The sequence below is a fragment of the Exiguobacterium sp. s50 genome (assembly GCF_018618175.1).
GTDB lineage: Bacteria > Bacillota > Bacilli > Exiguobacteriales > Exiguobacteriaceae > Exiguobacterium > Exiguobacterium chiriqhucha.
Genome location: NZ_JACSLP010000002.1, coordinates 281,141 through 337,199, shown reverse-complemented (window position 1 = coordinate 337,199; position 56,059 = coordinate 281,141). Strand labels below are relative to the sequence as shown.

The 56,059-nt window shown below is 52.8% G+C and carries 59 protein-coding genes (2 of these 59 cut by a window edge); 23 read left to right on the top strand and 36 right to left on the bottom strand.

What is annotated here, in order from left to right; genetic code table 11:
- The 4 genes from KNP68_RS04110 to KNP68_RS04095 form a co-directional block, all read right to left on the bottom strand.
- Positions 1–336 carry the 5' portion of an ABC transporter ATP-binding protein gene (locus KNP68_RS04110; protein ID WP_029594744.1) on the bottom strand. Its footprint begins 327 nt before the window's first position, so the window shows 336 of its 663 coding nt (coding positions 1–336); its start codon is at positions 334–336; its stop codon lies beyond the left edge, outside the window.
- Positions 333–1,553 (bottom strand): ABC transporter permease family protein, encoded by a 1,221-nt coding sequence (locus KNP68_RS04105; protein WP_214798723.1) that lies wholly within the window; start codon positions 1,551–1,553, stop codon positions 333–335. Before KNP68_RS04105 ends, KNP68_RS04110 begins: the two co-directional genes overlap by 4 nt.
- Positions 1,554–2,213: 660 nt before the next feature.
- Positions 2,214–2,543: a hypothetical protein gene (locus KNP68_RS04100; RefSeq protein WP_029594741.1), complete on the bottom strand. Its 330-nt coding sequence runs from the start codon at positions 2,541–2,543 to the stop codon at positions 2,214–2,216.
- A 298-nt stretch (positions 2,544–2,841) separates the two neighbouring features.
- Entirely contained in the window at positions 2,842–4,551 is a 1,710-nt protein-coding gene (locus tag KNP68_RS04095; protein ID WP_214798720.1) for a methyl-accepting chemotaxis protein, read from the bottom strand.
- Between the two features lie 205 nt (positions 4,552–4,756).
- Here KNP68_RS04095 and KNP68_RS04090 point away from each other — a divergent pair, with 205 nt between their 5' ends.
- The gene (locus KNP68_RS04090) at positions 4,757–5,404 is read left to right on the top strand and encodes a TVP38/TMEM64 family protein (protein ID WP_131471391.1); all 648 of its coding nucleotides are present in this window, start codon (positions 4,757–4,759) and stop codon (positions 5,402–5,404) included.
- A 113-nt stretch (positions 5,405–5,517) separates the two neighbouring features.
- Positions 5,518–7,044: a methyl-accepting chemotaxis protein gene (locus tag KNP68_RS04085; RefSeq protein ID WP_214756146.1), complete on the top strand. Its 1,527-nt coding sequence runs from the start codon at positions 5,518–5,520 to the stop codon at positions 7,042–7,044.
- A gap of 369 nt (positions 7,045–7,413) precedes the next feature.
- Here the strand turns inward: KNP68_RS04085 and KNP68_RS04080 are convergent, their stop codons facing one another.
- A complete protein-coding gene (locus KNP68_RS04080) occupies positions 7,414–8,274 on the bottom strand; it encodes an SDR family oxidoreductase (RefSeq protein ID WP_214714407.1) in 861 nt (286 codons plus the stop codon).
- 147 nt (positions 8,275–8,421) lie between these two features.
- On the opposite strand from KNP68_RS04080, the gene KNP68_RS04075 reads away from it, so the two are divergent.
- A complete protein-coding gene (locus KNP68_RS04075; protein WP_214798717.1) occupies positions 8,422–8,856 on the top strand; it encodes an Rrf2 family transcriptional regulator in 435 nt (144 codons plus the stop codon).
- A 22-nt stretch (positions 8,857–8,878) separates the two neighbouring features.
- On the opposite strand, the gene KNP68_RS04070 is transcribed toward KNP68_RS04075, so the two are convergent.
- Together KNP68_RS04070 and KNP68_RS04065 are read right to left on the bottom strand one after the other, a co-directional pair.
- Entirely contained in the window at positions 8,879–9,715 is an 837-nt protein-coding gene (locus KNP68_RS04070) for a Cof-type HAD-IIB family hydrolase (RefSeq protein ID WP_214798714.1), read from the bottom strand.
- A 146-nt stretch (positions 9,716–9,861) separates the two neighbouring features.
- Positions 9,862–10,743 (bottom strand): AraC family transcriptional regulator, encoded by an 882-nt coding sequence (locus tag KNP68_RS04065; RefSeq protein WP_029594733.1) that lies wholly within the window; start codon positions 10,741–10,743, stop codon positions 9,862–9,864.
- A 156-nt stretch (positions 10,744–10,899) separates the two neighbouring features.
- On the opposite strand from KNP68_RS04065, the gene KNP68_RS04060 reads away from it, so the two are divergent.
- The 5 genes from KNP68_RS04060 (at position 10,900) to KNP68_RS04040 (ending at position 14,429) form a co-directional block, all read left to right on the top strand.
- Positions 10,900–11,145 carry a hypothetical protein gene (locus KNP68_RS04060; RefSeq protein WP_021066188.1) on the top strand — a complete coding sequence of 82 codons (246 nt, stop codon included), beginning with the start codon at positions 10,900–10,902 and terminating at the stop codon, positions 11,143–11,145.
- A 13-nt stretch (positions 11,146–11,158) separates the two neighbouring features.
- On the top strand, positions 11,159–12,139 hold the full coding sequence (locus KNP68_RS04055; RefSeq protein WP_029594732.1) for an aldo/keto reductase: 981 nt from the start codon (positions 11,159–11,161) through the stop codon (positions 12,137–12,139).
- 90 nt (positions 12,140–12,229) lie between these two features.
- The gene (locus KNP68_RS04050) at positions 12,230–12,853 is read left to right on the top strand and encodes a DedA family protein (RefSeq protein ID WP_131471393.1); all 624 of its coding nucleotides are present in this window, start codon (positions 12,230–12,232) and stop codon (positions 12,851–12,853) included.
- A gap of 129 nt (positions 12,854–12,982) precedes the next feature.
- Positions 12,983–13,900 carry a TerC family protein gene (locus tag KNP68_RS04045; protein ID WP_131471394.1) on the top strand — a complete coding sequence of 306 codons (918 nt, stop codon included), beginning with the start codon at positions 12,983–12,985 and terminating at the stop codon, positions 13,898–13,900.
- A 325-nt stretch (positions 13,901–14,225) separates the two neighbouring features.
- Positions 14,226–14,429, top strand: a complete 204-nt coding sequence (locus KNP68_RS04040) for a hypothetical protein (RefSeq protein WP_131471395.1) — start codon at positions 14,226–14,228, stop codon at positions 14,427–14,429.
- A gap of 14 nt (positions 14,430–14,443) precedes the next feature.
- On the opposite strand, the gene KNP68_RS04035 is transcribed toward KNP68_RS04040, so the two are convergent.
- Positions 14,444–14,941: a DUF305 domain-containing protein gene (locus KNP68_RS04035; RefSeq protein WP_128123443.1), complete on the bottom strand. Its 498-nt coding sequence runs from the start codon at positions 14,939–14,941 to the stop codon at positions 14,444–14,446.
- Positions 14,942–15,113: 172 nt separating this feature from the next.
- On the opposite strand from KNP68_RS04035, the gene KNP68_RS04030 reads away from it, so the two are divergent.
- The 3 genes from KNP68_RS04030 (at position 15,114) to KNP68_RS04020 (ending at position 18,713) form a co-directional block, all read left to right on the top strand.
- Positions 15,114–16,568 carry a UDP-N-acetylmuramoyl-L-alanyl-D-glutamate--2,6-diaminopimelate ligase gene (locus tag KNP68_RS04030; protein ID WP_131471396.1) on the top strand — a complete coding sequence of 485 codons (1,455 nt, stop codon included), beginning with the start codon at positions 15,114–15,116 and terminating at the stop codon, positions 16,566–16,568.
- 76 nt (positions 16,569–16,644) lie between these two features.
- Positions 16,645–17,322, top strand: coding sequence for a response regulator transcription factor (locus KNP68_RS04025; RefSeq protein ID WP_029594726.1), 678 nt, complete (start codon positions 16,645–16,647; stop codon positions 17,320–17,322).
- Entirely contained in the window at positions 17,319–18,713 is a 1,395-nt protein-coding gene (locus KNP68_RS04020; protein WP_214756126.1) for a sensor histidine kinase, read from the top strand. Before KNP68_RS04025 ends, KNP68_RS04020 begins: the two co-directional genes overlap by 4 nt.
- Positions 18,714–18,750: 37 nt before the next feature.
- Here the strand turns inward: KNP68_RS04020 and KNP68_RS04015 are convergent, their stop codons facing one another.
- Together KNP68_RS04015 and KNP68_RS04010 are read right to left on the bottom strand one after the other, a co-directional pair.
- Positions 18,751–19,707 carry a F510_1955 family glycosylhydrolase gene (locus KNP68_RS04015; RefSeq protein WP_131471400.1) on the bottom strand — a complete coding sequence of 319 codons (957 nt, stop codon included), beginning with the start codon at positions 19,705–19,707 and terminating at the stop codon, positions 18,751–18,753.
- Between the two features lie 59 nt (positions 19,708–19,766).
- Positions 19,767–21,623, bottom strand: a complete 1,857-nt coding sequence (locus tag KNP68_RS04010; RefSeq protein WP_370448607.1) for a heavy metal translocating P-type ATPase — start codon at positions 21,621–21,623, stop codon at positions 19,767–19,769.
- A gap of 282 nt (positions 21,624–21,905) precedes the next feature.
- On the opposite strand from KNP68_RS04010, the gene KNP68_RS04005 reads away from it, so the two are divergent.
- The 7 genes from KNP68_RS04005 to KNP68_RS03975 all read left to right on the top strand — a co-directional run bounded on the left by KNP68_RS04005 (position 21,906) and on the right by KNP68_RS03975 (position 27,392).
- On the top strand, positions 21,906–23,405 hold the full coding sequence (locus KNP68_RS04005; RefSeq protein ID WP_251130791.1) for a multicopper oxidase family protein: 1,500 nt from the start codon (positions 21,906–21,908) through the stop codon (positions 23,403–23,405).
- 26 nt (positions 23,406–23,431) lie between these two features.
- Positions 23,432–24,013, top strand: a complete 582-nt coding sequence (locus tag KNP68_RS04000; RefSeq protein WP_131471402.1) for a YdhK family protein — start codon at positions 23,432–23,434, stop codon at positions 24,011–24,013.
- Between the two features lie 438 nt (positions 24,014–24,451).
- A complete protein-coding gene (locus tag KNP68_RS03995; protein WP_058764770.1) occupies positions 24,452–25,168 on the top strand; it encodes a peptidoglycan DD-metalloendopeptidase family protein in 717 nt (238 codons plus the stop codon).
- A 203-nt stretch (positions 25,169–25,371) separates the two neighbouring features.
- Complete coding sequence (locus KNP68_RS03990; RefSeq protein ID WP_251130790.1) at positions 25,372–26,538, top strand: sensor histidine kinase; 1,167 nt, start codon at positions 25,372–25,374, stop codon at positions 26,536–26,538.
- Between the two features lie 76 nt (positions 26,539–26,614).
- Entirely contained in the window at positions 26,615–26,761 is a 147-nt protein-coding gene (locus tag KNP68_RS03985) for a hypothetical protein (RefSeq protein ID WP_021066172.1), read from the top strand.
- A 49-nt stretch (positions 26,762–26,810) separates the two neighbouring features.
- Positions 26,811–26,963 (top strand): hypothetical protein, encoded by a 153-nt coding sequence (locus KNP68_RS03980; protein WP_160327095.1) that lies wholly within the window; start codon positions 26,811–26,813, stop codon positions 26,961–26,963.
- Between the two features lie 81 nt (positions 26,964–27,044).
- Entirely contained in the window at positions 27,045–27,392 is a 348-nt protein-coding gene (locus KNP68_RS03975) for a hypothetical protein (protein ID WP_214756124.1), read from the top strand.
- A 98-nt stretch (positions 27,393–27,490) separates the two neighbouring features.
- Here KNP68_RS03975 and KNP68_RS03970 read toward each other — a convergent pair whose 3' ends face one another.
- From KNP68_RS03970 to KNP68_RS03945, 6 genes are read right to left on the bottom strand one after another with little or no spacing between them, the layout of a single operon-like run.
- The gene (locus tag KNP68_RS03970; protein WP_214756122.1) at positions 27,491–28,180 is read right to left on the bottom strand and encodes a glycerophosphodiester phosphodiesterase; all 690 of its coding nucleotides are present in this window, start codon (positions 28,178–28,180) and stop codon (positions 27,491–27,493) included.
- A gap of 1 nt (position 28,181) precedes the next feature.
- Positions 28,182–29,492, bottom strand: a complete 1,311-nt coding sequence (locus KNP68_RS03965; protein WP_214798711.1) for an ABC transporter substrate-binding protein — start codon at positions 29,490–29,492, stop codon at positions 28,182–28,184.
- Between the two features lie 15 nt (positions 29,493–29,507).
- Entirely contained in the window at positions 29,508–30,317 is an 810-nt protein-coding gene (locus KNP68_RS03960) for a carbohydrate ABC transporter permease (RefSeq protein ID WP_029594714.1), read from the bottom strand.
- Positions 30,314–31,219, bottom strand: a complete 906-nt coding sequence (locus tag KNP68_RS03955) for a carbohydrate ABC transporter permease (RefSeq protein WP_214798708.1) — start codon at positions 31,217–31,219, stop codon at positions 30,314–30,316. Before KNP68_RS03955 ends, KNP68_RS03960 begins: the two co-directional genes overlap by 4 nt.
- Positions 31,216–32,307 carry an ABC transporter ATP-binding protein gene (locus KNP68_RS03950; RefSeq protein ID WP_131471407.1) on the bottom strand — a complete coding sequence of 364 codons (1,092 nt, stop codon included), beginning with the start codon at positions 32,305–32,307 and terminating at the stop codon, positions 31,216–31,218. Before KNP68_RS03950 ends, KNP68_RS03955 begins: the two co-directional genes overlap by 4 nt.
- On the bottom strand, positions 32,304–32,891 hold the full coding sequence (locus KNP68_RS03945) for a glycerol-3-phosphate responsive antiterminator (RefSeq protein WP_370448784.1): 588 nt from the start codon (positions 32,889–32,891) through the stop codon (positions 32,304–32,306). Before KNP68_RS03945 ends, KNP68_RS03950 begins: the two co-directional genes overlap by 4 nt.
- Before the next feature lie 306 nt (positions 32,892–33,197).
- Here KNP68_RS03945 and KNP68_RS03940 point away from each other — a divergent pair, with 306 nt between their 5' ends.
- On the top strand, positions 33,198–33,869 hold the full coding sequence (locus KNP68_RS03940; RefSeq protein ID WP_131471409.1) for a hypothetical protein: 672 nt from the start codon (positions 33,198–33,200) through the stop codon (positions 33,867–33,869).
- An 88-nt stretch (positions 33,870–33,957) separates the two neighbouring features.
- Here KNP68_RS03940 and KNP68_RS03935 read toward each other — a convergent pair whose 3' ends face one another.
- The 3 genes from KNP68_RS03935 to KNP68_RS03925 all read right to left on the bottom strand — a co-directional run bounded on the left by KNP68_RS03935 (position 33,958) and on the right by KNP68_RS03925 (position 36,725).
- Positions 33,958–34,998 (bottom strand): cryptochrome/photolyase family protein, encoded by a 1,041-nt coding sequence (locus KNP68_RS03935; protein WP_242678945.1) that lies wholly within the window; start codon positions 34,996–34,998, stop codon positions 33,958–33,960.
- An 81-nt stretch (positions 34,999–35,079) separates the two neighbouring features.
- Positions 35,080–36,252: an IS200/IS605 family element RNA-guided endonuclease TnpB gene (gene tnpB, locus KNP68_RS03930; RefSeq protein ID WP_131471411.1), complete on the bottom strand. Its 1,173-nt coding sequence runs from the start codon at positions 36,250–36,252 to the stop codon at positions 35,080–35,082.
- Between the two features lie 71 nt (positions 36,253–36,323).
- Positions 36,324–36,725, bottom strand: a complete 402-nt coding sequence (locus tag KNP68_RS03925) for a cryptochrome/photolyase family protein (RefSeq protein ID WP_242678947.1) — start codon at positions 36,723–36,725, stop codon at positions 36,324–36,326.
- A 74-nt stretch (positions 36,726–36,799) separates the two neighbouring features.
- Between KNP68_RS03925 and KNP68_RS03920 the strand changes: the two genes are divergently transcribed.
- Positions 36,800–37,426, top strand: coding sequence for a class I SAM-dependent methyltransferase (locus KNP68_RS03920; protein ID WP_131471413.1), 627 nt, complete (start codon positions 36,800–36,802; stop codon positions 37,424–37,426).
- Between the two features lie 2 nt (positions 37,427–37,428).
- Here KNP68_RS03920 and KNP68_RS03915 read toward each other — a convergent pair whose 3' ends face one another.
- The 6 genes from KNP68_RS03915 to KNP68_RS03890 all read right to left on the bottom strand — a co-directional run bounded on the left by KNP68_RS03915 (position 37,429) and on the right by KNP68_RS03890 (position 41,922).
- Positions 37,429–37,707: a membrane protein gene (locus KNP68_RS03915; RefSeq protein ID WP_029594708.1), complete on the bottom strand. Its 279-nt coding sequence runs from the start codon at positions 37,705–37,707 to the stop codon at positions 37,429–37,431.
- Positions 37,708–37,822: 115 nt separating this feature from the next.
- Entirely contained in the window at positions 37,823–38,872 is a 1,050-nt protein-coding gene (locus KNP68_RS03910) for a C45 family autoproteolytic acyltransferase/hydrolase (RefSeq protein WP_058764784.1), read from the bottom strand.
- A 63-nt stretch (positions 38,873–38,935) separates the two neighbouring features.
- Positions 38,936–40,675 (bottom strand): methyl-accepting chemotaxis protein, encoded by a 1,740-nt coding sequence (locus KNP68_RS03905; RefSeq protein ID WP_214798705.1) that lies wholly within the window; start codon positions 40,673–40,675, stop codon positions 38,936–38,938.
- A gap of 97 nt (positions 40,676–40,772) precedes the next feature.
- Positions 40,773–41,222, bottom strand: coding sequence for a hypothetical protein (locus tag KNP68_RS03900; protein ID WP_021066157.1), 450 nt, complete (start codon positions 41,220–41,222; stop codon positions 40,773–40,775).
- A 12-nt stretch (positions 41,223–41,234) separates the two neighbouring features.
- A complete protein-coding gene (gene fabZ, locus KNP68_RS03895) occupies positions 41,235–41,657 on the bottom strand; it encodes a 3-hydroxyacyl-ACP dehydratase FabZ (protein ID WP_029594702.1) in 423 nt (140 codons plus the stop codon).
- Positions 41,658–41,670: 13 nt separating this feature from the next.
- Entirely contained in the window at positions 41,671–41,922 is a 252-nt protein-coding gene (locus KNP68_RS03890) for a DNA-directed RNA polymerase subunit beta (protein WP_029594701.1), read from the bottom strand.
- Positions 41,923–42,128: 206 nt separating this feature from the next.
- Here KNP68_RS03890 and mscL point away from each other — a divergent pair, with 206 nt between their 5' ends.
- A complete protein-coding gene (gene mscL, locus KNP68_RS03885; protein WP_214798702.1) occupies positions 42,129–42,506 on the top strand; it encodes a large-conductance mechanosensitive channel protein MscL in 378 nt (125 codons plus the stop codon).
- 27 nt (positions 42,507–42,533) lie between these two features.
- Here mscL and KNP68_RS03880 read toward each other — a convergent pair whose 3' ends face one another.
- The 4 genes from KNP68_RS03880 to KNP68_RS03865 all read right to left on the bottom strand — a co-directional run bounded on the left by KNP68_RS03880 (position 42,534) and on the right by KNP68_RS03865 (position 47,314).
- Positions 42,534–43,631 carry a glycerate kinase family protein gene (locus tag KNP68_RS03880; protein WP_251131447.1) on the bottom strand — a complete coding sequence of 366 codons (1,098 nt, stop codon included), beginning with the start codon at positions 43,629–43,631 and terminating at the stop codon, positions 42,534–42,536.
- Between the two features lie 64 nt (positions 43,632–43,695).
- Positions 43,696–44,475, bottom strand: coding sequence for a flagellar hook-basal body protein (locus tag KNP68_RS03875; protein ID WP_214798699.1), 780 nt, complete (start codon positions 44,473–44,475; stop codon positions 43,696–43,698).
- Positions 44,476–44,486: 11 nt separating this feature from the next.
- The gene (locus KNP68_RS03870; protein ID WP_029594697.1) at positions 44,487–45,260 is read right to left on the bottom strand and encodes a flagellar hook-basal body protein; all 774 of its coding nucleotides are present in this window, start codon (positions 45,258–45,260) and stop codon (positions 44,487–44,489) included.
- A 122-nt stretch (positions 45,261–45,382) separates the two neighbouring features.
- Positions 45,383–47,314, bottom strand: a complete 1,932-nt coding sequence (locus tag KNP68_RS03865; RefSeq protein ID WP_131471425.1) for a sensor histidine kinase — start codon at positions 47,312–47,314, stop codon at positions 45,383–45,385.
- A gap of 181 nt (positions 47,315–47,495) precedes the next feature.
- On the opposite strand from KNP68_RS03865, the gene KNP68_RS03860 reads away from it, so the two are divergent.
- Together KNP68_RS03860 and KNP68_RS03855 are read left to right on the top strand one after the other, a co-directional pair.
- Positions 47,496–49,307, top strand: a complete 1,812-nt coding sequence (locus KNP68_RS03860) for a sensor histidine kinase (RefSeq protein ID WP_029594695.1) — start codon at positions 47,496–47,498, stop codon at positions 49,305–49,307.
- Positions 49,288–50,067, top strand: coding sequence for a response regulator (locus KNP68_RS03855; RefSeq protein ID WP_029594694.1), 780 nt, complete (start codon positions 49,288–49,290; stop codon positions 50,065–50,067). The genes KNP68_RS03860 and KNP68_RS03855 overlap by 20 nt, the downstream gene beginning before the upstream one ends.
- A 35-nt stretch (positions 50,068–50,102) precedes the next feature.
- Here KNP68_RS03855 and KNP68_RS03850 read toward each other — a convergent pair whose 3' ends face one another.
- The 7 genes from KNP68_RS03850 to KNP68_RS03820 all read right to left on the bottom strand — a co-directional run.
- Complete coding sequence (locus KNP68_RS03850; protein WP_029594693.1) at positions 50,103–50,864, bottom strand: SDR family oxidoreductase; 762 nt, start codon at positions 50,862–50,864, stop codon at positions 50,103–50,105.
- A complete protein-coding gene (locus KNP68_RS03845; protein ID WP_051627671.1) occupies positions 50,865–51,299 on the bottom strand; it encodes a DUF4275 family protein in 435 nt (144 codons plus the stop codon). It abuts the gene before it with no gap.
- Between the two features lie 102 nt (positions 51,300–51,401).
- Positions 51,402–52,388 (bottom strand): rod shape-determining protein, encoded by a 987-nt coding sequence (gene mreB / locus KNP68_RS03840; RefSeq protein WP_021066145.1) that lies wholly within the window; start codon positions 52,386–52,388, stop codon positions 51,402–51,404.
- A 77-nt stretch (positions 52,389–52,465) separates the two neighbouring features.
- A complete protein-coding gene (murA, locus tag KNP68_RS03835) occupies positions 52,466–53,767 on the bottom strand; it encodes a UDP-N-acetylglucosamine 1-carboxyvinyltransferase (RefSeq protein WP_029594691.1) in 1,302 nt (433 codons plus the stop codon).
- A gap of 244 nt (positions 53,768–54,011) precedes the next feature.
- Positions 54,012–54,230, bottom strand: a complete 219-nt coding sequence (locus KNP68_RS03830; RefSeq protein WP_021066143.1) for a DUF1146 family protein — start codon at positions 54,228–54,230, stop codon at positions 54,012–54,014.
- Positions 54,231–54,428: 198 nt separating this feature from the next.
- Positions 54,429–55,625 carry an EAL and HDOD domain-containing protein gene (locus KNP68_RS03825; RefSeq protein WP_029594690.1) on the bottom strand — a complete coding sequence of 399 codons (1,197 nt, stop codon included), beginning with the start codon at positions 55,623–55,625 and terminating at the stop codon, positions 54,429–54,431.
- A 173-nt stretch (positions 55,626–55,798) separates the two neighbouring features.
- On the bottom strand, positions 55,799–56,059 hold the 3' portion of the coding sequence (locus KNP68_RS03820; RefSeq protein ID WP_021066141.1) for a F0F1 ATP synthase subunit epsilon. Its footprint extends 150 nt past the window's final position; only the last 261 of its 411 coding nucleotides appear in the window; the start codon falls outside the window, past its right edge; it ends in the stop codon at positions 55,799–55,801.

Below are 56,059 nucleotides of genomic sequence, written 5' to 3'. Positions count from 1 at the left end.
GGCATACATGAGCGGTAACTTAATATTGTCCTCGATGGTCAGCGAATCAATGAGTGCCGATTCCTGAAGCACGAATCCAATCTTTTGATTGCGCCATTTCGCTAATGTATCCCGTGACAGCCCCTGAACAGATGAATCAAATAGCTCATAGCTCCCTTGGTAACGTGTATCCAGCAACCCGATTATATTGAGCAACGAGGTCTTCCCTACGCCAGACTCCCCTATAATCGAGAGCTTTTCCCCCGGTTGAACCTCTAATTCAAAATCATGCAGGATGGAAAATCCTTTCTTATCGAACGCTTTTTTCTGAATTTCTAACTTGATGATGCTACTCATTGCAAAACCCCCACCGAGATTGGAATACCCTTGATTTTTTTGAGCGCCAGTTCCACAATCATCACCCCTATGATCACGTCAATCAATAGAACACCTAAGAAAGCGATCCAATCCATACTGATTAAGCCAAATACCCCATACGTGGCAAAAATCGAATCTTTCCTCATCCAAAAACCGTATCGATTGAAGGCGGTGATTGCGAATAAGATGACGAGGTTGATCGAGAACAAAATCGCAAAGTAGCTATAAAAAATGGTTCTCAGTTTGGAGTAACTTAATCCCACTAATAAATTGACCGTAAAATCTTTAATCATGAGCCGAACACTGATTAATGTATTCCAAGTCGCCAGACACACAATGACGATGAGTAACACGAGCGTAATCGCACTAATCATCTTCAAAGAGCTTACATAATAATCTTCAAAGTAATTAAAGTTTTCTTGTTGGCTAAAAAAGTTAAAGTCCAACCCTAGATTGTTCTGAATCTGTTCATTCAACTTCGTTGCTTCTTCTTTCGTCGAATCGAGCAACACGATGTCCATCAAACCGTTCAAGTGGAGGTCAAGACCCGCACTTTGAATAAACGGCTCCTTGACGGGGACGATGACTGAAAAGTTATAGTAGTTCTTTGAATTCGGTGCATAAAAGTTCGAGCGGTGCGTATTTTTCTCCAAGACCCCTTGCACTCTCAAATCAACCGCTTGTTGGGTGACCGGATCCGTGATTTCGATTTTAGATCCTACCGGATACGTTGAAGCCAGACCTCCACCTATCAGAACCGGAATGTCATCTTGTTTAAATTGATAATCAAAGTTCAACTGATCGCCTTGCGCCAACTTGAATTGATTGAGTTGGTACGCCTCTTCATTGATGTAATTAAACGACACTTCCATATCATGTTCATTCTCTAAAGAGGTCGTAAAGCCGTCAGCTTGTAAGGCATATGTATGATTGTTATTTAAATACTCATAAAGCTTTCGCGTTTCCTTGATGTCGATTCGATCAAAATCGGCTTCACTCTCTGGATTTAAATTGGCGATATAATTCCCTTCTCGATTGAACGTTTCAATTTCTTGATAGCCTTGAGCAGTCGAAATAATGGAACGCGTGGCACTAAAAGAGAGGTAATTCGCTAGGAAAAGTAATAAGATCATTCCCAGAACAAGGATCCATCGCTTCAAAAATATTCTTGTTATAAAAAAGTGTAAAATTCTCATTCTCTTTTCACCTGACCTGCACTAATTAATATATATACGATAAACAGCAAGACGAGATAAAGGTTGCTGGTTACATTCAAATCTAAGTAAAAGTTCAATGAAAGGGATAATAAAAAACTGAACCCCAAGATCGCTAGACTATTTAACATGTAGCGACGAACCACTTTTTGTTTCGTGTCTCCGACAAGGATGCGGCAAGAAATCTCTGTTTTTCTCCGATTTAAAAATTGATAATGGAAGATCATCATAATAAACGTGAGAAGAATGCTGATGATCAATTGATAGTCAACAATGCTCTCAATGAATGACATTAAGATAAACGAACCTTCTAAATCTACAGTCTGCACATACATCAATATCAAATTTGAGACAAAACAAAAGAGATAGATGGCAGAAGCTTCAAACACATCATTAAATCTAAATAAAGAATATTTCATGACCTACTCCTTACAGATGGCATTTATAAATTTATGGTAACACGTATGAATAAATGCCAACTACCTAACTAAAAAAAACAGTAAGTTATAATTTATGAGTTAAAAAAGTAAGCTGCCACTCCATTAAACATAGAAATCCATCACATCATGTAGACATGAATTCAGACCCTGTAGGAACATACCTATCGGGTCTGATTCACACCCTCTACCTTCACCAGAAGACTTATTTCAGTGCGCCTCGAGCCCAGCTGAACTTCGTTGTGTACTTGTCTCCCCATCTCAAATCGTCCCAAACAGAGCCTGTCACTTTTGTGCTGTAGGCTACTTTGCTTAACAACGTTCTACCGTCGCGCGTATATTTGAACGAAGTAGATTTGTATTTTGAATTACTGTAGTTCCAAGCAGCACCATTGTACTTGATTTGGAATGATTCTTCTGTAGACGCCCCACTAGATGCCGTACCGAACGTCGCTGCCGAGGCAGACCCTGCGCCTACTAAAAGCGCGCCGACCACTAAAGCTGAACTCGCAAATCGTTTTGTCTTCTTGTTCATCACACATTCCTTCTTTCTTGTTAAATTTTTGAAATTCAAAGAGTTGATACACATAAAAATCTAGCATAGTTCACATTAAATTCAACAATTCGATAACAGATTATTACAATTTGATTCATTTTACATAAAAAGTATTCAGTCGATTATGACGAACTACCTATGGTAAATTCATCCACTCAATGACCCTCGCCTGATAGATTAATGTGACTAACGCCTAGGGTCCCTAAGTTGCTACGATTCTATAAAACGGAGTTCAATCTAAAAAAGCAGGCAGGTCGATGGGCGACCTGCCTGTCCGTCATACGTGGAATCGTTTTGTCATTTGGCGCATCTCGTCTGCCATGTTCGACAACTCTTGGGCCGATGCCGTAATCTCTTCCATCGACGCCATCTGTTCTTCCGTCGCCGCCGACGTATTCTCGGTATCGGTCGCCGTCGTCTCCGTGATGCCTTGAATCTCGTTCACTGATCTCAAAATCTCGGTCGCACCGGCCGCCATCTCTTGGACAGAACCTGACACTTCCTCGACTTTTTGACCGACTTCTTCGATGGCCCGCTTGATGTCCTCGAATGCGACGCCCGCCTGTTGGACGTTCGTGACGCTATGGCCCATCTCGCTCTCGACGACATGCATCGTCTGGACGGCTTGTTTCGTCTCTGTCTGCGTATCTCCAATCAAACCAGAGATTCGTTTCGTCGCGATCGCCGACTCTTCGGCGAGCTTCCGGACTTCTGAGGCGACGACGGCGAATCCGCGTCCTTGGTCGCCGGCCCGGGCCGCTTCGATGGCCGCGTTTAAGGCGAGCAAGTTCGTCTGTTCGGCGATGCCGGAGATGGTACCGGTGATGCTGCCGATTTCTTGGGAGCGGACGTCGAGTTGGCCGATGACTGTCTGCAACGCCTTCACTTTTTCGTTCATCGCCTCAAGCTGGGACTCGAGCGTCTCAATCAACTCGTTGCCGGTCCCGACTTTTTGAAGTGCCCCGTCTGACAGTTCGGTCATATGCTGGGCACTGTCCGAGACGTGATGAATCCCGTTCGTCAGTTCGGTGAGCGTACTGCTCGATTCCTTCACACGCGTCAATTGACGGACCGAACCGGATGCAATCTCTTCCATCGTGACGGCGACCATCTCGGTCGCTTTTGTCGTCTCTTCGACGTTCGATTTCAAATCGTCCGATGACGTCGCGACGCGACCGGCTGTCGCCGTGACGTTGCCGATCAAGTCGCGAAGACTATCTTTCATCTCGTTAAATGAGTTGGCGAGCGAACCAATCTCGTCACGCGACGTGTACGTGCTGTCGACCGTCAAATCACCGGCTCCGGCACGGCTCATGAGTCCATTCAACTCACGGACCGGACGGACGATGAGGCGCGTGATGTAGACGCCGAGCCCGATTGAGATGAGTGCCCCGATGGCGACAAGCGCCCAGAACAACGTGACCGATTCCGTCCGCTCGTTCTGCATCGTCGTGCTTGCCGTCTCGGCTTCTTGATTGATGCCGTCCATGACGACCGTTGCCGTCTCGACCAAGTCTTGACGGACCGGTCGCAAGTCACTCAAATAGATGCGATACGCTGCGGCGTTCTCGCCACGTAACGCCGGCTGGAGCACGAGTTCCGTCCCTTCCAAGTAATCCGCAATCTCGGCATTCAAGTCTTCGACTCGACCTTGCATCTCGGCATCTGTTGAGGCGAACGTCTCGTTGAACAGTTCGAGGTTCGTCCCGATGCTGTCACGCCGTTCCTCGATACTTGCCTCTAGTTCTTCATTTCGAGACGCATCCGTCGTCAGCATCAATTCGAGTAAATACCCGTCCAAGGCACGGTTATCCGTCCGGATTTGACCGAGGGCGCGAATCGGCAATAACCGATCTTCATAAATCGATTCTCCCGCATCGGCCATGCGTCCCATGAAGACGTGGCTGAGTGCTGCGACGAGAACGAGTGTCGCGATGAATACGCTGATCAGTACTGTTAGTTTTTTAGACATCTTCAAATTTTTCACGATGATCCCTCCCTACCTGATTTATCGTAGGAAAGAGCCTCAAAATGAAGCCCCTCGGCACATGCGTTGACCTATGTTTCCATTTTTAGCCACCCTATTGAGCACAATCGCACATTGCCGACGCATTTGTAAGCTGGCTCACCTTCATTTGGAGACGGAATGCGATACGATAAACAAAAGAACTGATGGAAAGGAGGCGTACTCTGTGCCCCGCTGGCTCAAACTTAGTCTCATGCTCATTGTGTTCGGGAGTATCTTCTATATTACTCATTTCCACTATGAACTCCGTCCGTCTGACGTCCGTGACATCGTCCTGTCGTTCGGTTGGTGGGGTCCTGTCGTCTTTTTCCTCATATATGCGATTGGCCCAATCATCTTCTTGCCGACGTCGGTACTGTCACTCGGGGCCGGTCTCGCCTTCGGGGTGTGGCCGGGTGTCCTCTACATCCTGTTCGGGGCGACGGCGGCGGCCGTGACCGGTTACGTCATGGCCCGACTGTTCGGCAGGTCCGTGCTCAAGGTCGAGAGCTATCCATGGTCGGAGAAGCTGTTCACGCAGATGGAGCAACGTGGCTTCCTATACGTGTTCGTCTTGCGGCTCATCCCGCTCGTCAGCTTCGATTTGCTCAGTTACGCGGGCGGGATTGCTAAGGTCCGGTTCCGGTCGTTTATCCTCGCGACCGTCCTCGGAATGATTCCAGGGACGCTCGCCTACAGTTTTCTCGGGGCGAGTCTCGCCTCGGGAAGCATCACTTTGGTCGTCATCGCCGCCCTCGTCTTCGTCACGTTGATTGGTGTCACTTACTATTTCCGGGAACCCGTCAAACGGTGGCTCGGACTCACGTCAGACTAGAGAAGCGCATCCGCTTCTCTTTTTTTTGCTTCGGCGTGTAAAAACGATAAACATTCGTGCCAATCGGACGATACTCTAGTAGCTATATTGACCCATCACCAGGAGGAATCTATATGAGTTCTACGAAACGCAATCAATTGATGCTCGTCACCACGTTCGTCATCGTCTTGACGTCTGTTATCGTCCATCTGCTCCACCGCTTCACGGATTTTGCCTATACGTACACCGTGCTCCGAAACGGTGCCGTCGGCTACGCATATCCCATCGCGACATGGGTCCTGTTTGCAGTCCCAATCGTACTATTGATCGCCATGGTCGTCAGCCAGCGCGTAAAACCACATCTTTTCCCGTACTTGATGATGCTGACGCTCACGTTCGCGAGCATCTCGACCGTCGCCGGTGGGCAAGGGCTCGTCGAATATCATTTCTCGATTTTCGTCGTCTTGGCGATTTTGTCGTTCATGCGCCGCATCGATTTGATCGTCTACAGTACGGTCATCTTCGCCGTGCAACATCTCGCTGGATATTTCTTGGTTCCTGAAATCATTTGCGGGACGGCCGATTATCCGTTCAGCCTGTTGCTCGTCCATGCGATCTATCTCATCCTACTGAGCGCCGTGCTTATCGCGCAGATTCACTTCCGTAACCTCGAGTCGTCGCGTGTCAAAGTACAGGAAGATGAGACGCACCGTCTGTTACAGCAAGCCGTCACCGACGCCAGTCAACTCGTCATGACATTGAAGACACATGCGACCGAACTCGAGACGGCAGCCAACCAGTCGCTCCAGTCCGGGGAACAAATCGCCGTCACCGTCGATCCGATCGTCGCCCACGCGACCGAGCAAGAGACGTCGATGAACCACGGGGCCGAGGAAATTCAATCGATTCGCTCCCTCACGGCGCTCATCCAAGAACGGATGGCCCAAACAGCTGCCGCTTCGTCACGGATTGCGGCCGACGCCATCGCCGGGGACGGCGACATGCGACGGATGGAGGCGAAAGTCGAAGAAATCATTAGCGAATCGGAACGACTCGAACGCGTTGTCACGACGATGTCGAACCGATCGACCGAAATTCAAGCCATCCTGCAGCACGTCGAGACAATCAGCGACCAGACGAACATGCTGGCTTTGAACGCCTCGATTGAAGCCGCACGGGCGGGTGACGCCGGTCGTGGTTTCGCCGTCGTCGCTTCTGAGGTCGGCAAGCTCGCCGTCCAGTCCCGAGATTATGCAGCCGAGATGACCCGCGTTCTCGGTGGACTGATGGACGATACGATCGTCGTCCGCGATTCGGCACAGTTATTCAAACGCGCGACCGAGAACTGTCAAACCGTCTCGGCCGATGTGACGGCCGTGTTCCATCGTTTGACCGAAGACGTCTCTGAAATCGACGGTCAAATCAGTTCGATTCAAGAGACACGTCAACGCGTGACGTCTCAGATGGAGACGCTCGAGGCGCGCCTTGCGACGACAAAACGAGCGGCGAGCGAACTGCAGCAACAGATTCAGCACGTCGCCGCCGCGACCGAAGAACAAGTCGCCATCCAAAAAGAGTTGAGCCACATGTCGGATCGCCTCGCCTCGACCGCGAGCACGTTAGAAGATGTGACCGGTCAGCTCGAAGCCCGAGCGAACTAAAAAACAGACCGCGAATGTGGATTCGCGGTCTGTTTTTATGAATGGCTGAAGAATGAAATTTTTGCAGTCGACCGAATGACGAGTACCGATACGAGCATAAGGATGGCCGCGATTCTAAAGCCCATATCCCCGATGACATTGAATTCATATCTCAACCCGAAAAGTATTGCTAATCCGAGGACAACGGCCATTAGAAACATCATGTTTTTCATGTGATTGATCCTTCCTATGTACATCTATGATTATCCATTTCTTGTTAGTATACCGGATGGGGATGACGTGTGCACAAATATGTGAAGACAAATCACTAATATTCATCAAAAAACGTCACGTTCTCGATTATCGAAAACGTGACGTCACTATTATCGTTTATAACGTTGATACGAGCTTTTGAAGCGCCTCTTTGAGCGGCGTCACCGGACGACCGAGCACCAACTCGAAATCGTTCGACTCGACCTCGAGCGAGCCGTTGCGGATGCTGTCTTGAATGCCGACGACGATCGGAATCGCTCCTTCCGGCACCCCGGCGCCGCGCATGACGCCAGCGTAAGCGTCGTTACTCACTTCTTGAAGGGTCACTTCACGCCCGAGCACTTCACTGAGCGCCTCGACGAGTTCGGCTTGCGTATGGAGCGGACCTGACAATTCGAAGATGTCTTGTTCGAAATCGTCTGCCATCAAAACGTTCGCGATCGCTTCAGCGTAATCTTCTTGTAGCGCCCAACCGACTTTGCCGTCACGGGCTGCCGTCACCCAAGGTGCGCCAGCAAGCACACCTTGAATGCTACCAAGTTCGTTTTCTAAGTACCAGTTGTTGCGCAAGAACGCGTGAGGGATCCCCGTCCGCTCGATTGCTCCTTCCGTCTCGACATGTGGCGGTGCCATCAAGTTTTGGCTCTCTGTCGCGTCGGCGAGACTCGTATAGGCGATGAACGATACGCCTGCGCGCTCGGCTGCTTCGACAGCGTTCGCATGTTGACGGATGCGCGTGTCGTTGTCCCCGTCCGCCGAGATGATGAGCAGTCGTTCGACACCTTTGAACGCTTCATCGAGCGTCTCGGGCTTGTCGAAGTCCCCATGTCGCACATCGACACCTTTCGCTTTCAGTGCTTCCGCTTTCTCCGGATTGCGGACGCTGACCGCGAGTTCACTTGCGGGTACCGACTTGAGTAACACATCGACAATTTTCGAACCGAGTTTCCCGGTTGCACCTGTGACTAAGTATTTCATAAATCATTTCCTCCTTTTAACCTGTAATTAAATCAGTTACATGTAATCATCATAGTTACAGCATCTTCGTTTGTCAATTGTTTGTTCCCTGTTATACTAAAGATGTAACCAATTCGCTTACACGACTGTGCAGAAAGGTGGTAGCCTATGTCCATCAGTAGCCGTTTCGCGGTCGGCATTCACATCTTGACGTTGATCGAGGTCAACAAGGACGGCGTCACCTCGTCTGACTTTTTGGCCGGCAGTGTCAACACGAACCCGGCCCTAATCCGAAAAATCATGGCCATGTTGAAGAAGGCCGACTTGATTGAAGTGAAGCCTGGCGTCGCCGGAGCCAAACTGACGAAAGACTTGAACGAGATCTCGCTCTATGACGTTTATCGCGCCGTCAGTGTCGTCGAGGAGAACGAGTTGTTCAGTATCCATGACAACCCGAACCCGGCGTGCCCCGTCGGCCAACATATCCAATCCACAATCGAACCGATTTTCATCCACGCCCAATCAGCGATGGAGTCCGTATTGAAGCACGTGACCCTCGCCGATGTCGTGAACGACGTCGCCACGAAAAGCCAAGCAACCTGAAGAGAGGTTGCTTGGCTTTTTTTCAGATGAGTCGATACTTTTTGAAGCTGTTAGAAAGCCCGTCCTGATCACAGGCGTCCGTCACGTCGTCTGCGACGCGTTTGACCTCGGGTTTGGCGTTGCCCATGGCGACACCGACCTTGACGTATTCAAGCATCTCGATGTCATTCAACCCGTCCCCGTAGGCGAACGTCTGCGCTCGCTCGAGACCTAGATGTTCGAGCAGCGTCGCAATCGCCGTCGCTTTGTTGACGCCCGGGATGGACAGCTCCCCACTGTTGGCCCCGAATACGGCGACCGTGCTCGGGATGACGGTGAAACGAGATGCGAACTCTTGTTGGATGACGTCGAGCGGGACGGATGAGCCGAGGAACGAGATTTTGTTCACGTCGGGACGGATGAGGTCGACCCCTTCCATCATTGCGTCATGGAACGGTTTCAAGCCGCGCTCGATTGTGGCACTCGCCTCCGGATTGTTCGCCATCAACTCGTCAATCATCGTCGCCACCCGTGCCTTGGCGTTGCCGCCGGCGAACAGGCCGTCGTTCGACTCAAGATAGAAATCGATGCCGTGTTCCGTGAAGAAGGAGATGAGGTGGCTCAAATCATCGACGGAGACTTGTTGATGGTACAACACTTCTTCCTCGAGTTCGATGTAGCCGCCGGCTGCCCCGATGATGCCGTCAAAGCCGACGTCGAGAATGTCCGAAAACAGCTCCGCCTTCGAGCGCCCGGTCGACAAGAAGACGAGATGGCCGTTCTGTCGCGCCTGCCGGACGGCCTCTTTGGCCGATTCCGGGATGTTGCCGTGGTCATCGACGAGCGTGCCGTCGACGTCTAGAAAGATGATGTGTCGCATAATATCCTCCCTTTTTGTCCTGAACACAAGAAAAACCTAAACCAGACGCAACACGTGCGCCCAGTTTAGGTTTTGCCTGGCAATCCAGTAACAATCCTGATGTATGTCGTTTTCCCCTCAAGCATACCGCTCGCGCATTTCCTTTGTCAAAGCTGTCGTTGTTGCCGCACGTCGGCCCGTGGCGACAGCCCGAACAACCGGGCATACTCGCGGCTGAACTGTGATTGACTCTCGTAGCCGACCTGGAACGCCGCCTCGCCAACGTCCGTCGCCTGCATGAGCAACAGCCGTCTCGCCTCTTGGAGCCGTAACTGTTTTTGGAATTGGAGCGGGCTCATCGCCGTCACTTCCTTGAAATGACGGTGGAGCGTCGAGACGCTCATATTGGCGATGCGGGCCAACTCTTCACTCCGAATCGTCTCGTTGAAGTTCGCGATGATGTGGTCGATGACCCGTTTGATCCGGAACGCCTGACTCCCCTCGAACGCCAACTGACGCAGCATCTCCCCGTTCGACCCTTGCGCCACCCAATACAGGAGCTCGCGCTTATAAAGCGGCGCGAGTGCCACATGATCCGGTGTGTCGACGAGACGAGCGAGACGGAGCGCGACATCGAACAACGCCTCGTCGGCATCGGCGATATACATGCCTCGTTTCGGTTCACGCGGCTCGGTCAGCTCGACGTGCCCGACGGCATCGATCAAGTCGTCAATCGTCAACTCGAGTTTCAACGCCACGTATGGGACGTCTGCGCTCGCTTTCGTCACTTGTCCCGTCACAGGCAAGTCGACCGAAGCGACGAGGTAATGCCCGCCCTCGTAGACGAGCCGTTCGTCACCGAACAACATCTCTTTCCCCCCCTGCAGGATTAGGCAAAATGACGGTTCATTGACGCGTGTGATCGGTTCGGTCACCATCGATTCATGAATGAACGTCATCGCCGGGACGATCGTCGGATGCACCCCGTCCCCCGGTATGTGTCGTGTGATGACGTCAATCAGTTGCAGTCGTGTCTCGATGTCGTTCACCCTCCCTCTGGATTCTCCCCTTCAGTATACGGCAGATCGTTTTCTTGGACGAGCCCTGTCCAACCTGTTGAGAGGATTAGGCAAAAACACGACATGAACGCGCTAACGCCCGCCCCACATCTCGCGTCATACTGGTGGCAAAGGAGGGGAATCGACATGGAAAAGACGTATCACGTGACGGTCGAACGTGGCTTCGCGACATTGCTCACCCGTTGTGCGCATTTCGCACTTGCCCATAACGTGGTGATTCGGCTCGATTCATTCCGACTTGAACCGACGCCAGAGGCACTTGTCGAGGCGCTAGCGCTTCCGATCGGCACCCATACCGAATTACGATTGACCGTCAACGACGACAGCACCGTGGATGAGTTCGAACGGTTCCTCTCCACGTATCAACTTTGAAGGAGGCATTTTCATGGAATACGTAAAACTTGGCAATACGGGACTCGATGTCTCAAGGCTCTGTCTCGGCTGTATGGGCTTTGGCGACGCGAACCGATGGATTCATGACTGGGTACTCGATGAGGCGGCGACCCGTCCGATCATCAAACAAGCACTCGACCTCGGTATCAACTTCTTTGACACGGCAAACATCTACTCGAAAGGCACGAGCGAGGAATACGTCGGACGTGCGCTTCGGGATTATGCGAACCGGGACGAGATCGTTCTCGCGACAAAAGTTCACGGTCGAATGCACGACGGTCCGAACGGTGGCGGCTTGTCGCGGAAGGCGATTCTGTCGGAAATCGATCATAGTTTGAAACGGCTCGGCACCGATTACGTCGACCTGTATATCATCCACCGCTGGGACTATGACACACCGATCGAAGAGACGATGGAGGCGCTCCATGACGTCGTCAAATCCGGGAAGGCCCGCTATATCGGTGCATCGGCAATGTACGCCTGGCAGTTCCAAAAAGCGCTCCACGTGGCGGAACGGAACAACTGGACCCGGTTCGTGTCGATGCAAAACCATTTGAACTTGATTTATCGGGAAGAAGAGCGTGAAATGCTGCCGCTCTGCCGGGAAGAGAAAATTGGGGTCACACCGTACAGTCCGCTCGCCTCGGGCCGATTGACCCGCGACGTGTCGACCGTGACCCACCGCTCCGAGACGGATGTGATTCAACGTTCGAAGTATGACGCGACGATGGACGCCGACCGGCTCATCATCGAACGGGTCGCCGCAATTGCCGAGACACGGGGCATCACGCGGACACAGGTCGCTCTCGCCTGGCTCTTGCAACAAAATACTGTCACGTCGCCGATTGTCGGGGCCACGAAAGCGCGTCATTTGGACGAGGCGGTCGGTGCGTTGGCCGTCACGTTGACGCCAGACGAGATGGCCTCGCTCGAAGAACCGTACGTGCCGCACGCGGTCGTCGGCGCAATTTGAATCGAAATTCAACCTCAAGTCGTATAGGCGAACTCCTTGCCGTCGGGTAAAGTAGACAGAGATGTCATGATACGCAAGGAGAAATGATTTATGGAACAATGGATTCAACAAATGATTGAACAGTTCGGTTATTGGGGCGTGCTCTTCCTCATCTTTATCGAGAACGTCTTCCCACCTATCCCGTCCGAGCTCATTTTAATATTCGGCGGCTTCTTCACGACGACGACCACGCTTACACCCGTCTGGATGATTCTCGCCGCGACGGTCGGTGCGGTCATCGGAGCTATCGTTTTGTATAGCGTCGGATTATTTTTCGACAAGGAGCGTCTCGAGTCATGGGTCGCACGTTACGGCAAACATCTCTATTTGAAAGTGGATGACGTCCGCATGGCCGATCGCTGGTTCGACCGCTTTGGACCGAAACTCGTCTTTTTCGGTCGATTCGTCCCCGTCGTCCGCAGCCTCATCTCGATTCCGGCCGGCATGTCGAACATGCCGTTCGTCAAATTTTTGATGCTGACGACACTCGGGACGCTCATTTGGAACACGGTGCTCATCTTTGTCGGCGTGTACGTCGGGGAGAATTGGCAAGTGTGGCTCGGCCATATCGAGACGTATTCGCATGTCCTGTATGGCGTCCTCGCCGTCATCCTTCTCGGACTAGGCGCTTTCATCGTCCGGGTCATCTGGTCACGTCGCTCTGAACAGCGTTAAGTTTGCACACTCCGAAATCGATTCGGAGTGTTTTTTTGTGGAATCGCAGTTTACCCTCTTGACTTTAAGTTCTTATGACCTTAAATTGAATATATAGAGTTCATGTGAACTTAAAAGGAGGAATTGTTGTTGACCCTACTCATCGCCTTTTTGGCACTCGTCATCTTCATGCTCGCGCTTGACCTCGGGGTGTTCCACCGCAAGGCACACGAAGTCTCGCTCCGCGAGGCATGGACATGGACGTTCGTCTGGATCGGGATCGCCATCGCGTTCGGCGGTTGGTTGTTCTACTCGCAAGGCAGCACGGTCGCGACCGAATATGCGAGCGTCTACTTCATCGAGAAGGCACTCGCCATCGATAACGTGTTCGTCTTCTCGCTCGTGTTCGCCTACTTCGCGATTCCGCTCAAGTATCAGCACAAGGTGTTGTTCTGGGGCATTCTCGGGGCAATCTTCTTCCGGGCCGTCTTTATCGTGGCTGGCGTCTCGCTCTTAGAGAACTTCGGTTGGGTCTATTACGTGTTCGGTGCCTTCCTCATCTACACAGGATGGATGATGTTCAAGAACATCGGCAAGGACGAATCGCTCGAAGAGAACAAGACGATCCGTTGGCTCGAGCGCCGCTTGCCGATCACGCAAGACATCTCGTCTGGTAAGTTCACGAAACGCATCAACGGCAAACTGTTCTTCACACCACTCTTCATCGCGCTCATCTTCATCGAGCTGTCGGATATCGTCTTCGCCGTCGACTCGGTCGCGGCCAGCTTCGCCTACTCGCGTGACCCGTATATCATCTTCTATGCGAACATCATGGCGATTCTTGGACTCCGTAGCCTCTACTTCGTCCTCGCCAACTTGATTGACCGCTTCTACTACTTGAAGCACGGGCTCAGCTTCATGCTCGTCTTCATCGGGGCGAAGATGGTATTGGGCGACGTCTACAAGATGCCGATTTGGATGTCGCTCGGCGCCATCGTCCTCGTCATCTTGATCAGTGTCGTCTATAGTTTCTATAAAACGAAACCTGGTCAGAACAATCACGTATAACAAAAGGGAGATGTGCTAGCCTCCCAGGTGGTTCACTTCTCAATCGTGGGTAAACCTTTAGTCTAGCAAACACAGAAAAGTTGGTTACAAATGTTTGACCGTATGGGTGATGTGAGTATTGGACTCGTCTTCGGGATCGTGTTGATGCTTTTGTTCAACAGTCTTTGGGGACTTGGGGTCGGTGTGATGTTAGGAATCTTCTTCCTCGTCGCACCGCGCTCGACAAACCGCCGTACTAGAAAATATATACCGCAAATACGCTAAACCGGGGCAATCGCCTCGGTTTTTATTATGTATACTGAAGAAAACCCATCTAGGAGGACCTATGGATTATTCAACGACAGAACTGACGGAAGCGAAACGTCAAATCGATTCGATTCTCCATAAACTGCACGAGACCGTGAAAACGCTCGAGGCGAAAGATCACCCCGAGCGTTACAAATCACAACTGACACTCGCCAAACGGCGCATCCGGGCGCTTACGATTGCCGTCGCATTGATCGAGGCCCAACTTCATCCGGACACATGACAACAGCGACCGCATCACTCGGTCGCTGTTGTTGTCGATTTAGCTTCTTTTGCTGCTTCCTCTTCTTCTTTTTCTAACTCTTCAATCAACCGCTTCATCTCTTCGATTTCACGTCGTTGTGCTTCGATGATATCTTCTGACAGCTGCTTCACGCGTGGGTCTTCAATCTCGGCCCGCTCGCTCGTCAAGATAGCGATCGAATGGTGCGGGATCATCGCCTTCATCCAACTGACGTCATCGACCGTCGTCTGGCTCCGGACGAGCCATAGCGAGAGCCCGAACACGAGCGCGCTCACACCTAAGATGACGGCGTTCAACTTCTTGTTTTTGTACATGCCCCACATGAACAACAACATGACGAACGCCATGACCGAGCCCATGATGAGCGCCATATACAAACGTGTCTGACTGAAGAAGACGTGGTCGAGTTGGAACACGTTCAAATACATGAGCCAATACATGAGGAATGTCGACACGAGAATCATCACTCCGAATTTTGCGTAAGGTTTCATCGTCTACTCCTCCTTTGCTGATGGTCTGTCTACACAATTGATTGCCTAATCCATTTTTGTTAAAACATCGAGACCTCATGCACGACACGAGACCTCCTCTCATTTCACTTCTTTTTCACAAACAAGGGCTATACTGTCAAAATGGACTTTGCCGACAAAGGAGAAATTCGAAGTGTTGAAAACCTTGCAAGACCTGTTGACAGAGCTGAAACAGCTCGTGACATGGACGTATTTAGACAACCCTGCCGAAACGATGATTGAGGGCATTTCCTTCTCCTCAAAAGAAATTAAACAAAATTTTTTATTTGTTTGTATCTCAGGCTATCGCCATGATGGCCATGACTACGTGAACGAGGCGATTCATAACGGGGCGGTCGCCATCGTCGCCGAACGTCCGATTGAGGCCCGGGTACCTGTCATCTATTGTAAAGATACGAAACATGCCCTCGCCGAACTCGCCAGTGCGTTTTATGACCATCCCTCGACGCGACTTCGTCTGCATGGCGTCACCGGGACGAACGGAAAAACGACGACGACGGCGCTCGCCCATCAATTGTTTGATCACGTCGGCATGTCAGCCGGACTCATCGGCACACTCGGCATCACGTACGCCGGGAAGACGTTTCAGACACCGAACACGACGCCTGACCCGTTGACCATCAATCGCCACCTTCATGCCATGGTCGAGGCCGGTGTCACCGATTGTATGATGGAAGTCTCATCCCAAGCCATCGCGGAGGCACGGATTGCCGGCTTGGAATTCGAGACGACTTCATTCCTCAACCTGTCCCACGATCACTTGGACTATCATGGGACGATGGAGACGTACGCCTACACGAAAGCCCAGTTGTTTGCACAGTTGACGGAGTCTGGATGTGGGATCGTCAATGAAGATGATCCGCATCACACGCTCATGCTGTCGATGGCACCGTCCGCCGCCAACTCGTTTTTGTTCAGCCGTCAGTCGACTGCCGCGGACTTGGTCGGGCATCGAAAAGACGAGCAGTTCATGCTCGAATTGGGTGACGAAGCGGTCCAATCTCCCCTCCCATTCTATGAGGACTATAACCTCGATAACACGTTGTGCGCCATCAGCATCGTCCTGCAAACCGGGGTTCCGTTGGCAGAGGTCCTTCCTCATGTTAAGAAGTTGACGTTGCCGAGCGGACGCCTCGAACGAGTGACCGGAATCGAACAATCGGTCTATATCGACTATGGACATACGCCGGACGCCATCAAACAAGTCGTGACGGCATTGACGGCCCGCTATCCTCGTGTACTCGTGCTGCTCAGTGCTGCCGGCGAACGTGACCGAATGAAGCGAAACATCATGACAGAGGTCGTCGTTGCTTCAGGCGCGGATATGATTTTGACGGTCCATGACCCACGTCACGAAGATCCGCAACAAATCCTTGACGATTTGGCGACGGGACAATCTGCCGAGCTTGCACGTTTCGACGAACGCGAAGCAGCCATCCGGTTCTTCTGCGAACGGATGGACGGCTACGACTGTGGTGTCTTATTCGGGAAAGGGCATGACCGCGTCGAGCGCATCGGAGACGAGGCCGTACCGTTCGACGAACCCGCACTCGTCCGACTGTTTCTGCAATCGCCCGAACTGCCCTGAGGGACAAGGAGAACGTTCCCCTTCTCTCGAAACCGTTACGTAGACGAGACGGCTCAGAATCATAGGAGGACCATATATGAAAATTTTGATTGTCGATGACGAAATGAAAATGAGACGATTGCTCCGCCTATTCTTAGAAGGCGACGGCTACACCTGTATCGAGGCCGCTGACGGACGAGAAGCGATGGAACGGATTTCCGAACGTCCGGACTTAGTGATGCTCGACATCATGATGCCCGGCGTCGATGGGATCACGTTGTGCCGCCAAATCAAGGCGCTCGATGCCGAACTGCCCGTCGTCTTGTTGACGGCCCGCTCGGACAGTGAGACAACGATCCGCGGGTTGGACGCAGGTGCCGACGATTATGTCACGAAGCCGTTCGAAGGAAATGTGCTCCTGGCCCGGATTCGTGCGGTGTTGCGACGGAGCCGTGTCACCAATGTGAACTACGGACAGCTGCGCTATGAAGAAGCGAGCGGACGGATTCTCTATCAAGAACAAGAAGTCGTCATGACGCCGAAAGCAACGGCCATTTTGAAACTGTTCTTGCAACATCCGAACCGGCTATATAACCGGATGGATTTATACGACTTGGTGTGGCCCTACTCGTCCGAGTCGGACCCGCGCACGGTCGATGCCCATATCCGCATGATTCGCGACAAACTCGGCGAGGCCGGCTTCCCGATTGACGATTATTTGAAGACGGTGTGGGGCCGCGGCTATCGCTGGACCGAGGAGCGGTCGGACTCATGACATTCCGACGCAACAGCCTCCCGTTCCGAATCAGTCTGATTTTTTTATTGACGACGTTATTGATTGAAGGTGTCTTGTTCTTATTGCTCTACCATACGCTCCTGGGTGAACGTGTCGTCGAAGAGATCGACCGGCTCGAATCGAGAGCGGAAAGCCATGCGAGCGTGCTGGCGATGAGTTTTGACGAGGAGACGATCGACCACGTCGCGACGATGGAGAGCGAGACCGACACGAAAGTCGCCATCACCGCACCCGACCACTCAATTCTACAGACATCCAACCGCTTCCCTGACCCACTCTCGATGCTCGTCCAAGCTGAAGCAGAGCGAGGGGATGCCAATATGACGACCGTCCTCGAAGACGATTGGGAGAACGAGCCGTATCTCGCAGTACGGACCCCGATTGATGCAATGGAAAATGACACCCGTTACGGGTATGTGTATATGTTTCTACCGACCGAGATTATTCATGGCATCAGCCATCGGCTCCAACTCCGGTTTCTTTATATCACCGGCATCGCCCTCGTCATCACCATCATGACGTTCGTCTTGCTGAGCCGGTTGATTTCAAACCCGATTCAGCTGTTGCGCCGAGCGACCGAGGATGTCTTGACGAATCCCGAAACGTTGACCCTGCCGACGTCCCGAGAAGATGAGATCGGAGAGTTGGCCCGTTCAATTGAAGCGATGTCGCTTGAACTGGATCGTCTCCGGAAAGAACGAAATCAGTTCTTGTCGGACCTCGCCCACGAGATTAAAACGCCGCTCACGTATCTGCAAGGATATGCCGAAATCGCATCCAAACCGCAGACGCCAGAGTCGTTAAAAGAACAGTCGATTCAGACGATTCTCGAAGAGAGCCAAGCGTTGACCGAGCTCGTCGAGAACGCGTTCCAGCTCGCCCAGTTGGACGAGAACACGTTCACGTTGCATCGCGAACCCGTGGCCGTCGATGCGCTCTGCGACGATTTGCAACGCGTGCTCACCACGATGTTCCGAGTGACACCGATCGCGTTTGCTAGTAGCACCGATTGCTCCTCCAAGGACGTCGTCTTACAGTTAGATCGACATCGCATCTTACAAGTGTTCCGCTCCATCGCCCACAACGCGATTCAACATAGCGAGGCACGCCACGTCCAATTCGATATGCAACTTACGGATGAAGCTCTCCACTTCACGATTCAAGACGACGGGAAAGGTATCCCTCAAGAAGATCTGCCTTACATCTTCGATCGTCTGTACCGGGTCGAAAAATCACGCTCCCGTCGTACGGGTGGCAGTGGACTCGGGCTTGCCATCGCCCATCAAATCATCCGGTTGCATGATGGTACGTTGACCGTCGCCTCTGATTCATCTGGGACGATGTTCACCATCACGCTTCCGCTCCACTAAAAAAATCCGGCACCTGAGCTCAGGCGCCGGATTTTTTTCATTTCACTTTTCCTGCTTGCAACAGTTGCGTCCATTCCTCGTCTTCAAAGACGTACACACTGTTATCCGATGTCGCTAGCAAAAATCGCCCGTTTTGGCTGACCAGTTCGATCGGGACGCTGTCCGCGTTCAGCGAGGGCAGCTCCACGGTCGTCTCCGTCTCGTCGGTCAAATCCGAGACCACAAGATCGAACGAGGCACCGTCTTTCGTGATTGACGCCAATTTCCCTTTCGTCGATGCCATCGTGACGATATTCTTCTGTTCCAGGAACGGCTCGAACGTGTCTCCCCCGTCGTCTGAGACGAGGATGCCGTCCGGACCATAGACGAAGACGCGTTTCGGTTCACTTGCATCGGCCGTGATACCGGCGATGCCTCGACCTTCGATGCCATCCATCTCCATCGGCTCAAACGACGTACCGCCGTCGAGCGACCGATAAAAACCTGGTTCGAGTTCACTGGTCGCCGTTTCCAAATACACGTAGAGGCTCTCGGATTCGAAACCCGCACTCATATAGTGAAAATCGGCCTCACCTTCTAACGAGCGAATCTCGAGCGTCTCCCCTTTATCGGTCCCACGGACGACACCGAGGGGATTTTTATACGGCGAATCCTGTGCCGGGTGACCACTCGCATAGAATCCGTCTTTGACGAGCTCGAAGCCCATATAGTCGTGACGGTTCGACGACAATTCGTACCAGCCGTCTTCTCTGAATTCCATCAGTCCCGTATGCGTCGCGATGACCGGACGCCCGTCTGGCCAAAAGCCGGCACCGTGAATATGGGAGACCGCGGTGCCTGTTTTTGTCGCTGTCCAGCGGTCCGGCACCTGTTCCGTCGACGTCTCTTTTTCTTCCGTGACCGGTTCCTTCGACTCGCTCGCTGGTGTCGCACCCCCACACGAGGCAAGAAATACAGTCGTCAAAAACATCGGTACGAGTAGCTTTCGTTTCATAATAGTTCCCTCCATCTTTAGCATCCTCCTCATTATAGAGACCAAAGATGAAAGAATTGTTAAAGCTTGAGCGTCCGGGCATTGAGCGCGACGATGACGGTACTGAGACTCATGAGCACGGCACCGACGGCCGGTGACAAGATGATGCCGATTGGGGCCAACACACCGGCCGCGAGCGGGATGGCGACGATGTTATAGCCGGCGGCCCACCACAGATTCTGAATCATCTTGTTGTATGTGTTGCGAGACAAGTCGAGAATCGACAGCACGTCTTTCGGGTTGCTCCGGACGAGAACGATATCGGCCGTTTCGACGGCGACGTCGGTGCCGCTCCCGATGGCAATGCCGACGTCCGCTTGGGCCAAAGCCGGTGCATCATTAATGCCGTCCCCGACCATCGCCACTTTGCTGCCGTCGGCTTGGACGGTTTGCACTTGCCGTGATTTATCATCCGGCAACACTTCGGCGTACACTTCCTCGATATGAAGTTGCGACGCCACCCAGTCGGCCACTTTTCGGTTGTCACCAGTGAGCATGATCGAACGGACGCCCCGGTCTTTCAACGCTCGGACCGTCTCTTTCGCTTCATCGCGAACCATGTCCGCCAAGGCGATCATACCGACCAAGTCTCCGTCTCGAATCGTGAAGACGACGGTCTTCCCGGCGGCTGATAACTGGTCGAACGCCGTTTCGTCAATTGAGAGCTCATGCTCCCGAATATAGCGGGGGCTGACGACTTGAACGTGACCTCCCTCTACCTGTCCTTCTAATCCAACCCCCGTGATCGAAGCGAAATCGACGACTTCAGGCAACGTCAATTTGCGTGCTTCCGCTTCCCGAAGAATGCCTCGTGCGAGCGGATGCTGCGAGGCCGTCTCGACCGCGGCGGCCAGACGTAACACGTCCTCTTCTGTATGAGCAGATGCGGCTTCAATGTCCGTCACCCCGAAATCGCCTTGCGTCAACGTTCCCGTCTTATCGAAAATGACCGCATCGAGATGACGCGCCTCTTCGAATTGAGTCCGATTCCGAATCAACAGTCCGCGTTTCGCCGACAGGGCTGTCGAGACCGCCACGACGAGCGGAGACGCGAGACCGAGCGCGTGCGGACATGAGATGACCATGACGGTGACCATTCGTTCGACAGCCATACTGACCGGATATCCGAGAGCGACCCAAATGGCGAACGTCAGAACTCCCGATCCGACGGCGACATAAAACAAGAGCTTGGCGGCCCGATTGGCTAGGTTTTGCGTTTTCGATTTGGATTCCTGCGCTTCTTTGACCAAGTCGATGACTTTCGCCAAGTATGTGCTCTCTCCCGTGCTTGTCGTCGAAATCGTCATGCTACCTTCTTGGTTGATTGATCCTGCGATGACGACATCCCCGGTCTCTTTTTCGACAGGCATCGATTCACCGGTCAACATCGACTCATCGACCGTCGTCCGCCCTTTCAGCAGTTCCCCGTCGACAGGAATCTGCTCGCCCGGTTTGACGAGAATCAAATCCCCAGCAGCGAGCGCCGAGACGGGAACGTCCTCGATGTCACTCCCGTTGATGCGGTGTGCCACGCTCGGTAATAGACGAACGAGCTGTTGCAACGCGTTCGACGCACCCATGATTGAGCGCATCTCAATCCAGTGCCCGAGCAACATGATGACGATTAACGTCGCCAACTCCCAAAAGAAGTCATGCCCATGCCCGTATCCGAACACGATGGCAACACTATAGAAGTACGCGACGCTGATGGCAAGTCCAATCAGCATCATCATCCCCGGATTTCGTTGACGCAATTCATCGATGCTCCCTTTCAAAAACGGCCACCCTCCGTAGACGTACACAATCGTCGCCAACACGAATAGCGTCTCCTTTTCATAAGGAAACGTGAGTTCGAAACCGGCCCACTCTTGAATCATATCTGACAAGATGAGAATCGGGATCGTCAGCCCTAACGAGACGAAAAATCGACGCTTATACTCTTCAATCATCCCTTCATGTCCGCCGGTATGCGAGTCATGCGCTTCCCCGTGTTCATGATGAGATGACGCGTGGTGTGAATGTTCCACGTTGACCACCTCCTATGCATACCATATACCCCTATATAGTATATAAAAACTTATTTTCCGTTTAACAAATATTTCATAACTTGTTGGTATAACTAAATAGGCTCTCGCTTTTAACCGAAAGGATGATGCCTTATGAACCGCGTAACGAAATGGGTCATTGGGATGGTTATAGTCAGTATCGTGATTGGATTGTTCTTGCTTTTGTTCACGTTTGCTCCTGGAAACTGGATGATGGGAAACGGTTCATTCATGGGAGATCGAAACGATGGTGGCATGATGCATGGCAACGGCGGGATGGGACGTGGGGGTACCGTCGAGCTCGTCGCGTCGAACGAACCGAATCAACGACTCCCCATCCCGGAACGGCTACGACCTGACCGTGTCACGGACGAGGCGCTCTATTATACGGTTCGTACCGAACGTGGCGAGCACCGATTTTTCAATCAAGGTGTCAGTACCGAGACGCTCGGCTATAACGGGAATTTGCTCGGACCGATGATTGAATTACCAGCTGGAAAGACCGTCTATATCAATACAATCAATCAGCTCGATGAACCGACCTCGTTCCATTGGCACGGTCTCGTCATCCCGGGAGCCGAAGACGGCGGACCCCATCAATCGATTGCCCCGGGTGAACAAAGACAAGTTCGTCTCGATATCGACCAAGAACCGGGCACACTCTGGTTTCACCCGCATCCGATGGGCGCGACGGCCGAACAAGTATACCTTGGTTTGGCCGGACTCTTGTACGTGACGAACCAAGCGGAGACCGGGTTGCCGAATGAATACGGTGTTGATGACATCCCGCTCATCGTTCAAGACCGTCTCTTCACAGCCGACGGACAACTCGATTACGACCGCCAGATGAACATCGATGGGACGGTCGGTGATACGTTGATTGCGAACGGAGCGATCAATACAACGTTCGACGTGACGACGAACACGTTACGCGTCCGTCTCGTCAACGGCTCTAACGCCCGGAATCTCGACTTCTCCCTATCGAACGGGGAGGCGTTCACTCAAATCGCGACTGACGGCGGGTTGCTCGACCAACCGGTTTCGCTTGAGACGTTGACGCTCACACCTAGTGAACGGGCCGAGATTTTAATCGACTTTTCCGACTTGTCTCTCGAGGACGACATCGCTCTTCAAGCAGATGGGATCCCGTTCACGACGTTCACGGTGCGCGACCACATCGAGCAAGACGGTGATTGGACGGCAGCTTTCACGGAAGCCCCTGTCACTAACGAGTCGAGCGAGGCCGACCGACGCCTCACGTTGTTCGGGATGGGCAATATGGTGACGATTGACGGCAAACAGTTCGACCCTGACCGGATTGACATTAACGTCCGGCAAGGCTCGACCGAGGTGTGGGAAATTTATAACCGAGAGGACATGATGGGCGGGATGACCCACCCGTTCCACGTCCATGGCGTCCAATTCCGGATACTTGAACGGGACGGCAAGCCTCCGCCTGACAACGAACGTGGCTGGAAAGATACGGTCGCCGTCGCACCGGGCGAGAAAGTGAACATTGAAATGACGTTTCGAGAGACAGGGACGTTTATGTATCACTGCCACATCCTGGAGCATGAAGAAAACGGGATGATGGGACAATTGAAAGTAGACTAATCACACTTTACTTGGAGGGAATATGAATGAAATGGAATAAGAAACTCGGAATGATGACGATGGCACTCTCACTGAGCGGTTTACTCGTTGCTTGTGGTGAAAACGACACGACGAATAATGATACGAACATGAATGATCAAATGGAAGAGACGATGGACGGGAACGACCATTCAGGAATGGACATGTCCGGGTCTGGTGACGTCCCCGAAGGCTTGAAGTCAGCAGAGAACCCGACGTTCGCGGTCGGCGACACGGCCGTCATCACAGAGGCCCATATGCCTGGCATGGAAGGCGCGGAAGCGACCATCGTCGGCGCCTACGATACGGTCGCCTACAGTATCTCGTACGACCCGATGCACGGAGGCGAGCGCGTCAAAGACCATAAATGGATCATTCATGAAGAGATTGAAGGTGCACAGGACGACCCGTACGAGGTCGGCGACGAGGTTGAAGTCAATGCCGAGCATATGAGCGGTATGGGCGGAACGACTGCTACCATCGATTCTGTCGAAGAGACGACGGTCTATATGGTCGACTTCACGTTAGAATCCGGCGAAGAAGTGACCAACCATAAATGGGTCACCGAGGAAGAACTGTCGGCACCTTAATCGAGACGTTTGTCGGAACGTGGTCACGCCTTCTCAGTAAGAGCAGGCAAGTGAAACCGGGGCACATGCCTCGGTTTTTCTTATGTATGGGACGAAGCATTTCAAGGAAACAACTGACAAAAGAGATTGATTCTCATTAGCCTTTTTTTATCTAGGCTAAACTAATTAAAATTACCCTGTTTTTCAAAAGCTAAACAGCGAGAAATCGGAGTTTTTTTGAATTTTAGGCACATATCCTTTTACCAACAAAACGTTGTATGTCTCATTTTCGTTGATATGACTGGACTTTCTCTAATACATAATCGTTTTCATAACGATTATACTTTTTTGAAATATAAATGACATATTAGAATCTATTTTTTGATGGTAAAATTTTTTTATAAGGTAATTATCATTGTTCTGTCGCATTGTTCCATAATTGAAAGGATTTACCATACTATGAAAAAACAACTGATGACGATCACATTAGGCGCCCTTCTTGTTTCCGGCTTGACACTTCCCGCTTCGACACCGGTAGAGGCAGCTACATCGTATAAAGTCAAAGTCACGACGAATGTTTTGAACGTGCGGAGCGGCCCATCGACGTCTTATCAAAAAGTCGGCAGTGCCAAACTCGGCCAAACGTTCACCTATCTCGGCGCGACCGGTTCATGGACAAAAATCAATTATAACGGCAGTACAAAATACGTCTCGAGTACATATGTTAAAAAATATAGCAGCACGTCACTCCAAACAGCGACAGCGGGCAAGTTCTTGATTCCTGCGAAAGGCACGTTGACGCAAGGGTATGGCCCGGCGAGCGGCAAATACGGCTACACGTTCCATAACGGCATCGACTTGGCGGCCGCGAAAGGCACGACAGTCCAAGCTGGAGCATACGGTGAAGTCATCGTCGCCCGCAACTATGGAGCGTACGGTAACCACGTCATGATTTCGCACACGATCAACGGTCAAGCGTACACGAGCGTCTACGCCCATATGGATCGTTTGAACGTCGTCAAAGGACAAAAAGTCGCCAAAGGCGCGAAAATTGGAACGGTCGGCAACACCGGCAACTCGTTCGGAAGCCACCTTCATTTCGAAATCCATAAAAATAAATACGTCTACAGCAGCTCGACGGCTGCCAATAGCGTCAACCCGTATACGTTGTTCTAATCCTACCACCTTCCTCTAACATACGAGGAAGGTGTTTTTTCCTAGAATCGTGCGCATTCCGTCCGACTATCCCGGTTGTGACCCATTTCTAGCTAGGTCTATGGGGGGTATAGGGAATCATCGGCGAATATCGTATAATAAAGGAGTATGTCGATATTACTTTACGTATATATATAGCTTTATATCGAAGGGAGGTTCGCGCGATGACTCGAAAGTCATTCTATCCGGCTCGCCGGTACCATGGGCGCTCGACGGCTAAACGAATGAACCAGATTCACGCACCCCAGTCGTTACCGATTCATTCACTTGTCGAAGAAGTTCAAGATGCGGTCTGTTATATCGACTTCACACGGAACCATCTGTATTCGAACAAACAGCTTCGCGCCATCTGTCCCTCGATGGTCAACCAGCGTTTCTCGCGCCCAGAAGACATGGCCCGGTTCTTCCACGAAGCGTTCGAGCGGAACGGCGCAGATATGAACGATGTAACGCTGTTTTGGGAAGAACTCATGACGAACCGGTTCGGCTGTTGCCCGAGCATGGATGCGAAGTCGCTCCGCATCGGCGAGCGCACGATGCAAGTCATCGTGAACTTCACACATACGCCGCGCGGCGCATTCCTCATGTGGCGAGACATCACCGACTCGATCCGCTTCGAGGAGCAGAAAGACGCCTTCCTGGCCGAACTGTCCCACGAGTTCCGTTCCCCGCTCACGGCCATCAATGGTTACGCGGAACTGCTCATGTACCAACATGGCGACGACGAGAAAACACATGGGATGTTGACGCTCGTCAAACGGGAGGCCGAGCGACTCGAGCGGCTCGTCGATAATTTCCTCGACTACCAGCGTGTGAACTATTCCGTGGAGTTATTGTCGTTGTCGACGTTCGACTTGCGACCATTGCTCGAGGACATCGTCGTGCACTATCAAGCGACGGCCCCCCAGCATGACGTCATCTTGTCCGCGGATGACATGACCCTCGAGGCCGATCAGGAGAAGCTGTTGCAACTACTCCATAACTTGATCGGCAACGCGATCAAGTATTCGCCGAACGGCGGCACGGTCTACGTCGAGCTGACGACCGAAGACGACACGTATGTCCTGTCGGTCCGTGACACCGGAATCGGCATCCCGAGTGACGCCATCCCGTATGTGTTCGATGAGTATTACCGGGTCGACTCGGATGCACACCGTCCGATCAAAGGAACCGGTCTCGGCCTTCGCATCTGTAAACGGATCGCCGAAGCGCACGGCTGGGGCATCCATGCCGACTCCGTGTACGGGGAAGGCACGACGTTCTCCATCTACTTATATCCCAATAGTTCGACGCATGCGACGTCCCTCGCCGAACGGGAGACGTCCGACTGACAAGACCGTCTTTTTTGAATGAATCACCTTTAAAGCGGGAACAGACGAGAAGAGAAACGTAGAAAGGATGATTCGCATGAAACGTCAACGTGGCTTTTTGGCACTCCCGGTCGCCGTCGCCTTTATTCTCATTTTCGGACTGTTGTTCGACAACTGGTGGCTCGGACTCGGGATTGGCATCGCGATGTTCTTCGCGTTCCAAGGGACGAAGAAGAAGGCTTGAAACTTTTTGAGGCGGCGCCCGTAGTAATTGGACAAAGGAGGCATGCTCCATGTCCAATAAACAAACGACCGGCAGCTACGCCTTTCCGCTCGCCCTCGGCGTCGGTGTCTCGACTGCCATCGCGCTCGATCACTACTTGATTGGACTCGCAATTGGCATCGGGTTGTATTTTGCTTTTAGTGATTCGCCGAAGAAGACATGATAAAGACCGCTTCATTGAGCGGTCTTTGTCATATTTACTCGGTAGCAGTTGATTGATCTCATTTAAGGAAGGCTGATGTAGATGGCATCTACCAAACCTATACCCAAGTTTCAACTCGCTTTTGCGTTACTCCTGTTAGGAGGTGTCTTTTTCCTTCTTCATGAGGTAGATCAGCGAGAAACTTTTTTGAACGAAACGTTAACTGAGCATTTTTCAATCGATCAGAGCGCCTATGATGTCGAGTTCAGCATGAATCAATTTGGGTACTTATATCGCTTGAATTTCGAGGACGAAAACAGAGTCGAGTATGAATTTTTCGTCAAAACCAATCAAGAGAAAGAGTACGTCGTCACCTATTATGGACATAATTCAAAAGGCGATTCACCTTTGAAAGAAGATGAATTTACTACTTTGAACAAAGAATACTAAATCTAGAGAATTGCCATGAGAAGAGGCCAGCTGATGCGAACACGTCGCGCCAGCTGGCCTCTTTTTACAAATCGACTGAGGCATATCCCAGCCTCACTTCAATGACGCGACTTCGATTGGAACCGCTCGACTTCGTCCGTCATGATGGCGTCGACACCGGTCATGTCCGGCAACTCGCTCGGGTCATTGATGGTGTACAGGCGAAGCAACCGATTTTGTTCGCGCATCGCCGCCGCGTCCCTCGTCCCGATAAACTCCGGTTGGGCATGGACCGCCTCGGCACCGACTCGTTCGACGAACTCGACGAGCCGTGGATGCCCGTCCCCGGTCAAGACGGCGATTCGCGCCTCGCGGGCGACGTCCCGCAACCGGACGAGCGTGTCCGGGTTGAACGAGGAGAAGACGACACGCTCTTCTAACTTGAACTCGGTGACGGCGAGCCACGTCAAATACTCGATTCCTTCATAATCAAATTGATCCGTCTTCAACTCGATATTGAGCGTGACGTCGGAAGGTTCAATCAAGACGAGTACTTCCTCGAGCGTCGGGATCCGTTCCCCGCTCTCCGTCCGGAGCAAGCGGAGCTGTCGAAGCGTCATATCCTTGACGAAGCCGCTTCCGTTCGTCGTCCGGTCGACCGTCTCGTCATGGATCACAACGAGGCGTCCGTCGCGCGTCAATTGGACATCGAGCTCAATGCCGTCGACGTGAGGCAACGCCGCCTTGAACGCACTGATCGTGTTCTCCGGATATTTGGCGCTATAGCCGCGATGTGCGTAAATCAACATATCATTGTCCCAAGGTGGAAGTCGTCTCATCGGCCGCGCGCTTCAACGCCTCTTCGACCGATACGCCTTGGTATAGGCTCTCCATGGCGTTGACGACGCTTTGACGTGACTGCGGGAACGTCGAGATGAGGGCGCCTTGTGTCGCTGGCGAGGCTTTCGTCTCACTCAATTGATCGACCGTCACTTTCAGTTGCGGGTACTCGGCCCACATCTCTTTGACGATCGGCTCGTCATACGCCTCTGGGTTGATGGCGAAGTAGCCCGTCTCGACGTGCCATTTGGCCTGGGCTTCTTTCGATGCCGCATACTTCATGAACTCCCATGCGCCCTGCTTCGTCTCGTCGGCGATGCCGTCACCCATCCAGAGCGAGGCCCCACCGATGATGACACCTTCACGATCGGCTTCGTTCGGCACCGGCAAGTACGACGCCCCGACCTCGAAGTCAGCGTTGTCCGCCACGGTACGAATCCCAGCCGACGAGTCGAGATACATGGCAACTTTTCCGGATTGGAAAGCGGCACGCATGTCGTCCCAGTTTTGACCGACGTTCATGAATGTCTTCTCGTCATACATCTCTTTAATCAAGTTGAAGGCGTTCTGCCCTTCTTCCCCATCAAAGACAGCTTTCGTCGGTGCCCCGCTACGGCCGTTGTCGTTGTCGACATAGAGCCCGCCTTGCGCGGCGACAAGTTGCTCGAAGAACCAACCGTAGTTGAGCATCGTGAAGCCGGTCTGCCCGTCGGTCGTCAGTGCTTTCGCCGCTTGCTTCAGTTCGTCATACGTGCGCGGCGCTTTCTCTGGGTCGAGGCCTGCTTTTTCGAACGCGTCTTTGTTGTAGATGAGTACCGGTGTCGACGAGTTGAACGGCATCGAGTACTGCTTGCCGTCGACTTGGTAATAGCTCAAGATGTTCTCTTCCCAGACGCTCGTATCGAAGTCCTCTTTGTCGATGAACTCCTGGACCGGCGTGATTTTGTTTGAGTCGATCATATACTTCGTGCCGACCTCGAACGTCTGCATGATGGCCGGTGCGTCCGCTGACCCTGCGACGGCGTTGAACTTTGTGAGCGCCTCTTCATACGTGCCTTGGAACACCGGTTTCACTTCATACTCCTCTTGCGACTCGTTGAAAGCGTCGACTTGGTTGTTGAGAGCGGTCTCTAAGTCACCGCTCATCGCGTGCCAAAACACGACTTCTGTCTTCCCATCCGTCGTCGTGGTCGCCGCGGCTTCTTCCGCCTCTTGACTGCCACATGCCCCGAGCAATAATACCGAACTGGCCAACCCTGCGAATAATGCTTTCTTTTTCATGAACGTTTCCCCCTATTATTTGATCGCACCTTGCGTCAAGCCTTCCTGTAACTGCTTTTGTCCTGCGAATAACAGCATCAGCGTCGGGATGATGATCAAGATGACCGCCGCCATGACGACACCCCAATCCGAGGCGACCTCGTTCGACTGCATCTGCTTAATCCCGATTTGAACCGTGCGGGCCTGCTCCGTGTTTGTCACGAGGAGCGGCCATAAGTACATGTTCCATGTCGTCAAGAAGCTATATACCGACAACGTGACGAGCGGTGTCTTCGACACCGGCAAGACGACGTTCCAAAAGAAACGGAAGCGGCTGATGCCGGCGATTTGTGACGCCTCGTACATCTCGTACGGAATCGTCTTGAACTGTTGTCTTAGCAAAAACGTCCCGAACGCGAGCGCGAAGAACGGCACCGACAGCCCCCACACCGAGTTGAGCCAGCCGAGCGACTGAATCGTCAAGAAGTTCGGTACCATCGTCGCTTCCCACGGCACCATCATCGTCGCGAGGAAGAGCATAAAGATGAGCCCTTTCCCTTTGAAGTCGATGAAGACGAACGCGAAGGCGGCAAGACTCGACAAGACGACTTGACCGACCATGACGAGAAGCGCGACGACGAGACTGTTCCATAAGTACGTCATGAGCGGAATCCGCTCGAACGCGGCGACATAGTTGTCGAATGTGACGTCGCGTGGGATGAGGTTGCCTTTTAACACCTCACTCCCATCCATCAGGCTGATCGAGAACGCGTAGGCAATCGGGAACAGCATGACGACGGCGCTCAAGACGAGGAGCGTATACGTGACTACTTTCCGGAGGGTCATTGGTAATGCACCTTCCTTTCGACGAGTTTGAACTGGAGCCACGTCAATGCCAGCACCGCGAGAAACAAGAGCACGGCCTGCGCACTCGCCCCGCCGACGTTATAGTTGATGAACGCGTCCTTATAGATGGCGTAGACGATGACGTTCGTCGAATTCGTCGGCCCGCCTTTCGTGAGCAAATCGATTTGCCCGAACGTCTGGAACGCATTGATGAGCGAGATGATGCCGACGAAGAACAGCGTCGGGGACAGCATCGGGATGGTGATGGCCCGGAGTTGCGTCCAGTAGTTCGTCCCGGCGATGTCCGCACTCTCGTACAGCGTCCGGTCGATGTTTTGCAGCCCGCCGAGAAGAATCAAGAATGTGAAGCCGATGTTCATCCAGACGGTCGCGAGCGAAACGGATAGGAGCGCATACTGCGGGTCGAGGAGCCACTGCACCCCGCTCGTTCCGATCGCTTCCAAGAAACGGTTGAAGATGCCGATGGACGGGTTGTACATGAACATCCAAATGACAGATGAGGCTGCGACGCTCATCCCCATCGTCGCCGAGAACGCCGTCCGGAAGATGCCAATCCCGCGCAGCTTCTCGTTGGCGAGGAGCGCCAGACCGAGCGCGATGATGATTGTGAGCGGGACGGTCAACAGAACGAAGCCGACCGTCGCCTGAATGCTCTGCCAAAACGAGGCGCTCGTGAACAGCTTGGCGTAATGCTCGCCGCCGACGTAACTGAGCGGCGTCCCTTGTGTGTCCGTTTGAAAGAAACTCAAGTAAATCGTCCGGAACAGCGGATACACGAGGAAAATCCCAAATAACGCGATCGACGGGGACAAGTAGAGGAGCCCGCTCGTCGCGTCCGATAATCGGGTCCGGACGCGTTGTCTCGGAAGGGCGACCGTCATTGGAACACCTCCAACGCCTCGAACAGTTTCGGTTGCCGCGGTTCGATACGATTGCCGTTCGTATCAAACAAAGATATCTGTTTCGGGTCGACGTGACAGGCAATCTTCTCCCCGATCGACAGCGGCCATTGTCCCGGCCATTTGGCGAGCCATTCGACGCCACCCATATCGAAGGCGAGAATCGTCTCCGTGCCGAGCACCTCGATGTTCTTCAGTTCGGCATAGAACGTGACATCCTCTTTCGCCGGCGTGATTTGTTCCGGACGGATACCGAGCGTCGCCGTATCTTCTCGCGTCAGCGTGTTCGGATGGAACAGGCGTCCGTCCGAGGCGACCCAGCCCTTGTCACTCCGCTGCACCGGCGTCAAATTCATCGGCGGTGAACCGATGAACGAGGCGACGAACGTGTTCGCCGGCTTATTGTACAAATCGAGCGGTTGACCGACTTGTTGGACCTCGCCATCGTTCAACAGCATCATCCGGTCGGCCATCGTCATCGCCTCGACTTGGTCGTGCGTAACGTAAATCATCGTCAGCTTGAGCTTGCGTTGCAGCTGCCGGATCTCCGAGCGCATTTTGGCCCGAAGTTTCGCATCCAAGTTCGAGAGCGGCTCGTCCATGAGGCAGATCGGTGACTCGGTGACGATGGCCCGGGCCAGTGCGACCCGTTGCCGTTGCCCGCCCGACAGCTCGCGTGGCTTTCGCTTCAAATAGTCGGTCAGTCCGAGCGTCTCGGCCGCTTCCAAGCAACGTTCGCGCTGCTCGAGCTTCGTCAGCCCTTTCGTATGTAACCCGAACGTGATGTTTTTCTCGACGGTCATATGCGGATAGAGCGCATAGTTTTGGAACACCATCGACAGTTGGCGTTCGCTCGGTTTCAAGTCGTTCGCGGCGACGCCGTCGATGCGGAGCGTCCCGCTCGTGATTGACTCGAGCCCAGCAATCATCCGGAGCATCGTGCTCTTCCCGCAACCCGACGGTCCGACGAGGGCGAAGAATTCACCGGCCTCGATCGTCACGTCGATGCCACGGATGACTTCCGTCTCGTCGTATGACTTTTTGATATTCTGCAGTTGAATCGATTTCATATGATATCCTCCTTCATTCCTTGCGACGCCCATAATCGCTCATCCCCGGTCGAGACGGCGAACGCCCCGTGAGAAAGTGCTTCATGCACGTGAATCGGTTTTCGAATCATCCCACCCGTCACAATCGGCAACGAGACGTGTTCCGCGACGTGCTCGATGACACTCGGAATGAGACCCGGCATCAGTTCGAGCGCGTCCGGCTGTTGGTCTTTCGCCATCTTGATGCCTGACGAGATGGCGTCCGAGTCGACGAGGAACAGGCGCTGCACCGTCATCAGGCCGGCCCGTTTGGCGTGTTGGATGACAGACGCCTTCGTCGTCACAATCCCGTCGGCGCCGACGCGTTTCGCCAAATAGTCGATGCCGTCACGGTCGAGACTGATGCCGTTGATGCGTTCGGCGTGCAGGAACACGGTCCGATTCTCGCGCTTCAAATGGGCGACGTAGCGATCGAGCGTGCTGAGCGTCCCCATCATGAGGAACGTCGTCGTCACGTCCGACTGCAGGAACTTCTCGAGTTGTTTCGGTGATTTGATGGAGGCAATCATCTTCTCTTGTCCGATCGTGCGGAGCGTTTCATTCACTTGAATCATCCTTCCCTAAAAAAAGGACCAACAGAAACAGGACGTCATCGACGTACGGGCTTCTGTTGGTCTCTCGAATGTTCTACCGGTTGCTATTCACTTGGCATGAGGGGTCTCACAAGTCATATCGTACCGGATGAATGTAAAGTGTCTGTGAAGCGTGTGAAAAAAAGCGTAAACCTTTCATGAATGAGATTTACAAACCAGCCGAACTAACATCAATGTCTACTTGTTAACCGAGTTATACTGTTAGTGAGCGGAAATCGAGTAAAGCCTTCATTTGAGAATAACTAGGGGGGAATAGACGTGAAAAAAATTCAACTCACCGAACATGAGTGGACCCGCCAAAACATATGGGAAGGATGCATACTCGCCTCGATTGCCCATGCTGTTTTTATAGCGGATGCTCCTGATCTTGCGTACGAACATTCATGGGATGGTGACAACTACAGTACGAATGATGGCCAAGGAAGCAGAGGGACGGTGGCATTCGGTCAAGAGGTATATGCCGCAGGTTTCCGAAATGACCATCTCGCTTTGAACCCAGTAGATGCAAAGCAATACTTTATCGAAGCTCCGGACCAGGTACAACAAACAGCTGAACAAGAAACGCTTCAATACTTGTTAGATGAAGTGGATGGAGAGGTTCGTCCAGTCGTCACGACCGTCTTATGGGAAAGTGAACAGCACGTTTTTTCGAGTCATCCTTATGACATCATGCTTGAACGAGGAGCGGATCTTTTAGAAGTACAGGCATCAGAGTATGAAGCGGCTATTGAATTTTGGGAAGAAAATTACGAACTCACGGAACAACAACTAGCATTAGTGGAAAAACTATATCATTTAAAGTTGGAAGACCCTACTAGGCGTATTCTTTTAACGGAAGAGGACATTCAATCAATTAACGCAAATGATGTTGAAGGAATTGAAGAAAGTAGATGTTCTTTTTCTGAAATTGGAATTGAATGGCCAAGTTAATGATGATTCGATGAACAAAAGTTCTTATAAAAACGTGAGCCTGGAAGTTTACCAGGCTCACGTCATTTGTTTCTCATCATTTTTATCGTTAGGACATATCCGTTAGCGTCTGCCTCGCCTTCGCCAAGATGTCCGCTTTGACGGCATCATCCCGCCCTTGCCAGTTGCGGACCATCATCTTCATGCGTTGGTTCTTCGCGAATCGCTCCTCGTGCTTGTCGATAAAGTGCCAATACAACGCGTTGAACGGACAGGCGTCGTCCTCGGTCGTATGTTTCGGGTTGTATGTGCATCCTTTACAGTAGTCACTCATCTTATCGATATATTTTCCCGAGGCGATGTACGGCTTCGTCGCCAGCTTTCCGCCGTCCGCATGGAGCGCCATCCCGAGCACGTTCGGCAAGACGACCCAGTCGTAAGCGTCGATGTACATCTTATTGAACCAGTCGCTCGTCTGTTGTGGCGACACCTCGAACAGCGTCGCGAAGTTACCGAGCACCATGAGCCGTTGGATGTGATGGTTGTGCGCCTTCTCGATGACGGGCTTCACGCTCTGATGGATGCAGTTCATCTCCGTCTCGGCGTCCCAAAAGTAATCGGGTAAATCGCGTTCATACTTGAACGTATTGACCGACTCGTAGCCCGGCATCGACGCCACGTAGACGGCGCGCATAAATTCTCGCCATCCGAGAATTTGACGGACGAATCCTTCCACCGAGGCGAGCGGTGCGTCCGATTCCACCGCCGCTTGGACGACCTCATCCGGAGTCAGCAGTCCGATGTTGATTGCTGCGGACAACAGACTGTGTGACATGTCTTGATTGTCCGACAGCATCGCGTCTTGATACGGACCGAACGTCTCGAGTCGCTCCTCAACGAACCGTTTCAATGCCCGCCGTGCCTCACTGCGCGTCACCGGCCAGACGAACGGAGTGATGTCTCCCGGATGGTCGGCGAAATCGCGATTCACTTTTTCGATGACGTCTTTCGTGATGACGTCCGGCCGGAAATGAATCGGTGCCGGGAACGTCAGCCCGGCTTTCGGCGGCTGGCGGTTGTCCGCATCGAACGACCATTTGCCACCCCTCGGTTTCCCATCCTCGAGCAAGACGTCAAACCGTTTCCGCATCTGGCGTTGAACTACCCCCACCTACGCTTCGCTTAGAGGTGGAGGATTCCTGAGTTATTCGACCTAACGGTCGAAACCTTATCAGGCTAACCCCGTCGTCCCGACGGTTGAAGAAGCTAAGATGCGTTCTGCTTCTTGTTTGAGGTTTATTCCTGCATTCACATCGCGGTCGTGATGAATCCCGCAACTCGGGCATCTCCATTCACGCAAGCCAAGATGCTTCACGTCTTTGTGTTGATGGCCGCAACTAGAACAGAGCTGGCTCGAGGCAAAGGTTTTCCCGACCTTCACGACGGTCTTCCCGTACCAGTCGGCTTTATACTCGAGCATGCTGAAGAATTCTGACCAACTGACCTCGGAAATCGACTTGCTCAACTTGCGGTTCTTTTGCATGTTCTTCACTTGCAAAGTCTCGATTCCGATGACGTCGTGGTTTTTGACGATCTCGGTCGATACCTTATGCAGGAAGTCAGTACGCTTGTTGGCAATCTTCTCATGGATGCGCGCGACTTTTCGCTTTTGCTTCTGATAGTTCTTCGCCTCGGAAAGTCTCACTTTCCTGTTTAGGGCGATGAGCTGACGACGTGACAACTTGCGCTGTTCGCGCGCAAGTTTCTTCTCGAGCGTGCGGAAGTAGCGGTCGTTCTTGTACACCGTGCCGTCCGACAGGATGGCGAAGTTCTTCAGCCCGACGTCGACGCCGACAGATGATTCTGTCTTCGGCAGTTCGTTGATCTCATGCTCTGCGAGCAGGGACACAAAGTACTTACCCGAAGCTGTGCGTCGGATCGTGGCGTTCAAGATTCGCCCCTCGACCTGTCTGGAGTTGGAAAAACGAACCCACTTCAACTTCGGAAGTTTGAGCTTGTTACCTACGATCGAGACTTCAGGAAGTTGATTCTTCTTCTCGATATTCGTCTTGTAAGATTGTACAGGGTTGCGCTTCGACTTGAATCGAGGCCGTTCGTTCTGCTTCTTAAAGAAACGATCATACGCATCGGCTAGGTGCTTGACGCTGGATTGAAGCGAATGACTATCTACTTCCTTGAGCCAGCCGAACTCTTGTTTTAGTAAAGGAATTTCTTTCGAACAAGAACCGTAGGACAGTCCTTTGCCTGTCTCTTTGTAGGTTTCATCCCACTTCGCTAAGAAGTGGTTGAACACGAAACGCGAACAACCGATCGTCTTGGCGATCAGGATTTCCTGTTCTTTTGTCGGGTAAATTCTGAATTTGTAAGCCTTATGTTTCAACATGAATTTCACCTCCTTGGAAGGAATTATACCCAAAAGAGAGGTTGGCGATTCACCTCCCACTTTCACTTCGTTTAGAAGTGGGAGTACTCTCGCCTAATTTGATAGAAGAGCGGCACGTCCGAATGTTCGACGAGCTTATATTTCTTCCCGAACTGACGCAACTTCTTCTCCATCGCGACGTCGGTGACGGCCGTATAATGGGTTGCCTCCGGTTCGTATCGCTTGAAGTGGTCGTCCCACGCGTCCTGGAACGAATCGGCCTCATGATAGTCGACAGTGTAGCCCTTTTCTCGCAGTTCCTCAGCGAAGTGACGCATCGCCGAGAAGATGAGGACGAGTTTTTGTTTATGGTACGGCCGCCACGTCGACCGTGACGTCGCCTCAATCATGACGATGACGTCATCCTCCTCGATGTGATTGAATAGCTCGAGTTCGTGCGACAACTGATTGCCGAAAATCCAAAAGGAACGCATCGATTCAACTCCCCTCCTAAAATGGTTATGCTACACTCAATCTACCTCGATGTTATTTAGAAAGGAATGGTTCGATGCGCTTCACACGTCTCCAAACATGGATTGACAGTCAATACGAAAACCCGCGCGGCATCGTCGGGACGTATATCGGCGAGAAGATGGTCCGCCAACATCGGGTCGAAGTCGATTGGACGATTGAACAACTTCACATTCAGCCCGACCATCGTGTTCTCGACCTCGGTTGCGGGGCCGGCGACGCACTAGCACAGATCCTGCGTGGCTATGAGCACGTGCATGTGACCGGGCTCGACCGTTCCCCGACCATCGTCCGCTCGGCGCTCCGACGAAATCAAACGGACGTGCATGTTGGAAGAGCCGAAATCGTCGAAGGTGACCTCGGGACGCTCCCGTTTCCAGACGCACAGTTTGACCGTGTCTTCAGCATCCATACGCTCTATTTTTGGGAAGACGTGGCCGCCGTCCTCGCTGAAGTCGAACGCATCCTCGCACCAGGAGGGTCGTTCGTCATCACTTACTGCGACGGGAAAGGCGATGTGACGTGGGACGGCATCGCATCCATCGTGCGGGAACAGTTCATCCCTGCCGCTTCCACGCTCGGGTTCATTGACGTTCAAGAACGCCGTGGACCTGACTCGCGCGATTATCATACGGTCGCCGTAATGGGACGAAAACCAGTCTAACGTCAGCCCCGGCTCTTCCGTGTGACTGCTACACCGCCGAACCCGCTGATGATGGCAATATAGAAACCTAAATCATAGAACCAGCCGGTGTTGTTCACCTCATAGACGCGATACGTGTCATTGAACAATCCTAAAATGAGTGACACCGGTGCGATCCACCCGTGCCAGACGCCCCAAAAGAAGCCGGCCGGGTCGGTCGTGTACGTCCCGTCGCCCGGCACACAGCCGCCGAGGACGACAATCAAACTGAGCATGATGGCTAATAATCCGATTCGTTTCATAATAAATCCCTCCTGTTTGTTGTATTCCCGGTTTTAAAGAATTCAGTACGGCCTAACGTGCGCCAGACGAACAAAAACAAGCAGCGACTCATCATGAGCCGCTGCTTGTGTTTTGTTACCGCCAAAGTTGGACCGTGTTCGCGAACTCGATGTCGGTCGCGATTTCCCCATCGAGGGCATGTAAATCGAAATCTTTGCCGTCGAGCCACTCCTGAAAATCGAAGATGACCGGGTCGCGGTCGCCACCGAGGGCGAACCACGTCTCGAGCGTCTCCGGGAAGTAAGCCGCCGTGTGAATCGTGCCGGCCCAGCTCTTGTACAGCTCCGAGAAGACGCCTTTGTCCGAGTCGTTCATGAGCCGGAACGCACTCTCGGCGTCCTGGACGATATGTTGATACATCTTGATTTCCATCATCCGGCGCGTCGAATCGTCGAGATGGTAACGATTCTCGTGTTGTAGCAACTCGAAATGGTTCGTACAGATATTCGACTCGCGGACACGAACGTCACGCGGTGTCGCTTCGATGACGCGTGTCTTCGACGACTTGTCATGGACGACATACGTGAACGAGCCGCGGTGCGGAATCTCTTGAAGCAAATCGACCGCTTCCTCGACCGTGGCGCACGTCTCGAGAATCATTCGGCCAATCATCTGACAGACGAACCCATCTCCAGGCCGCCGACGGTTGATGAAGTTATAACCCATGGCGAGCCCTTTCTCGTTCATCCCGTCCATCCGGCCGGTGACACGTGAGACTGGACCGATGACGGCGTAACCCTCATCTGGCTGGAACACGTTATAGCGTCCGTCGTACGTCATCGGGTGATAGTCATAGTTACGGACGAGGAAGTTGTCGCCCGTCAAAATCGAACAGCCACTGATCGGATTATTGACCCGGAAATGACCGAAGTGAAGGAGCGTGTCGGCGAGCGTCAACTCGAGCTCGTCTTGGAGTCCGAGCAGTTCTTCCCAAATCTTCGGGGCGAACCGGTCGAACGCCTGCTTCGCCTCGCGCTCGTCAATCTCAAAGCGCGGGACGCGGAGCTTCCACTGGTCGGTCCGGTTCTCGAGCAGTTTGCTGCGCTTGATGTATTGTCCTTGAAAGCGGCCAAAGTCATAGTGACTGCCGCGGAATTGTGTGAGTTCACTTGAGACGCGTTGCATGAAAAAACCTCCCTTGCGCCTAGTATAACGGACGCAATGGAGGTATGTCTGACTTGAGACTGTTTACAACTTGAACTGTCGGCTCATGCGTTGCATGTCCTCGGCCGTGTGCGACAAATCTTTGACGAGCCGGTTCATCGTCTCGCTCGTCGCCGACATCTGTTCGGTCGAGGCGGCCACTTCCTCGTTACCAGCCGTACTCTCTTCAGAAATCGACGCGATATCAGAGAGACCACGTTTGATGTCGTCTTGGTTCGTCTTGACGCGTCCGAGCTGCCCTTGCATCGAGTTCGTCAGGCGCTGCATCTCTCGCACGCTCTGTTCAATCTCATTGAAGGCGCGCTTCGTCTCCTCGAGCGTCCGCTTGCCGTCCTCGGCAGCGTGCATGCTGTCCGTGAACGTCTCACCGAGCGCAATCGAGTTTCGTTTGACGCTACCAACGATTTCCGAAATCTCACTGACCGACCGCGCAACGCTATCGGATAACTTGCGAATCTCAGAAGCGACGACGGCGAAGCCTTTTCCATGCTCCCCGGCACGAGCCGCCTCGATGGCCGCGTTCAAGGCGAGCAAGTTCGTCTGCTCAGAGATTTGACGGATCATCGTGACGAGCGCCGTCACTTCGTCCGCCTGTTGCTCGAAGTCCTTCACCTGGCCTTGCGACTCGCGCACTTGCAGATGGATGTTCGTCATCTTGCCGACGGCATCCTCCATCAGTTCGAGCCCTTCTGCCGTCACACGACTGACGACTTCCGCTTGTTCGCTCACGCCGTTCCCGTCCTGCGCCGTCTGGTCGACGAGTCCCGAGAACTCATTCATATGTCCGTACAGTTTCATCGTGAGCACGCTCTGATTCTCGACACCGCCCGCGATTTCTTCCATCGTGAACGCGATTTGACGCGAGGCATCGTTCACTTCTTCCGAGATGCTTGCCACGTTGCCGCTCTCGTCACGCACCGTCTGGGCGGACGTTTGTAATCCGGAGATCAAGTCGCGGAGCATTTTCGTCATCTGATCCATCGAGGCGGTGAGCCGCTTGATTTCGTCATTCGCCTTCAACTGGATGTTGTCCATCTCACGAGCCGCCGTCGCCAAGTCCCCGCTCGCGATATGGGTCGCGACACGCTCGAGCTCCCGGAGCGGACGAAGTTTCCAGCCAAGGTAGCGCCAGATGATGACCGAGGCGATCCCAAGCAAGACGACGAGTCCGATGAGAATCGGCGGCAAGCTCTCTTGCAACACGTCTTCCGTCACCGCTGCGACATCACTCGCCCCTTTGTCGATTCCAAGTACACCGATGACGTCCCCGCCTTGTTTGATCGGAACGAGCACCGTCATATAGTCCCCGTACTCTGGGTCCTCGACAATCGGTGTCGTGACGGTCCCACCTTCAAACGCCGCTCTCGCGTCCGCAAACGATGTCGCCGTCGTCGGCGTTCCGATATCGACCGCGTCGGCCGCGCTCATCCCATCGACGATGATTTGAAGCTCTTCGCCGTCGGCTGCGAGTGTGTACACATACATGGCCCCGATTTGCGTCCGATACGTGTCGAGCTGTTCCCGAAACTGCTCGAACCGTTCATCTTTCGCAGGGTTCTGTAAAAATGAAGCATACGCTTCCGCGTCGATCGCCTCGCTAATCCGGGCCCCGTCCGCCAACAGGACGGCTTGCATCGAGCTCTGTACCGTATGCTTCGTACTGACGTACTGCAACACGCCGAATGTGACGATGAGTAGCGTGATGAATGCCAACATCATCGCCAAAATCCGCGTCTGTAGCGATTGTGGTTTATTTCGTTTCATGTGATTCCCTCCATTCGTCCTTACTGTATGTATCGGACGATCTCCGAAAAAACTGCACAAAAAAACGGATGATTTTCGACAAAAATCATCCGTTCGTTCATTCATTTGTCGAATCTACTACCTCGAGCGGCATCGACACCTCAGCCTCGCCCTCTTCTCCAATATGGAAGAGAGGCAGCGTCTCGGTGACGAATAGATCGGGGTTCAAATCCGCTTGATAGACGTAAGTTCGCACGTCCCCTTCGCGTTCCGCGACGAGTTCACCGAACGGAATCGGGACACGCGTGCCGTCGACTTCATAACTAATGATCGTCGTCGGATCGAGGCGACGGTCTTCGAGCATCCGAATCGTGAACAACATCGTTGAGCTGTTCGTCCGCTCGAGCGAGACCGCAATCGATTCCGATTGGCCGGCTCGCTTGTCGATCATCGCATCATCGACGTCCTGTTCGAACACGACGTTCTCCTCGACCGGATCATCTTGCACTTGTTGGCAACCGACGATGGTCGCCAATCCGAGAATCAAGGCAATCACCAATACGCGCATCTCGTTCTCTCCTCACTTCAAGGCGAAAGTGAGTTCCGCTTCACAAGCAACTTCTCCATCGACTGTCGCCACGGCGCGTCCTTTACCGATCGGTCCGCGCACTTTCAAGATTTCGACCTCGAGGCGCAATTGATCGCCCGGGACGACTTGACGTTTGAAGCGACATCCGTCGATGCCTGCGAAGAACGCGAGCTTGCCGCGGTTCGACTCTTGCTTGAGCATCGCGAACGCGCCTACTTGCGCGAGCGCTTCGACGATCAAGACGCCAGGCATGACGTTATAGTCCGGGAAATGTCCATTGAAGAACTCTTCATTCGCCGTCACATTCTTTAATCCAACGGCCCGTGTGCCTTCTTCGACTTCAAGAATTCGGTCGATGAGCAAAAACGGGTACCGATGCGGGATCACTTCTTTAATCTGTTCAATCGTGTACATGGTTCCACCACCCTTATGATGTTAGCCAAAAATCGGTGATATGGCGCCACGTGTCGATGTTGAACACGTCCTTCCACTCGCCTCCGCCAATCACGCTGTACCCAATGATGGCCCCAATCGCAAGCATCACGAAAGCCAACAGCAGGACAACGATGACGCGTAACAAGATCGGGAAACGTCGATGGTTCGATAATCGCTTCCGCTCCGTCCGCTCTTTGGACTCGGTCTGTTCCGAGCCGTTCTGTTCTTCGTTCGCCACGTCCATACATCCTTTCAGCTGAATTAATCATAACATATTAGTACCTGGTATTAAAACTATTGCATGAGTTCTATATAAGTGTAACGTATCTACCATACGTCGAACAAGCGCCCGGCCTAGGGCAAGGGCGACGCTTCTGTGAAAAATACTGCCCGCTTCCATTTATGCTGTGCTACCATAAGAGTATTCATCATTTAGGAGGGTTTATTTTTATGTGGAAAGAATTCAAAGAGTTTGCAATCAAAGGCAATGTGATCGACCTGGCCGTCGCCTTCATCCTCGGGGCCGCCTTCACGGCCATCGTCACGTCGCTCGTCAATGACATCTTCATGCCGTTCCTCGGCATCCTCATCGGCGGCATCGACTTCTCGACGCTCGCGGTGTCGGTGCTCGGCGTGAACGTGACGTACGGCAACTTCCTGCAAGAAATCGTCAAGTTCTTCCTCGTCGCCTTCGCCTTGTTCATGATGGTCAAAGTGCTGAACCGTCTAAAGCGAGAAAAAGCGGTCGAAGAGACACCGGAGCCGGAACTGTCGCGTGAAGAACAGCTCCTCTCGGAGATTCGTGACCTATTAAAAGAACGCCCGTGACCAAAAGGCGCCTGAACCGAAGTTGGTTCAGGCGTCTTTGTCGATTAACCGGAACGCTCGGCTGACGGCGTCCGTCAAGAGCGGTGCCGCTTGCTGCATCGCTTCCTCGAGCATCATCACCCGGGAAACAATCGGGAAGACGGCCTGAATCCCGACGTCCGGGACGGCAATCAGTTCTGATTGTCCGGCGAAGACGAGCGTCGGTACGTCGTACGTATGGGCAAAACGTGCCAACCCGTACGGCGCTTTCCCGTGAAGCGACTGCGCATCGAAGTGGCCTTCTCCGGTAATCAACCAGTCGACCGTCCGTAACGTCTCCTCTAGATTCGACCACCGCACGACGTCCTCGATTCCGCTCACATACACGGCCCTGAGCTGATAGAGCGCGAAACCAATCCCGCCGGCCGCACCCGCTCCCGGTTCTCCCGTCACATCACGCTCGAAACAACGGGCGTATGAGGAAAGTCGTTCCTCGTAGCTAACGACGTCTTGTGGGGCCAGTCCCTTCTGTGGTCCAAACACGGCCGCCGCCCCCTTTGGTCCGAGCAACGGGTTCGTCACGTCCGAGGCCATCCGCCACTCGACTTGACGTGCTTCCGGGAGGAGCCCTGACCAGTCGATACGACTGACGCGCTCGATGTGATGCGGGAACGGTCCAATGACATGTCCAAACTCATCGAAGAAGCGGACACCGATCGCCTCGAGCAAACCTTTTCCCCCGTCGACGGTCGCGCTCCCGCCGAGGCCGACAGTGATGCGCTTCGCCCCGCTCTTGAGCGCATGCTTGATTTGTAGCCCCGTCCCATAGGAGCTGTAGCGCCACGGGTCCAGTGTATCGACAAGTGTGAGCCCGGACGCCTCGGCGACTTCGATGACTGCTTCTCGCGTCAGTTCTAACCAACCGTACCGTGCTTGTCGCATCGTCCCATCAAGCGACATGACTTCTTGCGTGATGGTCTCGGCATCCGGATGTGTCAGGAGCCACGCATCTAAAAATCCTTCGCCTCCGTCTGAAATCGGCACCTCGATGACATCGTGTCCAGCGAGTGCCCGACAAACCGCCCGATTCGCTTCCACGCTCGTCAACGACCCTTTGAACGAATCCATCGCCACGACAATTCGCATGTCCATCCCTCCTCCTATTCAGTGTAATGCAAAAACCGCCCTTCCGAAGAAGAACGGTCTGTGATTAACGGAGTGACGTGACGAGTCCCATCATCTGGTCACTCATCGACAACGCCCGTGAATTCATCTGGTAGGCACGTTGCGTAATCGTCATGTCGGTCATCTCTTTCGTCAAATCGACGTTCGACGATTCGAGCGTCCCTTCGATCAACAGATTGCCGAGCGGACGGTCAACGTCCGCCGCCAAATCAGCCGCATAGACGTTGTTGCCGAGTGGTTGGAGCGCTGACGTGTTGCGCACCTCGACGATATCGAGACGGCCGAACTCTTGCTCGGCCCCGTTCACGCTGGCGACGACCATCCCGTCTTGACGGACGCGGTGTGCCGTCGCCTCATTCGGCATGACGATCGGGTTCCCGTCCGCACCAAGGAGGGCGTTACCGTTCACGTCGACGAGCGTCGTCGTCTCACCGACCGACAGCTGCATGTTCCCGCTCCGGGTCAATCCGACACCGTTCTCTGTCTCGACGGCGAAGAACTGGCGGCTCGCTTTCAAAAACACATCAAGGCCACGGTCCGTCTTCCGGATTTGGCCGATATTGAACTGTTGACTGATGTCAGCGACGTGGCCGCCAACGCCGATGCGAATCCCATTCGGGGTGTCGCGTCCGACTTCAAGTTCGGCACGCGGTTGATTGTCATACGACTGCGACAAGAGCGAGGCAAAGTGGGTCTGTTCCCGCTTATAGCCGGCCGTATCGACGTTGGCGATGTTATGGCCCGTCACGTCAAGTTGACGTTGAAGTTGGGTGAGCGACGAGACCGAGTTATAAATCGATTGCATGGGCTTCCTCCTTAACGAATCCGAGCGATCTCAATCGCCCGCTCGGCACTCTTGTCATACGCTTGGACAACTTTTTGGTTCGCCTCGAATTGACGGTACGTCGTCATCAAATCGGCCATCGTCCGATCGAGATCGACGTTTGCCTCTTCGATAAATCCTTGTTGGAACTGAACGTTCGCAGCAGGCGGGGCGTCTCCATTGACACGATAGTCGTTCCCGACTTGCTCGAGTGTCGTCAAGTCATCGATTTGGACGGCACCGAGCGTCGCCACGTTCTGCCCGAGTGACGTGATTTGTCCGTCACCTGACAACGTGAACTCACTTGACGGCAATTGAATCCGTTCGCCGGCGTCTGAGAGGATATACCCACCATCTGCCGAACGCAAGAAGCGTTCCTCATCGACCGCGAAGCGTCCGTTCGTCGTATAGAGCGTCTCACCGTTCTGTTCGACGGCGAACATAGCGGCACCCGTCGCGTCAGCCGGTACCTTCATATATACGTCGGTCGGGCTCCCCGTCTCGGAGATGCTTCCCGTCGAGAAACGTGGCATCGTCTCTTGCAAATACACGCCCGTCGACAACGTGCCAACCTCGCCTTGCACGCGTGAACCCGAATTTCCCGGGTGGCTCACTTGGGCGAGCAACATTTCTGGGAACGAGCGGACGACGCCGTTCGATGCCTTGAATCCAGGTGTCCGGACGTTTCCAAGGTTATTGCTCAAAATCTCTTGTTGACGTTGGAGCGCGTTCATCGCGCCCGCCGCCGTATATAATCCGCGTAACATGGTTCGTCTTCCTTTCATCGTTCAAAGTCTTCACTCTGTATATCGTACCAAATGAATGTTTCATTCACCGTTTTTTGAAAAAAAACTAAAAAAAACCACTTCGCAATGTGAAGTGGTTTTCGTCAAGCGACAATCGGGAGTTCGACCGTCATAATCGTCCCATTCCCAAGTTCAGAACGAACGCTGATCGTCCCGCCGTGCGATTCAATAATCTCCTTACAGATCGCAAGCCCAAGGCCGGTGCCTCCAATATTGCGACTCTGTTCGTTTTGGACACGGTAGAACTTCTCAAACAGTCGTTCGGCATCTGCGGGTGCCACACCCATGCCTTCGTCTTCGATGGCGATCCGGATGACATCGTCATCGCACGAGACGTTGACGGCTATATTGCCGCCGTCGGGTGAATATTTAATGGCGTTATTCAAGATATTCGAGAACACTTGACGCAGTTGCGCCGGGTCCCCGGAGACGCGAATCGTTTCATCACAATCGAAATGGAACGCATGCAACTCGGTCGAACCGGCATGAATCTCAAGAATATCGGACAATAGTTCGAACAAACTCTCGACTTTGAAGTCTTGCTGCGCGTTACCGGACTCTATCTTCTGCACGTCGAGCAGATTGCTGACGAGCCGCTCGAGCCGGGTCGTCTCGCTATGAATCATACTCAAGTAGCGTTTCCGCTTCTCTTCGTCGACCTGTCGGTGTTCAAGCAGTTCGGTAAAACCAAGAATGGATGTGAGCGGGGTACGAAGTTCGTGTGAGACCGTCGCGACGAGTTCCGTCTTCAAGCGGTCAATCTCAATCTCTTTCGTAATGTCCCGCGACACAAACATCACGCCGAAACGTTCGTCCTGCAGTTCAATCGGTTCGGCGTACATCCGTATGATACGTCTTCCCCCTTGCATCGAATACGTAAACGTTTCATCGAAGATTCCACAGTTTTTAGCCCGGTGTGTGAAGCGATTGAGACCGTCCTGATCATCGATTTGGTCCATGAACGGCTCATAAAACGCGTCAATCGGATACAAGCTCTGACGGTCGCCGAACGGGAACGGCTGCTCATACAGTTCGAACAGCGCCTCGTTGGCGAAGCGTTGGTTTGTGTCTACCTCGACAAAGACAATCGCGTCGCGCATCGTATGCAAAATGCGGGCCGTCTTCTCGCGCTCTTTCTCAAGTTCAGTATGTTGATGAATCAACGAGCTCGACATCTCCGTGAACGATTTCGATAGTTGACCAACCTCGTTTTTCATTGGATTGATTGGAATAAGCGTGGCATGCGGATCGACGGCCAGCCGTTCACTGTTCGTGATGAGCGCCTCAAGCTGTTTCGTCAACCGCACAATATATGGTTGTAGGCTAACAAAGAGGATGAACAACGCGCCGAGCAAAATGAGTAGCCACATCCATTGGGCTTTGGCGAGCTGCTCCGACAGTTCTTCCCGGAGACCCGACTCTTGAAAGTCGAGCTCGGAGCGATAGTCCGTGAATACCGATTCCATGTCGACGATGCTCGCACTCATATCGGCCGCACTATTCGAATTGAATTTGAATCGTGTCTGATTCGATGATGCGTTGCTCGGCATGAGTTGGCCGACAGTTGCCATCTGTAAGAACGGCTCATCGACCTCTCCGTTCGCTTTGGCGACAACGTAACGTTCGAGACCAGGCATGACGCGCGTCGTATAGATGGTAAAGAGCAAACGCGCCTCTTCCGCGAACGTCGTCTCTTCGTTCGTCTCGGCGTTCTGTTCAAACCAGCTCGTCTGGTCGTCGATTCGGTCTTGGGCTTGCTTGACTTCTGCTAGCAATGCATCCTCCCCAAGTAAAACGTGGCCGCGCATCTCGTATTGCATCGACTGCCATGTCTCGAACAAATCAGTCGCCCGCGAACGATGTTCACTGATCCGCTCAAGCTCGACCGTGGTTTCGCGGATCGCCTGCTGGGTATAAAAGTATGTGCCGAGTGACGTCAACGTGATTAAGGCAATCAATACATAAAACACGGTGAGGACTTGGCGGCTAATTCGTTGTTCAATCCAGCGTTTCATATATAGCCTTCTTTCATATCGATGATTAATCGGATTAGATAGTTTCGTATGTTCGGCTATTCAAAAAAGTCAGTTTCGTGTACGATAAGAAAACATTCGTCACGTTAATATGTGAACGATTAGTGTCAGTATATCGTTCGTTTCTCACAAAAAACTCACAAACCACGAAGGGAATATGCAGATGACCCCTAAATCGATTGGGCTGGTCATGTTGATGGTCTTCTTCGCGCTCGTTGGCGGCTTCGCCTTAACGCGCGGACAGACGATTGACGATTCAGTCACCGTCACACAAGGAACGGCCGATTTGACCGATTCTCGTGTGACCGAACAACTCATGCGTCTCGATGGGACGTGGCGCTTTCAATCGAGCCTGCTCGAGCGAGTCGACCGCGAGTCTTATCGACAACTCCCGCATGTGACACCACACAAGATGGCTACTTATGAAGCTGACATTTCACTGCCTCCCGGACAATACGCTTTGCGTGTGCCGCGTAACCACCCACATGTCAACCTTCTCATTGATGGAGAAGCTGTTTCACCCGTCTACGCATCGACAGATGAAGACCTTCGGCATGCCTACCTCGTTCTTCTGGATACGCATACCCCGACGTTCCGTCTGACGATTCAAACGGCTGAGACGAATGAGCTCTCGACTGGAATTTCCGATAGCCTGCTCATCGGTCCAACGAGCAATATGATGACCTATCATAATCAATACTTCAGTTATGAGTTCGTGATTATCCTCATCTCGCTCCTCATTTTTTCATTCTACGCAATCGTTCGGCTGTTCCATCGTAAGGAATCGCTCTATTTATATGGGGCTGCTTTCTTTTTCCTCGTCAGCGTCTCGCTTATGACGAATGATCAAATGATCGTATTCGAAATCGTCCCTATGATGTCTTACGTTTTGGCCCATAAATTAAATTTGATTACGGCATTACTGAGTGTCGCGATGTTAATCAACTTTGCGTTACGTCTCGAACGCGTCCCGTTTCGACACTTTTTGAAGTACGCGTCCTACCCGTTCTATGCGTTCAGTCTGATCGCCTTGGTGCTGCCAGAAGGTGCGCACGCGACGTTCGACCAATTCCCTTGGGTGTATGTCTTGTTCATCACGTTCTTCTGGACCGGGCTGAACATCAATTGGCTGTTCGAACGAAAAAACGACGGCTATCCGTTCGAATTTCTCGTGTTCACGATCTCACTCATCATCGGCTATGTCGGCCAGTTGATCAACGTTCTGATTGACCACCCGAACCAAGAACTGTATACGAGCGTCATGTCGCTCATTTACTTCCTGCTCATGTTCACGTTGCTCCCGATTCACTTGTCGACGGATAAACGGAAAAAGCGTGAAGTGCAGACGTTCGCCAACCAAAGTGAGATTTCGTTCTTCAACGCCCAAATCAAGCCGCACTTCCTATACAACACGTTCGGGAACGTGATTGCGCTCTGTTACACGGCACCGACCGAGGCGGCACGTTTGCTCAGCCATTTGAGCACATATGTCCGCTTCATCTTCGAGAATGGGCGGACCGAGAACGATATCTCGCTCAAGCAAGAACTCGACGTCATCGACTCGTATTTGATGATTGAGCAGACTCGCTTCAATGATGCGTTCACCATCACGAAAGATATCGACGAATCCGTCCTCAACGCCTTGATTCCACCGCTGTTATTGCAACCGCTCGTCGAGAACGCGGTACAGCATGGGTTGATGAAGCAACCAGGTATCAAACGGCTCATGTTGTCGATCCAGTCCTCAGATGATGCAATCGATATCCGGATTGCCGACAACGGCATCGGGTTCAATCCGACACCGCACTTGAGAAAATCGAATGGAATTGGTATCCCGAATGTCAAGAATCGGATCGACTTCATATCAGATGCCACATTTAAATTAAATTCTGAACCAGGGGTCGGAACGCATGTGCATATCCGACTCCCAAAACGAGAGAGGATGAACGAGCAACATGCGCACGATTTTGATTGAAGATGAGCACCATATTTTAAGGATGATGGAACGCCTCATCCAAGCTGAACCAAACTTGAAATGGATGGGGTCGTTCCACGATCCGTTCCAAGCACTTGAATTTTTAGCAAACCAGGAAGTCGACCTCGTCTTTCTCGATATCGAGATGCCCCAGATGAACGGTCTCGATTTCGCCAAACGATTGCCCGAGACGACTCAAGTCGTCTTCACGACGGCGCACAGCCAATACGCGGTCGATGCGTTCAACCTGCAAGCGACGCACTATCTGCTCAAACCGATTACCGAACAGATGATTCACGACCTCATTCCTCGCGTCGAGAAACGATACAAGGAGACAATGTCGACCGAGCATCACCGGACGTGTACGATTCAATGTCTCGACCACTTCTCGGTCAAGACGCAAGACGGTGACCTCGTCAAATGGCCGACACAGAAGACCGAGGAGCTGTTCGCCTACTTGATTTTCCATCGTGATAAAGTGGTCAATAAATGGCTGATTGCCGAGACGCTCTATCCAGAGATTGATGAGCCGCAGCGGGCGCTCCACAACGTCTATAACCTCGTCTACCGCTTGAAGAAGACGCTCGCCGAGTATGATTTGAGTATCTCGGTCCAGACGATCAACAACGGCTACTCGCTCCATTTGGACGACGTCTGTCTTTGCGATTACCATGACTGGTTAGATGCGAAAGAAAAGCCGTTCCCGCAAACGGATTTGTCCACTCGACTCTTCGTCGACAAAGACTATACATGGCATTAAAAAGAGCTTCTCCCTTGAATTGGGAGAAGCTCTTTTTAGCGTCCGACGAAGCCACCGTCGACGTGAAGATGTTGCCCATTGACCCAGGCCCCGTCCGACCCCATGAGGAACGCGATATAGCGGGCCGTGTCTTCGGGTGTCCCGACACGTCCATGCGGGAACAGCGGTACGAGTTGTTGACGGAGCCCGTCATCAATCCAACCCGAATCGGTCGGGCCCGGGTCGAGCGCATTCACAGAGATTCCGTACTGCCCTGCCCCGTTAGCGAGCGCCGGCGTGATGGCGATTAACATGCCTTTCGTGGCGATATAAGCCAAGTTGGATGCATCTGCTCCCCCGGACACCATGAACAGGATGCGTCCGTCCGTATGCCCAGCCTGTTTGTATCGCTCGATGAAGGCGAACGTCAGACCGAGCGTCCCTTCATTGTTGACGAGATAATGCCGGCGAAGTGTCTCGGTCGTGAACGTATCGACGCTCACGTGCCGTTCATACGTCGCGTTGTTGATGAGACGGCTCGGAGTACCGAGCGCCGCTTCGACGCGGTTGAGTAGCCCTTCTGCGTCTCCAGACGCCAAATCATACGCTTCGTGTGCGACACGGGCCCCTGATGCCCGTAATTCGTCGACGAAGCCGTCGATGAAGTCCGGTTCCGCTCCGACGCCTTCCGTGCCGTCAAACGGGCTCCAATGCGTGAGATACAAGTCATGGCCTGACGTAGCGAGTTTTCGCGCGATGGCTGCCCCGATGCCTTGCGTCCGACTGACGCCGGTAATGAGTGTGAGTGGTCGTGTCATTTAATGATCCCCTTTAGTCCCTAATTTGGTGAGAAAATACGGTCCCCAGTCCGCTTCGTGCGGAATGACATACGTCCACGTGTAAGCCGGGTCGACGATATAGATGTCCGCATAGTCCATGGTTTCGACAATCAACTCTTTCCTGGCAAGTGGTTGTGCTTTCGTCAAGTCGAGTTCGAGCACATCGTTCGAGTGTTGAAAAAAGAGCATCGCTTTCCACTTCCCTGCCCGTTCGAACGCATGCTCAGCAGCCGTTCCGACGAGACAGCCGTCAGCCCCTGCCCCGATATCCTCCCATAGATAAGGGGAAAGCCGTGTCCGCTGTTCCGGTCGTATGAAGTGCGCCACCCATGTCTGACGCGCTTCCTCACCTCGGTCTTCAACCTCCGTGACCTCGACTCCTTTCGCCGTCAATCGCTCAATCAATGGATTCATCTGCAGCCCTCCCTCTCTTATTCTATCCATTTCCAGGAAATTCAGACAGTGTTGAACGCAAAAAAAGCACGACGCCTACTGACGTCGTGCCTTTAGATGATCTTACTTCAAACGATCCAAGTGCTCGAGCATGATGCCCGTGCCATGCGCGACGCTGAGCGTCGGCTCTTCGGCAATCATGACCGGCAATCCGACACGCTCGGCGACGAGCTGGTCGATCCCGTGGAGGAGCGAGCCGCCACCTGTCATGATGATGCCGCGGTCGATGATATCGGCCGCAAGTTCCGGAGGCGTCTGTTCGAGGACGCGCTTCGTTGCTTCGACGATCTCATTTGCCGATTCAGCCATCGCTTCACGGAGTTCTTCCGACGTGATGGTTACCGTACGCGGAAGCCCACGCACCATGTCACGACCTCGGATATCCATCGTCTCGTTACGTCCGCCTGGGAAGACCGTCGCAATCTCTTTCTTGATTTGCTCGGCCGTCCGCTCACCGATGACGAGCTTATGCTTGTCTTTGATGGCGCGGAGGATGTCCGTATCGAACCGATCCCCGGCGATTTTAATCGTTTCGCCGCAGACGATATCGCCCATCGAGAGGATGGCAACGTCTGTCGTCCCGCCACCGATGTCGACAATCATATGACCGACCGGCTTCCAGATGTCCATGCCTGAACCGACGGCTGCTGCCTTCGGTTCTACGGCGAGGAAGACTTCTTTCGCGCCGGCCTTCTCGGCCGCCTCACGGATCGCTTTCGCTTCAACCGGTGTCACGTTTGCCGGTGTACAGATGAGCATGCGGATGCCGCCAAAGAAACCGCGGACTTGGATCTTCTCGACGAAATGGCGAAGCATCTCTTCGGTTGTCGCGAAGTCAGCGATGACCCCATCACGGAGTGGACGGATGGCGACGATGTCACCTGGCGTACGTCCGACCATCTGATACGCTTCCGTTCCGACAGCGAGTACTTTCCCTGTCGAACGCTTGATGGCAACGACGGATGGCTCGTCGAGGACGATGCCTCGACCTTTGACGTGGATGACGACGTTTGCTGTTCCTAAATCAATCCCGATATCTTTTGAAAACATGGTGTGTAGGTTCCTCCGTTCGTTACTTCATTGAAAAGAGCGAGAAGAGTCTCTCCTCGCTCCTATGAGTCTATTAATTAGTTCTTGACCATTTCTTCGGCAACTTCGACGTTCCCTTGGATTCGCTCGATGTCAGCACCAAGCGCTTGCAATTTCTTGTGGAAGTCGACGTAGCCACGGTCGATGTGGTAGAGATCGCCAACGCGTGTCTCTTCGTCCGCGATGAGTCCCGCGAGGACGAGGGCTGCTCCGGCACGAAGGTCAGTCGAGACGACTTCAGCACCTTGGAGGCGAACGCCGCCTTTGATGATTGCCGAGCGTCCTTCGATTTTAATGTCTGCGTTCATGCGGCGGAATTCTTCGACGTGCATGAAGCGGTTCTCGAACACTGTTTCGGTGATGACCGATGTGCCGCCAGCTTTCAAGACGAGCGCCATCATTTGTGCTTGGATGTCAGTCGGGAAACCAGGGTGTGGCATCGTCTTCACGTCGACCGGCTTCAACACATCCGGTGCGATGACACGCATGCCTTCTGACGTATCCTCGAACTTGACGCCCATTTCTTCCATCTTCGAGATGAGTGGGCGAAGGTGCTCGCGCTCAGCGCCGATGACTTCGATGTCGCCACCTGTGATCGCTCCAGCAACGAGGAACGTACCGGCTTCGATGCGGTCAGGGATGATTGAATGCTCGGCACCATGGAGTTTCTCCACGCCTTCGATTCGAATCGTTTCTGTACCGGCACCGCGGACGTGTGCGCCCATACCGTTCAAGAAGTTGGCAAGGTCGACGATTTCAGGTTCTTTGGCGACGTTTTCGATGACCGTTGTTCCTTCAGCAAGGACTGCCGCCATCATGATGTTCTCTGTCGCGCCGACAGATGGGAAGTCCAAGTAGATCTTCGCACCTTTCAAGCGACCGTCGACCGAAGCTTCGACGAAACCGTTGCCGATGACCGTCTTCGCGCCCATTGCCTCGAAGCCTTTTAAGTGGAGGTCAATCGGACGTGACCCGATCGAGCAACCGCCTGGCATTGCGACACGCGCATGCCCAAGACGAGCAAGGAGAGGACCCATGACAAGGATCGAGGCACGCATCTTGCGGACGTACTCAAGCGGCGCCTCGTCTTTGATTGTGCCCGACGCATCGACAGTGACTTCGTTATTTGCTTCGTCAAACGCAACCTCTGCACCAAGGTGGCGAAGTACTTTGTTAATCGTGTACACATCAGCGAGGCGTGGCACGTTTTGAAGTACCGACTTTCCTTCGCTTGCTAAAAGAGTGGCAACCAATGTTTTGAGTACGGCGTTTTTAGCTCCTTCAACACGCACAGTACCTGACAATTTACGTCCTCCACGGACTACAATCAAATCCTTCATATCTCTCTTTGTCCTCCAACTTCGTTGTTTTTTTGTTTTATACGTCGATATCCTCTACCGGATGTGGTTATGTCGATTACTACGATGGTTTGTAACACGTGACGCTTCATCAGAGAGAAAAATAATAATAAAAGCACTCATAAAATTCTGATGAAAAATTCGTCATGTCAGACGAATTTATCCTACACGATAAACATATAAGAAACGTTACAGCAGGATTACAGTTTAGTAATCGTTTCCCTGCCTACTGTAATGGTGCGAGCGCCTGGGCCAATCGGATATACTCCAAAAAGAACTGGGCGATCAGTGAACCGAAGACGACGGCCACGAGGACACGCAAGACTGCTGCTTGCGGACTCCTCACTTGATTGAGCAGGCGGTCCCATTTGACCGGCATGAGTGCCCACCAAGCGACGTAGATCGCTACGACGTAAATGACGAGCGATAACACGGTGTTCAACATCGACGATTCCCCTCTTTTCAAAAATTCGTACCATTTTTAATCATAGCATGTCACGTCAGAGAAAAAAAGACTTAGCGTTTAAGTGAGTGGTGGAATGGGTTCATCCGATCAACTCGCTTTCTCTCCATAAACCGCATACAAAAAGGAACGTCAATCGGCGCATGGCCTTAGTACAGTAATTGACGTCCCTTCAACATTTCAAACATTATTCACTTCAGCATCATAAGTTTGGCTCCAACGGATGGCTTCGACGTAGTATCGAGACAAGTCCGGCATCGTCTCATCGACGTCGACCGTCAACCGCTCATAGGCGAGCACCGTATTGAGCAAACCGCGCAACTCGTTGTCTTCCCCGAGAAGCGCCGCTTTGACGACGGGTTCGACCGGAAGCTCCGAGACGAGCGTATGCATCGTCTCGTCCAAGATGACGTCAAGCGACGAGAAGATACCCGTGATGAACGCGTCGAACGCCGTCACGTGCGGCAGCGTCTCGGCCGCGATCAGTTCCATCATCTTGCCGCGGATGACACTCTGTTTAATCAATTCTTTCGATTCGGATGTCTGCAACTCACGCAACAACATCAAGTAGGACCAACGCCGCATCTCATCGAGCCCGATGCGCGCGACGGCCTGTTCAATCGATTGAATCGTGTGACGTCCCTTTTGATAAACCGTGTTGACCGAGCGTAACATTTTATACGACAAGTCGACGCTTCGTTCGATTTGGCTGGCGATGCGTCGGAAGTCCGGTTCCGGCTTATCGAGTTCCTTCAGCACTTCGACGAGCGTATGCCGGAGCGGATGGACCTCGGCACCGTGGACGACCGTCGGCCGACTGAAGAAGTAGCCTTGGAACATGTGATAGCCGAGCTTCTTGGCAATCTCATATTCGAACGGTGTCTCGATTTTCTCCGCTAGAAATTCGACGCGATGGCCGAGGGCGTCGATGAGCCGCTTCTGTTGGTCGATCGGTGTCGCCTGGTAGTCGATTTTGATGATATCGGCGAGTCCGATGAGTGGCCGATACTTCTCTTCGAACACGAAGTCGTCGAGGGCGATCGTATAGCCTTTCCGACGTAACGAACGTAACGCCGCCAAGACTTTCTCCGTCGGTTCGACATGCTCGAGCACCTCGACGACGAGCGTCTGCCGCGGCAATAAAGCCGGTACCTCGCTCTCAATCAAGTTTTGCGGAAAGTTAATGAACGCTCTCGTCCCTTCCGTCAACTCCCGAAAGTTGAAGACGAGATAGGCGTTATGAATCACGTCGGCGGTCGCAAGTGCGTCATCGACATGTTCAAATATATTTTTCTCGCTGCGGCGATATAACAGTTCATAGCCACAGACGCGTAATTTTTGATCAAAGATCGGTTGGCGCGCAACATAAACTTTCATCCCATTGTCTCCTTTACCGTAGTTCCCACCTATATTATCGGATAAGAGATGTCTGTCTTCCACTATTTGGGCGTAAAACTTTTGATGCTTTGGACCTATATATATAGAAGGAACGTGATTCATTCGGTCCATCCACAAAAAAATCTCCCCTGCGGCTGCAGGAGAGATGTCGGTTATTCTTTGATATCGCGAATGCTCAAACGGTTAATCGCTTTTTTGAGCGCGAGCTCCGCACGACGGAATTCGAGGTCCGAGAGCTTCGTGTCTTGAAGACGACGCTCGGCACGAACTTTCGCCGCAGAAGCGCGGTCGTAGTCGATTTTATCCGCCATTTCGGCTGTTTCAGCTAAGATCGTCACCGTGTCGGGACGAACTTCCATGAAACCGCCGCTGAGTGCGATCAGCGTGCGTCCACCATCTTCGTGGCGCAGTTT

Bases quoted from the DNA above. Each gene is read 5' to 3' on its own strand.
- KNP68_RS03980 (WP_160327095.1), top strand. From the start codon at position 26,811: ATGTCCAATAAACAAACGACCGGCAGCTACGCCTTTCCGCTCGCCCTC.
- KNP68_RS04025 (WP_029594726.1), top strand. From the start codon at position 16,645: ATGAAAATTTTGATTGTCGATGACGAAATGAAAATGAGACGATTGCTC.
- KNP68_RS03865 (WP_131471425.1), bottom strand. From the start codon at position 47,314: ATGAAACGCTGGATTGAACAACGAATTAGCCGCCAAGTCCTCACCGTG.
- KNP68_RS03955 (WP_214798708.1), bottom strand. From the start codon at position 31,219: ATGACGGTCGCCCTTCCGAGACAACGCGTCCGGACCCGATTATCGGAC.
- KNP68_RS04070 (WP_214798714.1), bottom strand. From the start codon at position 9,715: ATGCGACACATCATCTTTCTAGACGTCGACGGCACGCTCGTCGATGAC.
- KNP68_RS03960 (WP_029594714.1), bottom strand. From the start codon at position 30,317: ATGACCCTCCGGAAAGTAGTCACGTATACGCTCCTCGTCTTGAGCGCC.
- KNP68_RS03875 (WP_214798699.1), bottom strand. From the start codon at position 44,475: ATGCAATCGATTTATAACTCGGTCTCGTCGCTCACCCAACTTCAACGT.
- KNP68_RS03890 (WP_029594701.1), bottom strand. From the start codon at position 41,922: ATGGACGTGGCGAACGAAGAACAGAACGGCTCGGAACAGACCGAGTCC.
- KNP68_RS04080 (WP_214714407.1), bottom strand. From the start codon at position 8,274: ATGAAATACTTAGTCACAGGTGCAACCGGGAAACTCGGTTCGAAAATT.
- KNP68_RS03900 (WP_021066157.1), bottom strand. From the start codon at position 41,222: ATGCGCGTATTGGTGATTGCCTTGATTCTCGGATTGGCGACCATCGTC.
- tnpB (WP_131471411.1), bottom strand. From the start codon at position 36,252: ATGTTGAAACATAAGGCTTACAAATTCAGAATTTACCCGACAAAAGAA.
- KNP68_RS04040 (WP_131471395.1), top strand. From the start codon at position 14,226: ATGGATTATTCAACGACAGAACTGACGGAAGCGAAACGTCAAATCGAT.
- KNP68_RS03950 (WP_131471407.1), bottom strand. From the start codon at position 32,307: ATGAAATCGATTCAACTGCAGAATATCAAAAAGTCATACGACGAGACG.
- KNP68_RS03915 (WP_029594708.1), bottom strand. From the start codon at position 37,707: ATGAAACGAATCGGATTATTAGCCATCATGCTCAGTTTGATTGTCGTC.
- KNP68_RS04010 (WP_370448607.1), bottom strand. From the start codon at position 21,623: ATGATTCAAGAGTGGGCCGGTTTCGAACTCACGTTTCCTTATGAAAAG.
- KNP68_RS03850 (WP_029594693.1), bottom strand. From the start codon at position 50,864: ATGACACGACCACTCACACTCATTACCGGCGTCAGTCGGACGCAAGGC.
- KNP68_RS03870 (WP_029594697.1), bottom strand. From the start codon at position 45,260: ATGTTACGCGGATTATATACGGCGGCGGGCGCGATGAACGCGCTCCAA.
- KNP68_RS04035 (WP_128123443.1), bottom strand. From the start codon at position 14,941: ATGAAACCTTACGCAAAATTCGGAGTGATGATTCTCGTGTCGACATTC.
- KNP68_RS03860 (WP_029594695.1), top strand. From the start codon at position 47,496: ATGACCCCTAAATCGATTGGGCTGGTCATGTTGATGGTCTTCTTCGCG.
- KNP68_RS03935 (WP_242678945.1), bottom strand. From the start codon at position 34,998: ATGCGGAAACGGTTTGACGTCTTGCTCGAGGATGGGAAACCGAGGGGT.
- KNP68_RS03830 (WP_021066143.1), bottom strand. From the start codon at position 54,230: ATGTTGAACACCGTGTTATCGCTCGTCATTTACGTCGTAGCGATCTAC.
- KNP68_RS03845 (WP_051627671.1), bottom strand. From the start codon at position 51,299: ATGAATCCATTGATTGAGCGATTGACGGCGAAAGGAGTCGAGGTCACG.
- KNP68_RS04000 (WP_131471402.1), top strand. From the start codon at position 23,432: ATGAAATGGAATAAGAAACTCGGAATGATGACGATGGCACTCTCACTG.
- mscL (WP_214798702.1), top strand. From the start codon at position 42,129: ATGTGGAAAGAATTCAAAGAGTTTGCAATCAAAGGCAATGTGATCGAC.
- KNP68_RS03970 (WP_214756122.1), bottom strand. From the start codon at position 28,180: ATGTTGATTTACGCACATCGCGGCTATAGCGCCAAATATCCGGAGAAC.
- KNP68_RS04020 (WP_214756126.1), top strand. From the start codon at position 17,319: ATGACATTCCGACGCAACAGCCTCCCGTTCCGAATCAGTCTGATTTTT.
- KNP68_RS03975 (WP_214756124.1), top strand. From the start codon at position 27,045: ATGGCATCTACCAAACCTATACCCAAGTTTCAACTCGCTTTTGCGTTA.
- KNP68_RS04050 (WP_131471393.1), top strand. From the start codon at position 12,230: ATGGAACAATGGATTCAACAAATGATTGAACAGTTCGGTTATTGGGGC.
- KNP68_RS03965 (WP_214798711.1), bottom strand. From the start codon at position 29,492: ATGAAAAAGAAAGCATTATTCGCAGGGTTGGCCAGTTCGGTATTATTG.
- KNP68_RS03925 (WP_242678947.1), bottom strand. From the start codon at position 36,725: ATGCGTTCCTTTTGGATTTTCGGCAATCAGTTGTCGCACGAACTCGAG.
- KNP68_RS04060 (WP_021066188.1), top strand. From the start codon at position 10,900: ATGGAAAAGACGTATCACGTGACGGTCGAACGTGGCTTCGCGACATTG.
- KNP68_RS04005 (WP_251130791.1), top strand. From the start codon at position 21,906: ATGAACCGCGTAACGAAATGGGTCATTGGGATGGTTATAGTCAGTATC.
- mreB (WP_021066145.1), bottom strand. From the start codon at position 52,388: ATGTTTTCAAAAGATATCGGGATTGATTTAGGAACAGCAAACGTCGTC.
- KNP68_RS04105 (WP_214798723.1), bottom strand. From the start codon at position 1,553: ATGAGAATTTTACACTTTTTTATAACAAGAATATTTTTGAAGCGATGG.
- KNP68_RS03910 (WP_058764784.1), bottom strand. From the start codon at position 38,872: ATGCAACGCGTCTCAAGTGAACTCACACAATTCCGCGGCAGTCACTAT.
- KNP68_RS04075 (WP_214798717.1), top strand. From the start codon at position 8,422: ATGTCCATCAGTAGCCGTTTCGCGGTCGGCATTCACATCTTGACGTTG.
- KNP68_RS04100 (WP_029594741.1), bottom strand. From the start codon at position 2,543: ATGAACAAGAAGACAAAACGATTTGCGAGTTCAGCTTTAGTGGTCGGC.
- KNP68_RS03855 (WP_029594694.1), top strand. From the start codon at position 49,288: ATGCGCACGATTTTGATTGAAGATGAGCACCATATTTTAAGGATGATG.
- KNP68_RS04085 (WP_214756146.1), top strand. From the start codon at position 5,518: ATGAGTTCTACGAAACGCAATCAATTGATGCTCGTCACCACGTTCGTC.
- KNP68_RS04055 (WP_029594732.1), top strand. From the start codon at position 11,159: ATGGAATACGTAAAACTTGGCAATACGGGACTCGATGTCTCAAGGCTC.
- murA (WP_029594691.1), bottom strand. From the start codon at position 53,767: ATGAAGGATTTGATTGTAGTCCGTGGAGGACGTAAATTGTCAGGTACT.
- KNP68_RS04015 (WP_131471400.1), bottom strand. From the start codon at position 19,707: ATGAAACGAAAGCTACTCGTACCGATGTTTTTGACGACTGTATTTCTT.
- KNP68_RS03905 (WP_214798705.1), bottom strand. From the start codon at position 40,675: ATGAAACGAAATAAACCACAATCGCTACAGACGCGGATTTTGGCGATG.
- KNP68_RS03825 (WP_029594690.1), bottom strand. From the start codon at position 55,625: ATGAAAGTTTATGTTGCGCGCCAACCGATCTTTGATCAAAAATTACGC.
- KNP68_RS03985 (WP_021066172.1), top strand. From the start codon at position 26,615: ATGAAACGTCAACGTGGCTTTTTGGCACTCCCGGTCGCCGTCGCCTTT.
- KNP68_RS03995 (WP_058764770.1), top strand. From the start codon at position 24,452: ATGAAAAAACAACTGATGACGATCACATTAGGCGCCCTTCTTGTTTCC.
- KNP68_RS03920 (WP_131471413.1), top strand. From the start codon at position 36,800: ATGCGCTTCACACGTCTCCAAACATGGATTGACAGTCAATACGAAAAC.
- KNP68_RS03990 (WP_251130790.1), top strand. From the start codon at position 25,372: ATGACTCGAAAGTCATTCTATCCGGCTCGCCGGTACCATGGGCGCTCG.
- fabZ (WP_029594702.1), bottom strand. From the start codon at position 41,657: ATGTACACGATTGAACAGATTAAAGAAGTGATCCCGCATCGGTACCCG.
- KNP68_RS03880 (WP_251131447.1), bottom strand. From the start codon at position 43,631: ATGCGAATTGTCGTGGCGATGGATTCGTTCAAAGGGTCGTTGACGAGC.